The organism is Streptomyces sp. NRRL F-4489 (assembly GCF_001509485.1).
In the GTDB taxonomy this organism is placed as follows: Bacteria; Actinomycetota; Actinomycetes; order Streptomycetales; family Streptomycetaceae; genus Streptomyces.
In genome coordinates, this window is sequence record NZ_LLZI01000227.1 from 1 (window position 1) to 56,856 (window position 56,856).

General features: G+C 75.2%; 46 protein-coding genes. 30 read left to right on the plus strand and 16 right to left on the minus strand.

Annotation, left to right across the window (positions count from 1 at the left end):
* Nucleotides 1-1,383, plus strand: a 1,383-nt coding sequence (locus ADL22_RS18485) for an alpha/beta hydrolase (RefSeq protein ID WP_066980490.1), incomplete at its 5' end; no start/stop codon positions are given.
* 30 nt (nucleotides 1,384-1,413) lie between these two features.
* On the opposite strand, the gene ADL22_RS18490 is transcribed toward ADL22_RS18485, so the two are convergent.
* The 5 genes from ADL22_RS18490 to ADL22_RS18510 all read right to left on the minus strand — a co-directional run bounded on the left by ADL22_RS18490 (nucleotide 1,414) and on the right by ADL22_RS18510 (nucleotide 6,691).
* Nucleotides 1,414-2,463: a Ku protein gene (locus ADL22_RS18490; RefSeq protein WP_066980492.1), complete on the minus strand. Its 1,050-nt coding sequence runs from the start codon at nucleotides 2,461-2,463 to the stop codon at nucleotides 1,414-1,416.
* A gap of 153 nt (nucleotides 2,464-2,616) precedes the next feature.
* Entirely contained in the window at nucleotides 2,617-4,968 is a 2,352-nt protein-coding gene (locus tag ADL22_RS18495; RefSeq protein ID WP_234430766.1) for a phosphoketolase family protein, read from the minus strand.
* Between the two features lie 68 nt (nucleotides 4,969-5,036).
* The gene (locus tag ADL22_RS18500; RefSeq protein ID WP_066980498.1) at nucleotides 5,037-6,008 is read right to left on the minus strand and encodes an LLM class F420-dependent oxidoreductase; all 972 of its coding nucleotides are present in this window, start codon (nucleotides 6,006-6,008) and stop codon (nucleotides 5,037-5,039) included.
* Nucleotides 6,009-6,100: 92 nt separating this feature from the next.
* A complete protein-coding gene (locus tag ADL22_RS18505) occupies nucleotides 6,101-6,337 on the minus strand; it encodes a DUF5133 domain-containing protein (RefSeq protein ID WP_066980502.1) in 237 nt (78 codons plus the stop codon).
* Between the two features lie 156 nt (nucleotides 6,338-6,493).
* The gene (locus tag ADL22_RS18510) at nucleotides 6,494-6,691 is read right to left on the minus strand and encodes a hypothetical protein (RefSeq protein WP_066980504.1); all 198 of its coding nucleotides are present in this window, start codon (nucleotides 6,689-6,691) and stop codon (nucleotides 6,494-6,496) included.
* 129 nt (nucleotides 6,692-6,820) lie between these two features.
* Between ADL22_RS18510 and ADL22_RS18515 the strand changes: the two genes are divergently transcribed.
* From ADL22_RS18515 to ADL22_RS18545, 7 genes are all read left to right on the plus strand, one after another.
* Nucleotides 6,821-7,600: a class I SAM-dependent methyltransferase gene (locus ADL22_RS18515; protein ID WP_066980507.1), complete on the plus strand. Its 780-nt coding sequence runs from the start codon at nucleotides 6,821-6,823 to the stop codon at nucleotides 7,598-7,600.
* Nucleotides 7,601-7,721: 121 nt separating this feature from the next.
* Nucleotides 7,722-8,885, plus strand: a complete 1,164-nt coding sequence (locus tag ADL22_RS18520; protein ID WP_066980510.1) for an FAD-dependent oxidoreductase — start codon at nucleotides 7,722-7,724, stop codon at nucleotides 8,883-8,885.
* Between the two features lie 136 nt (nucleotides 8,886-9,021).
* On the plus strand, nucleotides 9,022-9,786 hold the full coding sequence (locus ADL22_RS18525) for a VOC family protein (protein WP_066980513.1): 765 nt from the start codon (nucleotides 9,022-9,024) through the stop codon (nucleotides 9,784-9,786).
* 187 nt (nucleotides 9,787-9,973) lie between these two features.
* Entirely contained in the window at nucleotides 9,974-10,423 is a 450-nt protein-coding gene (locus tag ADL22_RS18530; RefSeq protein ID WP_066980515.1) for an SH3 domain-containing protein, read from the plus strand.
* Nucleotides 10,424-10,623: 200 nt separating this feature from the next.
* The gene (locus ADL22_RS18535) at nucleotides 10,624-11,823 is read left to right on the plus strand and encodes an acyl-CoA dehydrogenase family protein (RefSeq protein WP_066980517.1); all 1,200 of its coding nucleotides are present in this window, start codon (nucleotides 10,624-10,626) and stop codon (nucleotides 11,821-11,823) included.
* Between the two features lie 18 nt (nucleotides 11,824-11,841).
* Nucleotides 11,842-12,756: an oxygenase MpaB family protein gene (locus ADL22_RS18540; RefSeq protein ID WP_066980520.1), complete on the plus strand. Its 915-nt coding sequence runs from the start codon at nucleotides 11,842-11,844 to the stop codon at nucleotides 12,754-12,756.
* 26 nt (nucleotides 12,757-12,782) lie between these two features.
* Nucleotides 12,783-14,786 carry a serine/threonine-protein kinase gene (locus ADL22_RS18545; protein ID WP_066980523.1) on the plus strand — a complete coding sequence of 668 codons (2,004 nt, stop codon included), beginning with the start codon at nucleotides 12,783-12,785 and terminating at the stop codon, nucleotides 14,784-14,786.
* Between the two features lie 73 nt (nucleotides 14,787-14,859).
* Here the strand turns inward: ADL22_RS18545 and ADL22_RS18550 are convergent, their stop codons facing one another.
* Nucleotides 14,860-16,155 carry a glycoside hydrolase family 27 protein gene (locus tag ADL22_RS18550; RefSeq protein WP_066980525.1) on the minus strand — a complete coding sequence of 432 codons (1,296 nt, stop codon included), beginning with the start codon at nucleotides 16,153-16,155 and terminating at the stop codon, nucleotides 14,860-14,862.
* A 195-nt stretch (nucleotides 16,156-16,350) separates the two neighbouring features.
* Between ADL22_RS18550 and ADL22_RS18555 the strand changes: the two genes are divergently transcribed.
* The 5 genes from ADL22_RS18555 (at nucleotide 16,351) to ADL22_RS18575 (ending at nucleotide 23,459) form a co-directional block, all read left to right on the plus strand.
* Nucleotides 16,351-17,913: a phytoene desaturase family protein gene (locus ADL22_RS18555; RefSeq protein WP_066980528.1), complete on the plus strand. Its 1,563-nt coding sequence runs from the start codon at nucleotides 16,351-16,353 to the stop codon at nucleotides 17,911-17,913.
* A 100-nt stretch (nucleotides 17,914-18,013) separates the two neighbouring features.
* Nucleotides 18,014-19,117: an NAD(P)H-dependent flavin oxidoreductase gene (locus ADL22_RS18560; protein WP_066980531.1), complete on the plus strand. Its 1,104-nt coding sequence runs from the start codon at nucleotides 18,014-18,016 to the stop codon at nucleotides 19,115-19,117.
* A gap of 40 nt (nucleotides 19,118-19,157) precedes the next feature.
* Nucleotides 19,158-20,708 (plus strand): acyl-CoA synthetase, encoded by a 1,551-nt coding sequence (locus ADL22_RS18565; protein ID WP_066980534.1) that lies wholly within the window; start codon nucleotides 19,158-19,160, stop codon nucleotides 20,706-20,708.
* A gap of 145 nt (nucleotides 20,709-20,853) precedes the next feature.
* Nucleotides 20,854-22,566 (plus strand): acyl-CoA synthetase, encoded by a 1,713-nt coding sequence (locus ADL22_RS18570; protein WP_234430763.1) that lies wholly within the window; start codon nucleotides 20,854-20,856, stop codon nucleotides 22,564-22,566.
* A gap of 92 nt (nucleotides 22,567-22,658) precedes the next feature.
* Nucleotides 22,659-23,459, plus strand: a complete 801-nt coding sequence (locus tag ADL22_RS18575) for a VOC family protein (RefSeq protein ID WP_066980538.1) — start codon at nucleotides 22,659-22,661, stop codon at nucleotides 23,457-23,459.
* 66 nt (nucleotides 23,460-23,525) lie between these two features.
* On the opposite strand, the gene paaK is transcribed toward ADL22_RS18575, so the two are convergent.
* Nucleotides 23,526-24,938 carry a phenylacetate--CoA ligase PaaK gene (paaK, locus tag ADL22_RS18580; RefSeq protein ID WP_234430764.1) on the minus strand — a complete coding sequence of 471 codons (1,413 nt, stop codon included), beginning with the start codon at nucleotides 24,936-24,938 and terminating at the stop codon, nucleotides 23,526-23,528.
* Between the two features lie 127 nt (nucleotides 24,939-25,065).
* On the opposite strand from paaK, the gene ADL22_RS18585 reads away from it, so the two are divergent.
* Nucleotides 25,066-25,761, plus strand: a complete 696-nt coding sequence (locus tag ADL22_RS18585) for an alpha/beta fold hydrolase (RefSeq protein ID WP_066980541.1) — start codon at nucleotides 25,066-25,068, stop codon at nucleotides 25,759-25,761.
* A 685-nt stretch (nucleotides 25,762-26,446) separates the two neighbouring features.
* On the plus strand, nucleotides 26,447-27,091 hold the full coding sequence (locus ADL22_RS18590; protein ID WP_066980544.1) for a chorismate mutase: 645 nt from the start codon (nucleotides 26,447-26,449) through the stop codon (nucleotides 27,089-27,091).
* A 22-nt stretch (nucleotides 27,092-27,113) separates the two neighbouring features.
* Here the strand turns inward: ADL22_RS18590 and ADL22_RS18595 are convergent, their stop codons facing one another.
* Nucleotides 27,114-28,763 carry an acyl-CoA synthetase gene (locus tag ADL22_RS18595; protein WP_066980547.1) on the minus strand — a complete coding sequence of 550 codons (1,650 nt, stop codon included), beginning with the start codon at nucleotides 28,761-28,763 and terminating at the stop codon, nucleotides 27,114-27,116.
* Between the two features lie 164 nt (nucleotides 28,764-28,927).
* Between ADL22_RS18595 and ADL22_RS18600 the strand changes: the two genes are divergently transcribed.
* The 5 genes from ADL22_RS18600 to ADL22_RS18620 all read left to right on the plus strand — a co-directional run bounded on the left by ADL22_RS18600 (nucleotide 28,928) and on the right by ADL22_RS18620 (nucleotide 33,311).
* Nucleotides 28,928-29,773, plus strand: coding sequence for a crotonase/enoyl-CoA hydratase family protein (locus ADL22_RS18600; protein WP_066980551.1), 846 nt, complete (start codon nucleotides 28,928-28,930; stop codon nucleotides 29,771-29,773).
* A gap of 24 nt (nucleotides 29,774-29,797) precedes the next feature.
* Nucleotides 29,798-30,748, plus strand: coding sequence for a Zn-ribbon domain-containing OB-fold protein (locus ADL22_RS18605; protein WP_066980554.1), 951 nt, complete (start codon nucleotides 29,798-29,800; stop codon nucleotides 30,746-30,748).
* On the plus strand, nucleotides 30,748-31,806 hold the full coding sequence (locus ADL22_RS18610) for a thiolase domain-containing protein (RefSeq protein WP_066980557.1): 1,059 nt from the start codon (nucleotides 30,748-30,750) through the stop codon (nucleotides 31,804-31,806). Before ADL22_RS18605 ends, ADL22_RS18610 begins: the two co-directional genes overlap by 1 nt.
* Nucleotides 31,803-32,984: a thiolase domain-containing protein gene (locus ADL22_RS18615; protein WP_066980560.1), complete on the plus strand. Its 1,182-nt coding sequence runs from the start codon at nucleotides 31,803-31,805 to the stop codon at nucleotides 32,982-32,984. The genes ADL22_RS18610 and ADL22_RS18615 overlap by 4 nt, the downstream gene beginning before the upstream one ends.
* Nucleotides 32,985-33,068: 84 nt before the next feature.
* Nucleotides 33,069-33,311, plus strand: coding sequence for a DUF397 domain-containing protein (locus ADL22_RS18620; RefSeq protein WP_066980563.1), 243 nt, complete (start codon nucleotides 33,069-33,071; stop codon nucleotides 33,309-33,311).
* Between the two features lie 49 nt (nucleotides 33,312-33,360).
* Here ADL22_RS18620 and ADL22_RS18625 read toward each other — a convergent pair whose 3' ends face one another.
* Together ADL22_RS18625 and ADL22_RS18630 are read right to left on the minus strand one after the other, a co-directional pair.
* On the minus strand, nucleotides 33,361-34,074 hold the full coding sequence (locus tag ADL22_RS18625) for a leucine-rich repeat domain-containing protein (RefSeq protein ID WP_066980613.1): 714 nt from the start codon (nucleotides 34,072-34,074) through the stop codon (nucleotides 33,361-33,363).
* 35 nt (nucleotides 34,075-34,109) lie between these two features.
* On the minus strand, nucleotides 34,110-34,766 hold the full coding sequence (locus ADL22_RS18630) for a pyridoxine/pyridoxamine 5'-phosphate oxidase (RefSeq protein WP_234430765.1): 657 nt from the start codon (nucleotides 34,764-34,766) through the stop codon (nucleotides 34,110-34,112).
* Nucleotides 34,767-34,977: 211 nt separating this feature from the next.
* Between ADL22_RS18630 and ADL22_RS18635 the strand changes: the two genes are divergently transcribed.
* Complete coding sequence (locus tag ADL22_RS18635; protein WP_066980569.1) at nucleotides 34,978-35,478, plus strand: hypothetical protein; 501 nt, start codon at nucleotides 34,978-34,980, stop codon at nucleotides 35,476-35,478.
* A gap of 94 nt (nucleotides 35,479-35,572) precedes the next feature.
* On the opposite strand, the gene ADL22_RS18640 is transcribed toward ADL22_RS18635, so the two are convergent.
* A complete protein-coding gene (locus tag ADL22_RS18640) occupies nucleotides 35,573-37,588 on the minus strand; it encodes an N-acetylmuramoyl-L-alanine amidase (protein WP_066980572.1) in 2,016 nt (671 codons plus the stop codon).
* 338 nt (nucleotides 37,589-37,926) lie between these two features.
* Nucleotides 37,927-39,054: an aminoglycoside phosphotransferase family protein gene (locus ADL22_RS18645; RefSeq protein ID WP_066980575.1), complete on the minus strand. Its 1,128-nt coding sequence runs from the start codon at nucleotides 39,052-39,054 to the stop codon at nucleotides 37,927-37,929.
* Nucleotides 39,055-39,339: 285 nt separating this feature from the next.
* Here ADL22_RS18645 and ADL22_RS18650 point away from each other — a divergent pair, with 285 nt between their 5' ends.
* Nucleotides 39,340-40,857, plus strand: a complete 1,518-nt coding sequence (locus ADL22_RS18650; RefSeq protein ID WP_066980577.1) for a hypothetical protein — start codon at nucleotides 39,340-39,342, stop codon at nucleotides 40,855-40,857.
* A 188-nt stretch (nucleotides 40,858-41,045) separates the two neighbouring features.
* On the opposite strand, the gene ADL22_RS18655 is transcribed toward ADL22_RS18650, so the two are convergent.
* Nucleotides 41,046-42,512: a PP2C family protein-serine/threonine phosphatase gene (locus ADL22_RS18655; protein WP_066980580.1), complete on the minus strand. Its 1,467-nt coding sequence runs from the start codon at nucleotides 42,510-42,512 to the stop codon at nucleotides 41,046-41,048.
* A gap of 313 nt (nucleotides 42,513-42,825) precedes the next feature.
* Between ADL22_RS18655 and ADL22_RS18660 the strand changes: the two genes are divergently transcribed.
* The 3 genes from ADL22_RS18660 to ADL22_RS18670 all read left to right on the plus strand — a co-directional run bounded on the left by ADL22_RS18660 (nucleotide 42,826) and on the right by ADL22_RS18670 (nucleotide 49,167).
* Entirely contained in the window at nucleotides 42,826-44,250 is a 1,425-nt protein-coding gene (locus ADL22_RS18660) for a hypothetical protein (RefSeq protein WP_066980583.1), read from the plus strand.
* Between the two features lie 98 nt (nucleotides 44,251-44,348).
* A complete protein-coding gene (locus tag ADL22_RS18665; RefSeq protein ID WP_066980585.1) occupies nucleotides 44,349-45,482 on the plus strand; it encodes a glycosyltransferase family 4 protein in 1,134 nt (377 codons plus the stop codon).
* A 58-nt stretch (nucleotides 45,483-45,540) separates the two neighbouring features.
* On the plus strand, nucleotides 45,541-49,167 hold the full coding sequence (locus ADL22_RS18670; protein WP_066980588.1) for a hydantoinase B/oxoprolinase family protein: 3,627 nt from the start codon (nucleotides 45,541-45,543) through the stop codon (nucleotides 49,165-49,167).
* A gap of 41 nt (nucleotides 49,168-49,208) precedes the next feature.
* Here ADL22_RS18670 and ADL22_RS18675 read toward each other — a convergent pair whose 3' ends face one another.
* The 3 genes from ADL22_RS18675 to ADL22_RS18685 are packed head-to-tail and all read right to left on the minus strand — an operon-like array spanning nucleotide 49,209 to nucleotide 51,585.
* The gene (locus ADL22_RS18675) at nucleotides 49,209-50,114 is read right to left on the minus strand and encodes a biotin-dependent carboxyltransferase family protein (RefSeq protein WP_066980591.1); all 906 of its coding nucleotides are present in this window, start codon (nucleotides 50,112-50,114) and stop codon (nucleotides 49,209-49,211) included.
* On the minus strand, nucleotides 50,111-50,812 hold the full coding sequence (gene pxpB, locus ADL22_RS18680; RefSeq protein ID WP_199836332.1) for a 5-oxoprolinase subunit PxpB: 702 nt from the start codon (nucleotides 50,810-50,812) through the stop codon (nucleotides 50,111-50,113). Before pxpB ends, ADL22_RS18675 begins: the two co-directional genes overlap by 4 nt.
* Nucleotides 50,809-51,585: a LamB/YcsF family protein gene (locus ADL22_RS18685; RefSeq protein ID WP_107116336.1), complete on the minus strand. Its 777-nt coding sequence runs from the start codon at nucleotides 51,583-51,585 to the stop codon at nucleotides 50,809-50,811. Before ADL22_RS18685 ends, pxpB begins: the two co-directional genes overlap by 4 nt.
* Nucleotides 51,586-51,809: 224 nt before the next feature.
* Between ADL22_RS18685 and ADL22_RS18690 the strand changes: the two genes are divergently transcribed.
* The 5 genes from ADL22_RS18690 (at nucleotide 51,810) to ADL22_RS18710 (ending at nucleotide 56,825) form a co-directional block, all read left to right on the plus strand.
* A complete protein-coding gene (locus tag ADL22_RS18690; protein ID WP_066980594.1) occupies nucleotides 51,810-52,565 on the plus strand; it encodes a GntR family transcriptional regulator in 756 nt (251 codons plus the stop codon).
* 164 nt (nucleotides 52,566-52,729) lie between these two features.
* Complete coding sequence (locus tag ADL22_RS18695) at nucleotides 52,730-53,446, plus strand: DUF969 domain-containing protein (protein WP_066980597.1); 717 nt, start codon at nucleotides 52,730-52,732, stop codon at nucleotides 53,444-53,446.
* The gene (locus tag ADL22_RS18700) at nucleotides 53,443-54,411 is read left to right on the plus strand and encodes a DUF979 domain-containing protein (protein WP_066980600.1); all 969 of its coding nucleotides are present in this window, start codon (nucleotides 53,443-53,445) and stop codon (nucleotides 54,409-54,411) included. Before ADL22_RS18695 ends, ADL22_RS18700 begins: the two co-directional genes overlap by 4 nt.
* A 32-nt stretch (nucleotides 54,412-54,443) precedes the next feature.
* Nucleotides 54,444-55,142: a pyroglutamyl-peptidase I gene (gene pcp / locus ADL22_RS18705; RefSeq protein ID WP_066980603.1), complete on the plus strand. Its 699-nt coding sequence runs from the start codon at nucleotides 54,444-54,446 to the stop codon at nucleotides 55,140-55,142.
* A gap of 144 nt (nucleotides 55,143-55,286) precedes the next feature.
* On the plus strand, nucleotides 55,287-56,825 hold the full coding sequence (locus ADL22_RS18710) for a hypothetical protein (RefSeq protein ID WP_066980605.1): 1,539 nt from the start codon (nucleotides 55,287-55,289) through the stop codon (nucleotides 56,823-56,825).
* The last annotated feature ends 31 nt before the right edge of the window (nucleotides 56,826-56,856 follow it).

Sequence of the window (56,856 nt, forward strand, 5' to 3'; positions counted from 1 at the left end):
CCGCCGCCGCCCGGGGCCGCACCGCCCACCGCCGACGCGAGCCGCTTCCAATGCGCCCGCCTGGAGGTGCCGCGCGACTACCGCCACCCCGACCAGGGCACCCTGCGCGTCCAGCTCGTCCGGCTGCCCGCGACCGGCCCCGGCAAACGGCTCGGCTCCCTGGTCATCAACCCCGGCGGCCCCGGCGACTCCGGCGTCGACTACCTGATCGCCAACAGCGCCACCTACGCCCACCTCGGGCAGCGCTACGACCTGGTCAGCTTCGACCCGCGCGGCACCGGCCACACCGATCCGATCGACTGCGGCAAGAGCTTCACCCCGGCCGGCGGCCAGGGCGCGGCCGCGCTCGCCGCGAACGAGCAGCGCATCAACGCGGCCTGCGGCCGCCACTCCGGCACGCTGCTGCCGTGGGTCGGCACCCCCGACGCCGCCCGCGACATGGACGTCCTGCGGTCCGCGACCGGCGACCGCGCCCTGACCTACCTGGGCTTCTCGTACGGCACCCGGCTCGGCTCGGTCTACGCCCACACCTTCCCCCGCACCACCGGCCGGATGGTGCTGGACAGCGTCGAGGACCCGACCCGGAACACCTGGCAGACCGCCGTGGACCAGGCCCGCGGCTTCCAGCGGGTGCTGGACGACTTCGCCGCCGACTGCGCCGCCCACGGCTGCCCGCTGAGCGGCGACACGAAGGCCGTGGAGCGCCAACTCGCCGACTGGTACGGGAAGTTGAACGACCACCCGATGCGGGCGAACGGCACCGACGTGGACGGCACCACCTATGCCTACGCGCTGCGCGAATCCCTCTACAGCCGCGACAACTGGCCCGCGCTGCGCGACGCGCTGGCGCGGCTGCTCTCCGGGGACGCCGGCGGGATCCTCCAGCTCAGCGGCGGTGGCGGCAGCGCGGCCGGCGGCCGGCCCGGAGGCCCCGGCGGCCGCAGCGCCACCGAGGCCATGCCGTCCCAGGACCAGCTGGCCCTGCGGGCGATCAGCTGCCGGGACACCTCCGAGCGCTACGGCCCCGCCGACTACCCCCGCGCGGTGCGCGAGCTGACCCAGGCGTCCCCGCTGTTCGGCCCGGACATCGCCCCGACCCTGCTGGACTGCTACGACTGGCCGGTGCCCGGCGACGACGCCTCCCGGGACGTGGCCGCCCACGACGCGCCGCCCGCGCTGCTGGTCGCCACCACCGACGACCCGGCCACCCCGTACGAGGGCGCCGCCCACATGGCCCGGGCGCTGGGCAACGCCAGCGTGGTGCTGACCTACCACGGCCAGGGGCACGCCGCGTACCCGTCCGGCGACGCCTGCGTACGGCAGAAGGTGGACGCGTACCTGCTGGACGGGGTGCTGCCGCCGGGCGGTACGGGCTGCCGCTGACCGGCTCGTGCCCGGCTGCCGCTGACCGGCTCAGCCGGCCTTGCGGCCGCGGCCGGCGGTCTGCTTGGCCGCGGCGGTCTTCCGGCCCGTACCCGCGGTCTTCTTCCCGGCCGCGGCCTTCTGGCCCTTGCCACCGGCCCCGGACTCCGCGGTCTTCGCGCCCTTGGCCGTCTGCGCGCTCTTCGCGGTCTTCCGCGGGGCGGTCTTCCGGGCCGCCGCGGTCTTCTTCGGCGCGGCGGCGGCCTTCCGGCCCGGCGCCGCCTCCCCGGCCTCTCCGCCCTCCTCCTCCGCCTCCTCGCCGCGCGCCCGCTTCGCGGCCCGTACGCTGTCCTGGAGCGCCGCCATCAGGTCCATGACCTGGCCGGTGGGCCGCTCCTCGCCGGTCTCGAACTCCGGCTCGCGGTCGGCGAGTTTGGCCGCCACGATCTCCTCCAGGGCCTCCCGGTAGTGATCGTGCACATCCTCCTCGGACAGCTCGCCGAAGGAGTCCATCAGCGTCTCGGCGGCCCGCACCTCGTTGTCCGCGACCTTCACCTCGCGCTCCGGCAGGACCCCGGTCATCGGGCGGATCTGGTGCGGCCACAGCAGCACCTGCATCACCAGCACCCCCTCCACCGGCCGCAGCATGGCCAGCGTCTCCCGCCCGTGCAGCGCGATCTTGCCGAGCCCGACCCGCTGGTGCCGCTCCATCGCGTCCCGCAGCAGCGCGTACGGCTTGGCCGCCGCGGGGCTGTCCGCGCCCAGGTAGTAGCCCTTGCCCATCTGGAGCGGGTCGATGTCGCCGCCGTCGACGAAGGCCAGGATGGTCAGCGTCTTCGCGGTCGGCAGCGGCAGCGCGTCCAGGTCCTCGTCGCTCAGCGGGACCACCGCGTCGTCCTCGGTGCGGTAGCCGCGCCCGATCTCGTCGGCGGGGACCTCGGTGCCCTCCAGCGAGCACACCGGCTGGTTGCGCACCCGCCCGCCGTCCGCCGTGTGGATCCGTACGAAGCTCACCGAGGCGGACGCGTCCGTGGCGTTGTACGCGGCCACCGGGATCGTGACCAGGCCGAAGCTGATGGAGAACTTCGCGGTGGGGCGCATGGGAGCCGCCTTCGGGGATGCGGTTCGCTGCCGCGTCCCATGCTAGGCAGCACCGCCGCGCCCCCGCCTGCCGTGCGGCTGCCGGCCCCCGTCCCGCTACGCCGACCGGGTCAGCCGGGCCAGCGCGCGGCCGGTCGGCCGGTCACCCGCCCGTCACCCGGCCCACGTCCACTCCGCGACCTCCGGCAGGTCCGTGCCGTGCTCGCGGATCCAGTCGTGGTGGCGGGCCCGGACGTCCGCCATCGCCTGGCGCAGCGCCACCGCGCGCACGCCGAGACCGGGCACCCGGTCCACCACGTCCATGACCAGCCGGTAGCGGTCCAGGTCGTTGCGGACCACCATGTCGAACGGCGTGGTGGTGGTGCCCTCCTCGCGGTAGCCGCGGACGTGCAGATGCGCGTGGCCGGTGCGGCGGTAGGAGAGCCGGTGGATCAGCCAGGGGTAGCCGTGGTACGCGAAGATCACCGGCTTGTCGCGGGTGAACAGCGCGTCGTACTCGGCGTCCGGCATCCCGTGCGGATGGACCCCGGCCGGCAGCAGCCGGGCCATGTCCACGACGTTCACCACCCGCACCGCCAGCTCCGGCAGATGGCGGCGCAGCAGCTCGGCGGCGGCCAGCGTCTCCTGCGTCGGCACGTCCCCGGCGCAGGCCAGCACCACGTCCGGCTCCCGGCTGCCGTCCTCGGTGCCGGCCCAGTCCCAGGCCCCGGCGCCGCGGGCGCAGTGCGCGCGGGCCTGGTCCATCGTGAGCCAGTCGAAGCACGGCTGCTTCCCGGCCACGATCACATTGACGTAGTCGCGGCTGCGCAGCGCGTGGTCGGCCACCGACAGCAGGGTATTGGTGTCCGGCGGCAGGTAGACCCGGACGACCTCCGGGCTCTTGTTCAGGACGTGGTCCACGAAGCCGGGGTCCTGGTGCGAGAAGCCGTTGTGGTCCTGGCGCCAGACGTGCGAGGTCAGGAGGTAGTTCAGGGAGGCGATGGGGCGGCGCCAGGGGAGGCGGCGGGCGGTGCGCAGCCACTTGATGTGCTGGTTGACCATCGAGTCGACGATATGCGCGAACGCCTCGTAACTGGAGAACAGCCCGTGCCGGCCGGTGAGCAGATAGCCCTCCAGCCAGCCCTGGCAGAGGTGTTCGGACAGCACCTCCAGCACCCGGCCGTCGTGCGCCAGATGCTCGTCGGTGGGCAGCGTCGCGGCCTGCCACGCCTTGGCGGTGGCGGCGTAGACCGCGTCCAGCCGGTTCGAGGCGGTCTCGTCCGGGCCGACGAGGCGGAAGTCGCGGCGCTCGGCGGTGGCCGACATGACGTCGGCGAGCAGCCCGCCGAGCATCTTGGTCGGCTCGTGCGCGGTGGCGCCGGGCCGGGCCACGTCCACCGCGTGCCGCTCCAGCGGCGGCAGCGGCAGTTCGCGCAGCAGCAGCCCGCCGTTGGCGTGCGGGGTGGCGCCCAGCCGGCGGCGGCCCCGGGGCACGCACGCCAGCACCTCCGCGGTCGGCCGCCCGTCCTGGTCGAACAGCTCCTCGGGACGGTACGAGCGCAGCCACCGCTCCAGCTGGTGCCGGTGGTCGGCGTGGTCCCGCACCCCGGAGAGCGGGACCTGGTGGGCGCGCCAGGTGCCCTCGACGGGCTGCCCGTCCACCTCGTGCGGGCCGGTCCAGCCCTTGGGGGTGCGCAGCACGATCGCCGGCCACAGGGGGCGGGTGCGGTCGCCCTCGACGCGGGCCCGGCGCTGGAGGGCCGCGATCCGGTCCAGCGCCTCGTCCAGGGCGGCGGCGAACGCCTGGTGGACCGCGGCCGGATCGTCGCCGGTGACGTGCAGCGGCTCGTGCCCGCTGCCGCGCAGCAGCGCGTCCAGCTGCTCCTCGGGCATCCGGGCCGCCACCGTCGGATTGGCGATCTTGTAGCCGTTGAGGTGCAGGATCGGCAGCACCGCGCCGTCGTGCACCGGGTCGAGGAAGGTCGTGCCGTGCCAGGACGCGGCCAGCGGCCCGGTCTCCGCCTCCCCGTCGCCGATCACGCACGCGACCAGCAGGTCCGGGTTGTCGAACGCCGCCCCGTAGGCGTGCGCGAGCGAGTAGCCCAGCTCGCCGCCCTCGTGGATCGACCCCGGGGTTTCCGGCGCGACGTGGCTGGGCACCCCGCCGGGGAACGAGAACTGCCGGAACAGCCGCGCCATCCCGTCCCGGTCCCGGGTCACGTCCGGGTACGTCTCGGTGTACGTGCCCTCCAGCCAGGAGTTGGCCAGCACCGCAGGACCGCCGTGGCCCGGCCCCCAGACGCACAGCGCGTCCAGGTCCCGGGCCGAGATGACGCGGTTGAGGTGGGTGTGGACGAGGTTCAGGCCGGGGGAGGTGCCCCAGTGGCCCAGCAGCCGGGGCTTGATGTGCTCCGGGCGCAGCGGCTCGTCCAGGAGGGGGTTGGCCATCAGGTAGATCTGCCCGGCGGCGAGGTAGTTGGCGGCCCGCCAGTGCGCGTCGAGGGCGCGCAGCTCGGCGGCGTCCAGGGGGCCCGCCGCCGCTGCCGTCCCGGTCTCCGTTTCGGTCTCCGTCTCCGCGGTGTGCACCTGGCCCCTCAGCTCCCCAGCTCGCGCAGCGCCGGCAGCAGCTTGGCCTCGGCCCACTCCAGGAACGGCTCCTGGTGGCGGCCGCCGATCTGGACCAGCGCCACCTCGGTGAACCCGGCGTCCACGTACGGCCGCACCGCCTCCACGAACTCCCCGACGTCGTCCCCGCACGGGATCGCCTCGGCGACGTCCTCGGGCCGCACGGCGTCGGTCGCGGTGGCGAACGCGGTGGTACCGGGCAGCTCGGAGTTGACCGGCCAGCCGCCCAGCGCCCACCGGAACTGGTCGTGCGCCCGGGCGACGGCGGCCTTCCGGTCGGGGTCGTAGCAGACCGGCAGCTGGCCCACCCGGGGCTTGCCGGTGCCGCCGTGCCGGTCGAACGCGGTCAGCAGCTCCGCCTTGGGCTCGGTGGAGATCACCAGATCGCCCAGGCGCCCGGCCAGCTCGCAGGAGCGGGGGCCGGAGACCGCGACGCCGATCGGCGGCGGCTCGTCGGGCAGGTCCCACAGCTTGGCCGCGCTGACCTCGTAGTGCGGGCCGCGGTGGGTGACCTCGCCGCCGGCGAACAGCTTGCGGATGATCTCGATGGCCTCCGCCAGCTTCTCCAGCCGCACCGCGGCGCGCGGCCAGCCGCCGCCCACCACGTGCTCGTTGAGGTTCTCGCCCGACCCCAGGCCGAGCCGGAAGCGGCCGCCGGAGAGCAGCTGCATGGTCGCCGCCTTCTGGGCGACCACGGCGGGGTGGTAGCGGGTCGTCGGGCAGGTCACGTACGTCATCAGCGGGATCCGCTCGGTGGCCTGCGCCGCGGCGCCCAGCACGCTCCAGGCGTACGGGGCGTGGCCCTGGGAGGCCAGCCACGGGAAGTAGTGGTCGGAGGTCACCGAGAAGTCGAACCCGGCGCGCTCGGCGCCCACCACGTGGCCGACGAGCTCCCGGGGGCCTGCCTGCTCGGTCATCATCGTGTATCCGATGCGCACCATGGCGCCCCTCACGTGTGCTGGTGATGTGCGTACTTGCGGATGCGGCCGCCCGGCCGGCGGTCGCGCGCGGCGGCCCCCGGCGCCGGCGGGCGTCAGCTCTCGTGCCGCTCGGCGGCCGGCGGGACGGCCGGGGCCGCCGCGAGGTACTGCTCCGCCTCGATGATCGCCTCGTGCACGGTGCGCCGGCCCATCAGGACGCACAGCGTGTACGCGAGGTCCTCCAGCCGGCGCCGGGCGGCCGGGTCGTGCGGATCGGCGAGCACCACCCGCTCCCAGACGCGGTAGCGCCGCAGCAGCGAGGCGAGCTCGGACTTGTCGGGCAGCAGCATGCCGGTTCTCCCGATATCGGCCCGGCGTGCCGGGCGGGCCGGCCGGCGCGTCCCGAACGCGCCCGCACCGGAATCGCTCCCACCTTGCGCCGGTGGTGCCGCCGCTGCAACCGGACGGGCACCGGGGCGGGCGGCCGCGGGGCAGCCCCCTCCGGCTCAGTCCGGTGGTTCGGGCGCCGGATGGTCGTCCGGCTGCGCGCCGGGCGGCTCCTCCGGAGCGGGCCCCGGACCGGGCTCGGCCGCGGGCTCCTCCGCCGGCTCCTCGCCGGGCTCCGGCGTCCCCGGGTCGCGGGGTACCGGCCGCGGGTCCCGGGGCGCGGGCTCCGGTCCCTGGTCGGTCGTACCGCTGGTCATGGTGGTGGCCCTCCCTCCTGGGTGGTTCCATCCTGCGCCGTTCCGCTGATCGCCGCCTGCCCGCCGCCCCTGGGCGCAAACCCGGCAAACCCCCGCCGCCGGCCCGGCACCCGCTGATATGTTCACGCCATGACGTCACGGATGCAGGACGGCAGCGCCGGCGATGTGGACTACGCGGCCGTGGGCGGCGGTTACGGCCGCCACCGCCGCCCGGACCCCCGGATCGGCGCCTTGATCCACGAAGCCCTCGGCGCCGCCCGCACGGTCCTGAACGTCGGCGCGGGCGCCGGCTCGTACGAGGACGGCCCCTGGGAGGTCACCCCCGTCGAACCGTCCGCCGCGATGCGCGCCCAGCGCCCGGCCCACCTCGCCCCCGCGGTGGACGCCGTGGCCGAGCGACTCCCCTTCCCCGACGCCTCGTTCGACGCCGCGATGACCACCTTCAGCGTCCACCAGTGGCCCGACCCGGCGGCCGGACTGCGCGAACTGCGCCGGGTGACCCGCGGCCCGGTGGCGGTGCTGACCTGCGACCCGGACCGGGTGCGCGACTTCTGGCTGCACCGGTACTGCCCGGACGTCCTGGACACCGAGGCCCGCCGCTACCCCGCGCTCGGCGATCTCGCGGCCGCCCTCGGCGGCACGGTCACCACCGCGCCGGTGCCCATCCCGCTCGACTGCACCGACGGCTTCAACGAGGCGTACTACGGGCGGCCCGAGCGGCTGCTCGACCCCGCCGCGCGCCAGGCGTGCTCGGCGTGGAGCTTCGTCGACCCGCCGGCCGTGGACCGCTTCACCGCCGCCCTCCGCCGCGATCTGGCCGACGGCACCTGGGACGCCCGCCACGGCCACCTGCGCCACCAGCCGTATCTGGAGGGCTCGTTGGTGCTGCTCCGGGCGCTCCCCGACTGACCGGCCCGGCGCCGCGCCCGGCCCCGATCGCGCTTTCCCGGCCGCTGTGCTCCTCTGGTAGCGGGACGGTCCGCCGGCACCGCGACGGTCCGCGGACCGAGGAGCACGAGGAGCGCCGCGCATGCCGCCCACCACGTTCCGTATCGCGATCATCGGGGCGGGCCCCGGCGGCCTGCTCTGCGCCCGGATCCTCCAGCGGTACGGCGTACCGGTCACCGTCTGGGAGCGGGAGCCCGGCCCGGAGGGTCCGGCGCCCGGCGGCCCCCTGGAGCTGCGGGCCGCGGGCGGACGCGCCGCCCTGCGCGCGGCCGGGCTGGCGACCGCGTTCCGCGCCGCGGCCCGGCCCGCCGGCCGCGAGACCCGGCTGCTCGCCCCCACCGGCGCGCTCCTCCGCCGCGAGACGCCCGACGCCGGGGCCGCGGAGCGCCTGGAGATCGGCCGGCCGGAACTGCGCCGCCTGCTGCTGGACGCGCTCGCGCCCGGCACCGTCCGCTGGGGCGCCCACCTGCGCACCCTGCACCCGCGCGGCGGCGGCCGCCACCAGGCCGTCTTCGACGACGGCCGGACCGCCGTCTTCGACCTCGTCATCGGCGCGGACGGCACCTGGTCCCGGGTGCGCCCGCTGCTCTCCGACGCCGACCCGCACTACGCCGGTGTCTCCTACGTCGAGACCGCCCTGGACGACGCGGACGCCCGCCACCCCGGCGCCGCCCGGCTGGTCGGCCGCGGCCGGATGCTGGCGCTGTCCGGTGGCCCGGGCCTGCTCGCCCGGCGGGAGGCCGGCGGCCGGATCCTGGTGTACGCGGCGCTGCCCGGCGCGGAGGACTGGGCGCGCGAGGCCGGGGTGTCCCTCGCGGACACCGAGGCGGTCCGGGCCGTGCTGCTGGCCCGGTTCGCCGGCTGGGACGCGCGGCTGCGGGCGCTGCTCGGCGACAGCGACGAGGGGTTCACCGACCGCCCGCTCTTCGCGCTCCCGGTGCCGCACACCTGGCCGCACACCCCGGGCCTGACCCTCCTCGGCGACGCGGCGCACCTGATGGCGCCGTTCTCCGGGCCGGGCGCCGACCTCGCCCTGCTCGACGGCTGCGAACTGGCCCGCCGCCTGGTCGAGGCGCACACCTGGCAGGCCGACCCCGACCAAGCCGTCCGCGCCTACGAGGCGGCGCTCTTCGCCCGCTCGGCCGCGGCCGCCGGCACGGCCGCCCGCGACCTGGCCGCCGCCTTCGGCCGGGGCGCCCCGCGCCCGGCCCGCCGCCTGCGCCGGCCGCACCCGCTGGGCCGCTGACCGGGCCGCGGCCCGGCCCGGCGCCCGGTTGCGGGCCGCCCCCGCGCGTCGGACGATCGGCAGCGGAACAGGCCCGGCGCCGCGCGGCCCCGCGCGGCGTCCGCCCGGCCGTTCGCGCGGAGGGACGGAGCAGCGCGTGAAGATCACAGAGCCCACGCCCGGGGCACCCTGCTGGGTCGAGCTGGGCACCTCGGACGTACCGACCGCGGCGGTGTACTACCGCCAGGTCTTCGGCTGGCAGGCCGAGACCGACCCGCGCCCCGAGCACGGCGGCTACACCCTCTTCTCCGCGGACGGCGCCCGGGTCGCCGCGGCCGGCCCGCTGTACGCGCCGGGCCAGCCGACCGCCTGGACCGTCACCTTCGCCACCCGCGACATCGGGGAGCTGGCCGGGGCCGTGACCCGGGCCGGCGGCAGCGTCCTGGTGAAGCCCCGGGACGTCTTCGACCTGGGCACCTTCGCGGTGCTCGCCGACCCGTCCGGCGCCGCCTTCGCGCTGTGGCAGGCCCGCACCTTCCCCGGCGCCGAGTTGCTGAACGGGCCCGGTTCGCTGGGCTGGGTCGAGCTGGCCACCGACGACCCGGACGCCGCGGTCTCCTTCTACGCCGAGGTCTTCGGCTGGACCGTCCGCTCCCAGGGCAGCTACGCCCAATGGGGCCTGGAGGGCGCCGACTTCGGCGGCATGTGCACCCTGGAGTCGCGCGACCGCGAGGACGTCCGGCCGCACTGGCTGCCGTACTTCGCGGTGGCGTCCGTCGACGGGACCGCGGCCCGCGCCGCCGAGTCCGGCGGGATGCTGCTGATGGCGCCGACCAACGTCCCGGACGGTCCGCGGATCGCGATGGTGCGCGATCCGCAGGGCGCGGTCTTCGGGATCCACGAGGCGGGCAGCGAGGGCTGACCGCGCGCACCGGCGCGCCGCGGGACGGGTGATTTCGTTCCGCCACCGGCCCCATGGGGCGTCACACGATCGGCCGCCCGGTCGTCGTTTCACCCCATTTTCTGGGCGGTTCGGGCGTAATGTCCAGACCGCGCCAATGGGTGGCATTGCGCGTCAAGGCATCGCGCGTCAAGAACAGGAGACCCCTATGTCCACGACCGAGGTCCTCGTGGCCCGAGGCAAGAAGCTCGCCGCCGGTGCGGGTGCGCTGTCCACGGCTGTCGCTCTGGGGGCGACGCTGCTCGCCGCGGCCCCGGCCGGGGCCACGCCCCAGCCGCAGCCCCGCCCCCAGCCGCAGACCGCCGGCCCGGCCAAGCCGTACGGCACCGTCACCGCCGCCCGCGGGATGAACGAGCGCCAGGACCCCAGCACGGACTCCGCGTCGAGGGGCTACCTCCGCAACCGCGAACGGGTCGGCATCATCTGCAAGGTCCGCGCCCAGAACATCCGCGGCAACGACGTGTGGTACCAGCTCCGCGAGCACCGGGGGGGCTGGGTCTCGGCCAAGCACGTCACCAACACCGGCTTCGTCCGGTACTGCAAGGACGTGCAGCGCAACCGCGTACTGCCCGGCGACGCCGCCAAGCACGCCGGCTGACGGCCGCCCGGCGCGGCGGGTCGGGGCCGGGCCCGGCACGGTACCGAACGGGTGCCGCGCCGGGCCTTCGCCGTGCCGCGCCCCGGCCGCCGCCCTTCCGGAATACTGGAACGCGTTCTACTGTGCCCCACGACCGCGTATCCGACGGACCGTCAGGAAAAAGACCGGCGGCCGGACCGGACCGACCTGGTGGAGGGGCCGTGCACCTGGACTACACCCCGGAACAGCGGCGGCTGCGCGCCGAACTGCGGACCTACTTCGGCACCCTGGTGCCGGACCACGCCGCCGCCCGCTACGACGACCCGGCCGCGCAGAAGCGCTTCTACCGCCAGACCATCCGCCGGCTCGGCGCGGACGGCTGGCTCGGCGTCGGCTGGCCCAGGGAGTACGGCGGCCGCGGGCTGACACCCATGGAGCAGTTCATCTTCTTCGACGAGGCCGCCCAGGCCGGCGTCCCGCTGCCGCTGATGGCGCTCAACACCGTGGGCCCCACCCTGATGCGCTACGGCACCGACGAGCAGAAGGCGTACTTCCTGCCCCGCATCCTCGCCGGCGAACTGGACTTCGCCATCGGCTACAGCGAACCCGACGCCGGCACCGACCTCGCCGCCCTGAAGACCCGCGCCGTCCGCGAGGGCGACGAGGACACCGGCCACTACGTCGTCAACGGCCAGAAGATCTGGACCACCAACGGCGACACCGCCGACTGGGTCTGGCTCGCCGTCCGCACCGCGCCCGCCGACGCCACCACCCCGCCCCACAAGGGCATCACCCTGCTCCTCGTCCCCACCAGCGACCCCGGCTACTCCTGCACCCTCATCAACACCCTCGCCTCGCACGACACCACCGCCAGCTACTACGAGAACATCACCGTCCCCGCCGCCCGCCGAGTCGGCCGCGAGAACGGGGGCTGGCGGATCATCACCAACCAGCTCAACCACGAACGGGTCACCCTCGCCGCCCACGGCGCCATGGCCCTGCGCGCGTACCACGACGTCCACCGGTGGGCCGCCGCCACCGAACTCACCGACGGCCGCCGGGTCATCGACCTCGGCTGGGTACGCGGCCGGCTCGCCCGCACCCACACCCGGCTGGAGGCCATGAAGCTGATGAACTGGCGCATGGTCGACGCCCTCCAGCACGGCACCCTCACCCCCCAGGACGCCTCCGCCGTCAAGGTCTACGGCTCCGAGGCCCGCCGGGACGCCTACGCCTGGCTGATGGAGATCACCGCCGCCGCCGGCCCCCTCAAAGAGGGCTCCGCCGGCGCCGTCCTCCACGGCGAACTGGAACGCGGCTACCGCTCCGCCGTCATCTTCACCTTCGGCGGCGGCAACAACGAGATCCAGCGCGAAATCATCTCCTGGATCGGCCTGGGCATGCCCCGGGTGCGGCGGTGAGGCGGGAGGCGGCACGCCATGGCCGGTGATCCGGGGCTGTTCGGCCCCCGTTCGGTGACCTGGCAGCTGCACGCCGACCCGATGATGTGGCTCGCCGGTGTCCGCGCCCTCTACCTCCAGGCGCTGCATCCGGGCGCGGTCCGCGCGGTGCTCCAGAACTCCGCCGCGTTCCGCATGGACGACCGGGGCCGGCGTGACGCCTGGGGCCGGCTGATGCGCACCGCCGGCTTCGTCGGCACCGTTACGTACGGGACCGCCGCGGACGCCGAGCGGGCCGGTGCCGCCGTCCGTGCCCTGCACCGCCGGCTGACCGCCACCGACCCCGCCACCGGCGCCCGCTACCCGGTCGACGACCCGGCGCTGCTGCGCTGGGTGCACTGCGCCGAGGTGGACTCGTACCTCCATGTGCTGCGCCGCTCCGGCTATCCGCTGACGAGCCGCCAGGCCGATCGGTACCTCGCCGAACAGCGCACCGCCGCGCGGCTCGTCGGCCTCGACCCGGACACCGTTCCCGGCGACCGGGCCGCGCTCGCCGCCTACTTCGCCGCCGTCCGGCCCGAGCTGGCGTGCACCCCCGAGGCGCGCCAGGTCGACGCCTTCCTGCGCCGCCCGCCGGTCCCGGCCCCGCTCGTCCCGGCCCGCGCCCTGCTGTGGCGGCCGGTCGCCGGCCTGGCGTACGCGGCGCTGCCCGGCTACGCGCACGCGCTCTACGGCCGGCCCGCGCCCCCGCCCGCCGCCGTCACCCGCCGTCTGCGGACCACCGGCCGACTGCTGCGCGCCGTACCGCCGGAGCTCCGCTGGCGGCTGCCGCCCCGCCACGTCCTGGGCGCCGTCGCCCGGCTCGGCCCCACCGCCCGGCCCGGGACCTACAAGCTCCGGGACCGGGCCGCCATACTGGACGGGCAGAGCACACCGGGGGATCCACGCGGCTGAACGCGGGGGCGGGGGCGGCGATACGGATGGCGGAGCACAGGCTGATTCACGGGCGGTACCGCCTGCTCGACACCATCGGACGCGGCGGCATGGGGGAGGTGTGGCGGGCCCGCGACGAGGCGCTGGGCCGCCAGGTCGCGGTCAAATGCCTCAAACCGATCGGGCAGCGGCAGGAGCCGGGCTTCCTGCGGGTGCTGCGCGAGCGCTTCCGCCGCGAGGCCCGGGTCGCGGCCGGGCTCCAGCACCGCGGCGTCACCGTCGTGCACGACTTCGGCGAGGACGGCGGCATCCTCTTCCTCGTCATGGAGCTGCTCACCGGCCGCAACCTCAGCCAGCTGCTGGACGACAACCGCCGCCAGCCGCTGCCCGTCCCGGACGTCGCCGAGATCGCCGAGCAGATCGCCGCGGCCCTCGCCTACACCCACGAACAGGCCGTCGTGCACCGCGACCTGAAGCCCGCCAACCTCGTCCGCACCACCGACGGCACGGTCAAGATCTGCGACTTCGGCATCGCCCGCCTCGGCCACGACATCGGCTTCACCGCCCGGCTGACCGGCAGCGGCGTCGCCATGGGCAGCCCGCACTACATGTCGCCCGAGCAGATCGCCGGCGGCACCGTCGACCACCGCAGCGACCTGTACTCCCTCGGCTGCGTGCTCTACGAGATCACCACCGGCGCCCCGCCGTTCGCCCAGGGCGACGCCTGGGCGGTCCTCGTAGGCCACCGTGACACCGCGCCCGACCCGCCGCGCGCGGTCCGCCCCGACCTGCCCGAGCCGTACGAGCGGATCATCCTGGACCTGCTCGCCAAGGAACCGGACGACCGGCCCCGTAACGCCGGCGAACTGGCCAAACGGCTCGCCGACGCCCGCCACCGCCGCCCCGCGCGCGGCCCCGGCCCCGGCCCCGGCCCGGCGGACCCGGACGACCTGACGGTGCCCGCCCCGCGGCTGCCGGCCTGGAGCCGCGGCATCACCCCCGGCGCCCCGGCCGCCGGCACCCGCCCGCCGCGCCGGACGCCCCTGGACGGGCCCGCCGCGGACCTCACCGAGGTGTGGACCTCCGCCCGCGACCCGCTGCGCGGCGAGGCGTCCCCGGCCGTCGGCCCGGACCGCCCGGCCCCGGACGGCGGCCACCGGGCGCCGCTCGCCGCGCTCACCGGCCGCCTCGCGGACGCCCGCGCGCTGACCCGGGCCGGCCGGCACGTCGAGGCCCAGGAGGTCTACGCCGAGGTGCTGGCCGGCCGGGAGCGGCTGCTCGGCCCCGACCACCCCGACACCCTCGCCTGCCGCCACCACCTCGCGGCCGGCCTGGGCCGCCTCGGCCGCCTGGAGGAGTGCCGCGCCGCCGCCCGCGAGGTCACCGAGGCCCGCGCCCGGGTCCTCGGCGAACGGCACCCCGACACCCTCACCAGCCGCTGGCAACTGGCCTACACCTGCGGCCTGTTGGGCCGCTGGCCGGAGGCGCTGACGGCGTATCAGGGTCTGGCCGCCGGGCGGGCCGCCGCGTTCGGCCCGGACCACCCCGACACCCTCGCCGCCCGCTACGAGACCGCGGTCGCCCTGGGCCGGCTGGGCCGCAGCGCGGAGGCGCTGGCCCACTACCGCGAGCTGGTGGCGGCCCGCACCCGCGCCCAGGGCCCCGACGACCCCGAGACGCTGCGCGCCCGGCACGGCCTGGGCGTCAACCACGGCCGCCTGGACCGCTGGCCGGAGGCGCTGGCCGAGGCCCGCGAGGTCGCCGCGGCCCGCGCCCGGGTGCTCGGCGCCGACCACCCCGACACCCTCGCCAGCCGCCGCGAGACCGCCGTGGCGCTGGGCCGGCTCGGGCAGTGGGCGCAGGCCCTGGACGTCTACCGCGAGGTCGCCGACGCCCGCGAACGGACCCTGGGCGCGGCCCATCTCGACGCCCTGGCCGCCCGCGGCGAACAGGCCCAGTGCCTGGAGCGGCTGGGCCGGACGGAGGAGGCGGCCGCCCTGCACCGCCGGGTCGCGGCACTCCGCCGGGAGCGGGCCGGGGGCCGCCGGTAGCGGGCGGCCCGCCCCGCCGGCCGCGAACGGACCGTGGCGGCGGCCCGTGCCGCGCCTGCCGGCCCGCCCCGGCTCAGCGCTCCGCCCGCACCCGGTACAGCACCGTGGCGTGCGGTGGCACGTCCCGGGCCACGATGGTCCGCGCGACCCGCCCGCTCCGCCCGGTCACCAGGTCCCGCAGCCGGTAGGAGTCCGCCTCCGGCAGCCCCGCCGCGCCCGCCGTGACGGACAGCGTGCGCGCCGCGTCGCCCCCGTTGAACAGGGCGATCGCCCGGTCCCCGTTCCGCAGCGGCTTGGACAGCACCGCCGCGTCCCCGTCCTGCTGGACGATATGGCCCTGGACGCCCAGCGGGTCCTGGTTGACCGCGATCACCTCGCGGTTCCCCAGGATCGCCAGCGCGCCCGGGGAGAGCCGGGTCAGATCCGTACTGGAGATCAGCGGCGCGGCCATCACCGCCCACAGCGACATCTGGCTCTGCATCTCGTCCCGGGACAGCCCGGAGTCGCCGACCAGCAGGAAGTCCGGGTCGTTCCAGCGGCCCGGGCGCTGGAGGTCGGCCAGATTGGCGTTGTAGCGGAAGTTGTAGGCGATCGAGGCCCACTTCGCGGCCGGGCTGCTCTGCTGCACCGCGATGTCCTTGCCGCCCCGCCACAGATTGCCCAGCCGCGCCGACCACTGGATGACCCGGTGCCACACCGCGTCCCCGGCGAACTGGAAGTAGGCCGGCGCGGAGATCGAGAAGGTGATCCGCCGCCCGGTGGCCCGCAGCGCCCGGCTCTGCTGCGCGTACAGATCGTGGAAGACCCGCTCCTTGCTCTGCCCCTTGGGCACCGGGACGTTGCAGCCGTCCGCCTTGAGGTAGTCCACCCCCCAGCTCGCGAACTGCTTGGCGTCCTGCTCGAAATGGCCCAGGCTGCCCGGGTACTTCCCGCAGGTCAGCGTGCCCACGTCCTCGTAGATCCCGAACTTCAGCCCCATCCGGTGCAGTTCCTGCCCCAGATACGCCATACCGTGCGGGAACTTCGCGGTGTCCACCACCAGCTCGCCCTTGGGCCCGCGCTGCTTGGTCATCCAGCAGTCGTCGACGGTGACGGTGCGGTAGCCGCGGTGCGCCAGTCCGCTGCTGACCAGCGCCCGGGCGTTGTCCAGGACGACCTTCTCGCTGAGGTCGCCGCACTGGTAGTACGACCAGTTGTTCCAGCCCATCGGGGGCGTCGGGGCGAGATCGGGGTAGGCGGCGTCGGGCCGGGCGCCGGCCGGGCCGGCGGCGGAGGCGGGGGCGGTGGCCGAGATCAGGGCCGCCGAGCAGGCGGCGGCGGTCAGTCCGGCGAGGGTGCGGCCGAGGCGGGATACCGAGGGACGGGACACGGGTCACCTCACGGGGTGGGCGGGTCGGCCGGAGCGAACGGCCGGCGGGCGGTTCCAGGGCGGCGCACGGCCGGACGCTAGGAGCACCCTGACGGCCGGTCAAGAAGCCGCACCGCCACGAACACACGATTCATTCCGCTGCCGCCGCGCCGCCGGCTCCCTGGCCCCCACCCGCCCCCCGTGCTACCAAGAGGCATGCCGGAACGGACTTCGTACGACGTGGTCATCGTCGGCGGCGGGCACAACGGCCTGGTCGCCGCCGGATATCTCGCCCGCGCCGGGCGGCGCGTGCTGGTGCTGGAGCGGCTGGACCGCACCGGCGGCGCCGCGGTCTCCACCCGCGCCTTCGCCGGCCTCGACGCCCGGCTCTCCCGCTACTCCTACCTCGTCAGCCTGCTGCCGCCGAAGATCGTGCGGGACCTCGGGCTGCGCTTCGCGGTCCGCAAGCGCACCGTCGCGTCGTACACCCCGGCCGTGCGCGCCGGCCGCCCCACCGGCCTGCTCGTCGGCGGCGGCCGGGCCCGCACCCGCGAGTCGTTCGCCCGGCTCACCGGCTCGGACCGCGAGTACGACGCCTGGCGGGACTTCTACGCCACCACCCGCACGCTCGCCGAACGGGTCTTCCCCACCCTCACCGAACCGCTCCCCACCCGCGCCGCGCTGCGCGCCCGGATCGGCGACGACGCCACCTGGCACGCCCTCTTCGAACGCCCCCTCGGCGAGCTGATCGAGCACACCTTCCGCGACGACCTGGTACGCGGAGTGGTTCTGACGGACGGGCTGATCGGCACCTTCGCCACCGCCCACGACCCCTCGCTCCGGCAGAACCGCTGCTTCCTCTACCACGTCATCGGCGGCGGCACCGGCGACTGGGACGTACCGCTCGGCGGCATGGGCGCGCTCACCGACGCGCTGGCCGACGCGGCCCGGCGGGCCGGCGCCGAGCTGGTCACCGGCTGCCCGGTCACCGCGCTGGCCACCGACGGCCGCACCGCCGAGGTCACCACCGGCGACGGGCACACCATCGGCGCCCGCCGCGTCCTGGTCAACGCCGCGCCCCGCGAACTGGCCCGGCTGCTCGGCGAGCCCGCCCCGCCGCCCGCCGAGGGCGCCCAGCTCAAGGTCAATATGCTGCTCACCCGGCTGCCCCGGCTCCGCGACCGGCACACCGACCCCCGCGAGGCGTTCTCGGGCACCTTCCATATCGCCGAGGGCTACGGCCAGTTGGAGACCGCGTACCAGGAGGCGGCGGCCGGCCGGCCGCCCACCGCCCCGCCCTCGGAGATCTACTGCCACTCCCTCACCGACCCGGCCATCCTGGGCGCCGACCTCGTCCGCCGCGGCTACCACACCCTCACCCTCTTCGGCCTGCACACCCCCGCCCGGCTCTTCGCCGCCGACCACGACGCCACCCGCGACCGCCTGCTGGCCGCCACCCTGGCCCAGCTCGACGCCCACCTCGCCGAACCGCTCGCCGACTGCCTGGCCCGCGACGCCGACGGCCGCCCCTGTATCGAGGTCCGCACCCCGCTCGACCTCGACCGCGAACTCGGCCTGCCCGGCGGCCACATCTTCCACCGCGACCTCGCCTTCCCCTGCGCCCCCGACGAGGCCCCCCTCCCCACCCCCGCCGCCCGCTGGGGCGTCGCCACCGCCCACCCCGCCATCCACCTCTGCGGCGCCGGCGCCCTCCGCGGCGGCGGCGTCAGCGGCATCCCGGGCCACAACGCGGCGATGGCGGTGCTGGAGGAGGGGTGAGGTGGCTCTCTACGTGATCAACTACCGCTCTGCGCCAAGTTTCTGACGTGGCATCAGAAAATCTCTTCCCTCGGGCGGCGGGCTGGGGCATCCTGCGCGCATGCAGACGGAGCTGAGCAACGCGCTGGGAGTCGAGTACGCCGTCTTCGGGTTCACGCCGTTCCCCGCGGTGGCCGCGGCGATCACCCGCGCCGGCGGGTTCGGGGTGCTCGGCGCGGTCCGCTACACCGCGCCCGGGGACCTCGTCCGCGATCTGGACTGGATGCAGGAGCACACCGAGGGGCTGCCCTACGGGCTGGACGTGGTGATGCCCGCCAAGAAGGTCGAGGGCGTCACCGAGGCCGACGTCGAGGCGATGATCCCGGAGGAGCACCGCCGCTACGTCCAGGCGATCCTGGACAAGTACGACGTACCGCCGCTGCCGCCCGGCGAGGCGTCCGGCTGGCGGATCACCGGATGGATGGAGGAGGTCGCCCGCACCCAGCTCGACGTGGCCTTCGACTACCCGATCAAGCTGCTCGCCAACGCGCTCGGCTCACCGCCCGCGGACGTCATCGAGCGCGCCCACGCGCACGGCGTCAAGGTCGCCGCGCTGGCCGGCAGTCCGCGCCACGCCCGCCACCACAAGGCCGCCGGTATCGACATCGTCGTCGCCCAGGGCTACGAGGCCGGCGGCCACACCGGCGAGATCGCCACCATGGTGCTCACCCCCGAGGTGGTGGCCGCCGTCGACCCGCTGCCGGTGCTCGCGGCCGGCGGGATCGGCACCGGCGAGCAGATCGCCGCCGGACTCGCGCTCGGCGCGCAGGGCGTCTGGCTCGGCTCGATCTGGCTCACCACCGAGGAGGCCGATCTGCACTCCCGGCGGCTGACCGCGAAACTGCTCGCCGCCGGCCCCGGCGACACCGTCCGCTCCCGCGCCCTGACCGGTAAACCCGCCCGCCAGCTGCGCACCGCGTGGACCGACGCCTGGGACGACCCCAGCGGCCCCGGCACCCTGCCGATGCCGCTCCAGGGCCTGCTGGTCGCCGAGGCCAACTCCCGTATCCAGCGGTACGAGACCGAACCGCTGCTCGGCACCCCGGTCGGCCAGATCGTCGGCCGGATGACCAGCGAACGCAGCGTCCAGGCCGTCTTCGACGACCTCACCCGCGGCTTCGAGCGGGCCATCGACCGCATCAACCGGATCGCCGGACGCGCCTGAACCCCGCCCCGGCCGAGGAGGACACCAGGAGGGCACCGCCATGACCGACACCCCCAACGGCTTCTGGGCGCAGGCCACCGCCGACCCCGGCCGGACGGTCCTGATCGCCCCGGACGGCGCGGAGTGGACCGCCGGCCGGCTGCACGCCGCCGCCAACCGGCTCGTCCACGGGCTGCGCGCGGCCGGCCTGGAACGGGGCGACGCGTTCGCCGCCGTCCTCCCCAACGGCGTGGAGTTCTTCACCGCCTACCTCGCCGCCGCCCAGGCCGGCTTCTACCTCGTCCCCGTCAACCACCACCTCGTCGGCCCGGAGATCGCCTGGATCGTCGCCGACTCCGGGGCCAAGGTGCTGATCGCCCACGAGCGGTTCGGCGACGCGGCCCGGGACGCCGCCGACGAGGCGGGCCTCGCTGCCGCCCGGCGCTACGCCGTCGGCGACGTCCCCGGCTTCCGCCCGTACGCCGAACTCCTCGACGGACAGCCGGAGTCCGCGCCCGACGAGCGCACCCTCGGCTGGGTGATGAACTACACCTCCGGTACGACGGGCCGCCCGCGCGGCATCCGCCGCCCGCTGCCCGGCAAACCCCCCGAGGAGACCCCGCTCGGCGGTTTCCTCGGCATCTTCGGCATCCGCCCGTTCGACGGCAACGTCCACCTGGTGTGCTCGCCGCTCTACCACACCGCCGTCCTCCAGTTCGCCGGCGCCTCCCTGCACATCGGGCACCGCGTCGTCCTGATGGACAAGTGGACGCCGGAGGAGATGCTGCGTCTGATAGCGCGGTACGGGTGCACGCACACCCATATGGTCCCGACCCAGTTCCACCGCCTCCTCGCCCTCCCGGAGGAGGTCCGCGGCCGGTACGACGTGTCGTCCATGCGGCACGCCATCCACGGCGCCGCGCCCTGCCCCGACCACGTCAAACGCGCCATGATCGACTGGTGGGGCGGATGCGTGGAGGAGTACTACGCGGCCAGCGAGGGCGGCGGGGCCTTCGCCACCGCCGAGGACTGGCTGAAGAAGCCGGGGACGGTTGGCCGGGCCTGGCCGATCAGCGAACTGGCGGTCTTCGACGACGACGGCAACCGGCTGCCCGCCGGCCAACTGGGCACCGTCTACATGAAGATGGCCACCGGCGGCTTCTCCTACCACAAGGACGAGTCCAAGACCCGGAAGAACCGCATCGGCGACTTCTTCACCGTGGGCGACCTCGGCTACCTGGACGAGGACGGCTACCTCTTCCTCCGGGACCGCAAGATCGACATGATCATCTCCGGCGGGGTCAACATCTACCCGGCCGAGATCGAGTCCGTCCTCCTCTCCCACCCCGCCGTCGCCGACGCCGCCGCGTTCGGCATCCCGCACGACGACTGGGGCGAGGAGGTCAAGGCGGTGGTCGAACCGGCCGAGGGCCACCGGCCCGGCCCGGAACTGGCCGCCGCGCTCCTGGAACACTGCGCCCACCGGCTGGCCGGCTACAAACGCCCCCGCTCCGTCGACTTCACCACCGCCATGCCGCGCGACCCCAACGGCAAGCTCTACAAGCGGCGGCTGCGGGACCCGTATTGGGAGGGGCGGGAGCGGGCGGTGTAGGGGCGTCCTGGGGGGAGGGCCCGGCTGCGGGGCGCTGCCGGGTCGGTCCCTGGGGAGGCGGGCCGGTCGGCGCGGGCCCGGTTGCTGGGCGCGTCGCCGTGCCTGGTGCCTTGACCGGTCCTCGGGTGGCGCTCAGGATCACCGCATGACGGATGCCATGGATGCCACGGACGCGGCAGGGGCGCCGCCCGCCCCGGGTGCCGGAGGCGCCTCGTACGCCTCCTGCACCTCGTACGCCTCGTTCGACTCACCCGTAACGGGCGCGCGGAGCAACACGGTCGACGGGATCCTGCGGCGGAGCGCGCGGCGGGTGCCGGAGCGGACAGCGCTGCGGTACGGAGAGCGCCGCTGGACCTACCGGGAACTGGACCGCGCGGTGACCGCCGCCGCCCGGCTGCTGCTGGCCCGGGGCCTGCGCCCCGGGGACCGGGTGGCGTCCTACGGGCACAACTCCGACGCGTACCTGATCGGCTTCCTGGCCTGCGCCCGCGCCGGGCTGGTGCACGTCCCGGTGAACCACGCCCTCGCCGGCGACGAACTGGGCTATCTCCTCGGCCAGTCCGGCAGTGCGCTCGTCCTCACGGACCCGGAGCTGGCCGCCCGGCTGCCGGACGGCCTGCCCGCGCTGCCGCTGCACGGGGCGCCGGACGGGCTGCTCGAGCGGCTGGCGGAGGAGGCGGATGCGGCGGAGGAGGCGGAGGGGGTAGTTCCGCTGCCGGACGTGGCCGAGGACGCCCTCGTCCAGCTCCTGTACACCTCGGGCACCACCGCGCTCCCCAAGGGGGCGATGATGACCCACCGCGCCCTGGTGCACGAGTACACCAGCGCCCTCACCGCCCTCGACCTCAAGGAGAGCGACCGCCCCGTCCACTCCCTGCCGCTCTACCACTCCGCCCAGATGCACGTCTTCCTGCTGCCCTACCTGGCGGTGGGCGCGGAGAACACCATCCTGGACGGGCCGGACCCCGAGCGGATCTTCACGCTGGTGGAGGAGGGCCGGGCGGACAGCCTGTTCGCCCCGCCGACGGTCTGGATCGCGCTGGCCGGCCACCCCGGCTTCGCCACCCGGGACCTCGGCGGGCTGCGGAAGGCGTACTACGGCGCGTCGATCATGCCCGTCCCGGTCCTGGAACGGCTCCGCGCCCGCCTGCCGCACCTGGCCTTCTACAACTGCTTCGGCCAGAGCGAGATCGGCCCCCTGGCCACCGTCCTCCGCCCGGAGGAGCACGAGGGCCGGCTCGCGTCCTGCGGGCGGCCGGTGCTGTTCGTGGAGGCCCGGGTGGTGGACGAGGACGGCCGGGAGGTGCCGGACGGCACCCGGGGCGAGATCGTCTACCGCTCCCCGCAGCTGTGCACCGGCTACTGGGACAAGCCGGCGGAGACCGCCGAGGCGTTCCGGGGCGGCTGGTTCCACTCCGGGGACCTCGCCGTCCGGGACGCGGAGGGCTATGTCACGATCGTGGACCGGGTCAAGGACGTCATTAACTCCGGCGGGGTGCTGGTCGCCTCGCGCCAGGTGGAGGACGCGCTGTACACGCATCCGCAGGTCGCCGAGGTCGCGGTCATCGGGCTGCCGGACGAGCGGTGGATCGAGGCGGTGACCGCGGTGGTGGTCCGGCGCCCGGCCCCGGGGCACGAGGACGGGGCGGACGTGGCCGCCGAGGGCAGTGGTGCCGGCGGGGCCGGCGAGGCGCGGGGCGGGGGCGAGGTGACCGAGGTCGAGCTGATCGCCGTGGCCCGGGCCCGGCTGGCGCCGTTCAAGGTGCCCAAGCGGGTGGTGTTCGTGGACGCGCTGCCGCGCAACGCCAGCGGCAAGGTCCTCAAGCGTGCGCTGCGCGAGCGGTTCGGCACGGGCTGAGCGGCGCGCGGCGGGCCGTTGTCAGTGGTCGCTGCCATGCTGGGAAACGGCACTGACGACCGCACTGACGACCGCGTGATCGGAGCACCCACATGCTGACGACCCATTACGTCCCCGGCGCGCCGAACTGGCTCGATCTCGGCGCCCCCGACGTCGACGCCGCCGCCCGGTTCTACGCCGCGGTGTTCGGCTGGACGTTCCACTCGGCCGGCCCGGAGGGCGGCGGCTACGGCTTCTTCCGGCTCGGCGGGAAGACGGTCGCCGCCGTCGGCCCGCTGACGGAGGAGGGCGCGGAGCCGGCCTGGACGGTCTACTTCCACACCACCGACGCGGACGCGGTCTGCAAGGCCGCCGAGCAGGCCGGCGGCCGGGTCCGGACGGGGCCGATGGACGTCTTCACGGCCGGCCGGCTGGCCATGCTCACCGACCCCACGGGCGCCGACTTCGCCATCTGGCAGCCCGGCGACGTCCCCGGCCTGGACGTCGTCATGGAGCCGAACACCCTGTGCTGGACGGAGCTGTACACCACCGACGTCGCCATGGCCAAAGGCTTCTACCGCACGGTCTTCCACTGGAGCTACCACGACGTTCCCACGGGCGGCGAGGTCGGCTACAGCCTCGTCTCCGCGCCCGGCGGCGGAGTGGGCGAGGACACCGCGCAGGGCGGCATCCTCCAGCTCCAGCAGATGCATCTGGACGCCGGCTCCACGTCCGAGTGGCACCCGTACTTCGGCGTCACCGACTGCGACGCCGCGTACGAGAAGGCCATCGGCCACGGCGCCACGGTCCTCATCCCGCCGATGAACGCCCCCGGCGTCGGCCGTCTGGCGATGGTGAAGGACCCGGCGGGCGCCCCCTTCGCCGTGATCAAGGGGGACCCGTCGATGACCTGACGCGCGGGGTGCGGTGGGGCTTGGGGCCGGCTACCGGGCCGGGCCGTTGGGACCACCGGCGCCCCGTCACGCCTCCCCTCTGGCGTCCACGATCCGCTTGAACTTCCCCACCGAGCGCTCCAGGGTCTCCGGATCGACGATCTCGACCGCGACGGTGACGCCGATCCCGTCCTTGACGCCGCGCGCGATCCGGCCGGCCGCCGCCGCGCGGTCGTCCGCCGTGGCGTCCGGCCGGGCCTCGGCCCGTACGGTCAGCTGGTCCAGCCGGCCCTCGCGGGTCAGCCGCAGCTGGAAGTGCGGCGCGACCCCGGGCGTCCGCAGCACGATCTCCTCGATCTGGGCCGGGAAGAGATTGACCCCGCGCAGGATGATCATGTCGTCGCTGCGCCCGGTGACCTTCTCCATCCGGCGGAAGGCCGGCCGGGCGGTGCCGGGCAGCAGCCGGGTCAGATCCCGGGTGCGGTAGCGGATGACCGGCATGGCCTCGTTGGTGAGGGAGGTGAGGACCAGTTCGCCGGGCGTGCCGTCCGGCAGTACCTCGCCGGTGATCGGGTCGACGACCTCGGGCAGGAAGTGGTCCTCCCACACATGCAGCCCGTCCTTGGTCTCCACACACTCCTGCGCCACGCCGGGGCCCATCACCTCCGACAGCCCGTAGATGTCCACCGCGTCGATGGCGAAGCGCTCCTCGATCTCCCGGCGCATCTCCTGCGTCCAGGGCTCGGCGCCGAAGACGCCCACCTTCAGCGAGGTGGTCCGCGGATCGATGCCCTGCCGCTCGAACTCGTCCAGGAGGGTGAGCATGTACGACGGCGTCACCATGATGATCTCGGGCCGGAAGTCCTGGATGATCCGCACCTGGCGGCTGGTCATCCCGCCGGAGGCCGGGACGACGGTGCAGCCGAGCCGCTCCGCGCCGTAGTGCGCCCCGAGCCCACCGGTGAACAGCCCGTAGCCATAGGCGATATGGACGGTATGCCCGGGCCGCGCACCCGCCGCGCGCAGCGAACGGGCCACCAGGCCCGCCCACTTCGAGAGGTCCCCCTCGGTGTAGCCGACGACGGTGGGCAGCCCGGTGGTGCCGCTGGACGCGTGCAGCCGCCGGATCCGGTCCTTGGGCACCGCGAACATCCCGAACGGGTAGTGCGCCCGCAGATCGTCCTTCACGGTGAACGGGAAGCGGGCCAGATCCGCCACCGTACGGCAGTCCTCCGGGTGGACCCCGGCCCGGTCGAACGCCGCGCGGTAGAAGGGGACGTGCGCGTAGGCGTGGTGCAACGAGGCGCGCAGGCGGGTGAGCTGGAGCGCGCGCAGGGCGTCCACCGACAGCCGCTCGGCGTCCTCGCACCACTCGCCCCCGCAGACCGATTCGCCCGCCGGACCGCTGGCCAGTCCGTCCGCCGATCCGCTAGCCGGTCCATCCGCCAGCCCGTCCGCCGGTCCGCCGGCCGTCCCTCTGTCCGTAGCCGCTTCCGGCATGGATGATCCCACCGCCTTGCCTCCCTACCGATCATTCGGTAGCCACGTGCCGCCGCTCCAAGTAATCAGCGCGCGGCGAACACGTCAAGAGGCGTGCCCGGCACGGTCCGCGGGTAGCGTCGGGCGCATGGGTGACGTACAGAAGGTGCAGGTCGGTGACGTCCAGCTGGCATACCGCGTCTGGGGCGAGGCGGACGCGCCCCCGGCGGTCCTGCTGCACAGCCTCGGCGAGGACGGTGAGGACTGGCGCGGGGTGGTCGGCCGGCTCGCCACCACCCACCGCGTCCACGCCCTCGACCAGCGCGGGCACGGCCGCAGCGACTGGCCGGGGGAGTACGGGTTCGAGCGCTGGCGGGACGACGCGATCGGCTTCGTGGAGGCCCTCGGCCTCGGCCCGGTCACGCTCATCGGCCACTCGCTGGGCGCCACCGCCGCGCTGCTGCTGGCCGCCCACCGCCCGGATCTGGTCTCCCATCTGATCGCGGAGGAGCCGGCCCCGCCGGTGCCCGCCGACCCGCCGCAGGAGGTCCCGGCGCCGCCGCCCGGTCCGGCGTCCTTCGACTGGCAGGCCAAGGCCGCCGTGGTCGCCGAACGCAACGCCCCCGCGCCGCACTGGCGCACCGCCCTGGCCGCCATCACCGCGCCCACCCTCGTCATGTCCGGCGGCGCGACCAGCCCCATCCCCCCGGACCATCTCGCCGAACTGGCCGACACCATCCCCACCGCCCGCCTGGTAACCATCGAGGACGCCGGCCATCTCATCCACGAGGACCGCCCCGGCGATTACCTGGCCGCGGTGACGTCCTTCCTGGCGGGGGCGTAACGGCGCGCGTCGGCGGCGGCGTAACGACGGCGCGTTAGCGGGGCGTGACGGTGGCGCGTCGGCGGGAGCACAGCCGCGGCGCGTCGGCAGGGCCGAACGGGAGCGCATCGGTGGGGGCGTTAGGGGGCCGCGTCGGCGGGGGTGCAACGGCAGTGTGTGAGCGGCGGCGCAACCGTGACGCGTCGGCGGGGATGCAAAGGCAGCGCGTGGGCGGCGGCGCAACGGTGACGCGTCGACGGGAGCGTTACGGCGGCGCGCCCCGCGCTGCCCACCGGTGCCTGGTGCTGCCCACCGGCGCCCCGCGCTGTCCGCCGGCGCCCCGCGCCCCGAGCCCGGGCCCCCGCCGCAGCCCGGTGCCCAAGCCCCCCCGGGCCCGGGGCCCCGGCCGCAGCCCGGTGCCCAAGCCCCTCGAGCCCAGGGCCCCCGCCGCAGCCCGCTGCCCAAGCCCCCCGGGCCCGGAGCCCCGCCCGCAGCCCGGTGCCCGGGGCCCGTAAGCTCCCCTCTAAGCTCCACCCGACGGTCCCCTCCACGGGAATACCCGGCCCCCTGCGCCGCGTTGAGGCCCCGCAGGGGGGCCACGGGCCCCCTACGGGATCCGTTCGGGCACCCCCTAGGTGCCCCGAAGCGCCCCCGGAGGGGGAGCGAAGTGGCTACGGAAAGGGCCGATGTGCGGGTGACTTCCTTGATGCGCCGAGCGCTGATCGCCGGGACGGCCGCGGCCGTGCTGGCCACCGGGGCCGGGAGCGCCGTCGCGGCGCCGACTCCTGGGACGGCCACCGCCGCCGCCGCTCGAACGAGTACCGCAACTCCAGGTCGGGGAACGGTCGTTGGTGCGCCCGGCGCGTCGGCCGGGCAGCTGCGGGCGCTGGTCGCGCTCGCCGCCGAGCGGCTGGCCACCGCCGACCCGGTGGCCGCCGCCAAGTGGGGCACCGGCAGCCCGATCGACGACCCGGCCCGCGAACAGCAGGTGCTGGCGGACGTGGCGGCGCAGGCCAGGGCGCTGGGCGCCGACCCGGACGCGACGGTACGGGTCTTCCGGGACCAGATCGAGGCCAGCAAGCTCGTCCAGCGCGGGCTGCACCGCCGCTGGACCGCCGATCCGGCGCAGGCGCCCACCACCCGCCCGGACCTCGCCCAGGTCCGCGAGGAGATCAACCGCATCAACGGCGAACTGGTCCGGGCCCTCGCCGCCTCCCCGCGCGCCCGTACCGCCCCCGGCTGCACACCGCGCCTGGCGGCCGACGCGCTCCAGCTGAGCCACCGGCACCATCTCGACGCGCTCCACACGGCGGGGCTGGCCCGCGCCTTGCGGTCGGTCTGCGGCGCGTAAGCCTCCGGGGCCCGCCACCCGCTCACCCCGCGCCGCCGGTTCCCTCCGAACCCCCCACCCCCGCCACCACAGCCTTGGCCCACCGATAATCCGCCTTCCCGCTGGGCGAGCGCTGGATGTGGTCGGTGAAGACGACGGTGCGCGGGACCTTGTAGCCGGCCAGCCGGGTGCGGCAATGGGACTGGATTGCGGCGAGGTCCAATGAACCCGTCCCCGGCCGGAGTTGGACCACGGCGGCGACCCGGTTGCCCCAGCGGTCGTCCGGGACGCCGGCCACCAGCGCGTCGTAGACGGCCGGATGCGCCTTCAGGGCCTGTTCGACCTCCTCCGGATAGACTTTCTCGCCGCCGGAGTTGATGCACTGCGAGCCCCGGCCCAGCACCGTCACCACGCCCCGCGCGTCGACGGTCGCCATATCGCCGAGCAGCACCCATCGCTCGCCGTCCGCCTCGAAGAACGTCTCGGCGGTCTTGGCCGGGTCGTTGTAGTAGCCCAGCGGTACGTGGCCGCGCAGGGCCAGCCGGCCCACCTCGCCGACCGCGACCGGGCGGTGATCGGCCGGATCCACCACCGCCGTACGGGAGTTGACGCTGATCCGGAACCCCTTCTCCGGGCCTGAGTCGTCGGTGGCGGTCCCGTTGAAACCGGACTCCGACGACCCGAAGTTGTTCAGCAGCAGCGCGCCCGGCACCAGCGCGGCGAACTGCGCCCGGACCGTCTCCGACAGGATCGCCCCCGAGCTGCTGACGCTCAGCAGCGAGGAGCAGTCGGTGCCCTTGAGCGGCCCGGACAGCGCGTCCACCAGCGGCCGCAGCATCGCGTCGCCCACCAGGGAGACGCTGGTGACCCGCTCCCGCTCGATCGTGCGCAGCACCTCCTCCGGCGCGAACTTGCGGTGCAGGACGACCTTCTGGCCGAAGTGGAAGGCGATGAACGCGGTCAGAGTTGAGGTGCCGTGCATCAGCGGGGGCGTGGGGAAGAAGACCAGGCCCTCGCCGCCGGCCGCGACCCGTTCGGCCAGTTCGCCCGGGTGTTTCACCGGCTCACCGGTCGGCGCGCCGCCGCCCATCCCGGAGAAGAACAGGTCCTCGTGGCGCCAGACCACGCCCTTGGGCATACCGGTCGTCCCGCCGGTGTAGATGACCATCCGGTCGTCGGCGGAGCGCGGTGCGAATCCGCGCTCGGGCGAGCCGGCCGCCTCGGCCTCCGCCAGCGGTACGGGCGCGATGCGCGGCTCGGGCGCCCCGGCGGGCGGGGTGCCGACCCGGATCAGATGCCGCAGCTTCGGCGTGCGCGGCAGCGCCCCGGCGACCCGTTCGGTGAACTCCGCGTCGAAGACCAGTGCCACCAGGTCCGCGTCCCGGTAGAGGTAGACCAACTCCTCTTCGACGTAGCGGTAGTTGACGTTGACCGGGACGGCGCGGATCTTCAGGCAGGCGTAGACGGCCTGGAGGTACGGGACGCCGTTGTAGAGGTGCAGGCCGACGTGGTCGCCGGGGCGGACGCCCTGCTCCTGGAGGTGGTGGGCCAGGCGGTTGGCGGCGCGGTCCAGCTCCGCGTAGGTCAGCCGCCGCTCGGCGCCGCTGCCCGGGTGGTCGAGGTGGACCAGCGCCTCCCGGTCCGGGACGGTGTCGGCGATCGACTCGAAGAGGTCGGCGAGGTTGTACTCCATGGCTCCTCCAGACCGGGCGGCGTCGGCTCGGCGGTCATTAGAGCGCCCCCGGGGGGGCACAGGGAAGGGCCCGCACAGCAGAAACTGACACTGCGTCAGAAAAAGCCTTGAACTCGCCGTGCCGCTACTGCAACCTGTTCTCGTTGCCAGACGGGAGGACCCCAATGGGCGGGACCGAACACGCCGCGAGCGCCCCGGTACGGCCGGAGGACGCGGGCACCGAGCACCTCACCGTGGAACGCGCCGGCGCGACGCTGGTGCTCACCCTCAACCGGCCGGAGGCGAAGAACGCGCTCTCCCTGCCGATGCTGGTCGGCCTGTACGACGGCTGGCTGGCCGCCGACGCCGATGACACCATCCGCTCCATCGTGCTGACCGGCGCCGGCGGCGCCTTCTGCGCCGGGATGGACCTCAAGGCGCTGGCCGGCGACGGGATGGCCGGCGGAGCGTACCGGGAGCGGCTGCGCGCCGACCCCGACCTGCACTGGAAGGCGATGCTGCGCCACCACCGCCCGCGCAAACCGGTGATCGCCGCCGTCGAGGGCCCCTGCGTGGCCGGCGGCACCGAGATCCTCCAGGGCACCGACATCCGGGTCGCCGGCGAGAGCGCCACCTTCGGCCTCTACGAGGTGCGGCGCGGCCTGTTCCCGATCGGCGGCTCCACCGTCCGGCTGCCCCGCCAGATCCCGCGCACCCACGCGCTGGAGATGCTGCTCACCGGCCGCCCCTACCCGGCACCGGAGGCCGCCCGGATCGGCCTGATCGGCCGCGTCGTCCCGGACGGCACCGCGCGGGACGCGGCCCTGGAGATCGCCGAGCGGATCAACGCCTGCGGCCCGCTCGCCGTCGAGGCCGTCAAGGCGTCCGTCTACGAGACCGCCGAGCTGACCGAGACGGACGGACTCGCCGCCGAACTCGCGCGTGGCTGGCCGGTGTTCGACACCGCCGACGCCAAGGAGGGCGCCCGCGCCTTCGCCGAGAAGCGCCCCCCGGTCTTCCGGCGCGCCTGACCCCACCAGCCCCAGGAGCCCCGCATGTCAGAGGTCCTCACCGCGCCGCTCGTCGTGGAATTCCCCTTCACCCGCTCCCTCGGCCCGGTCCAGAGCGCCTTCCTCACCGGACTGCGCGAGCGCACCGTGCTCGGCGTCCGGGCCCGCGACGGCCGGATCGTCGTCCCGCCCACCGAGTACGACCCGGTGACCGCCGACGAACTCAGCGACCTGGTCGAGGTCGCCCCGGCCGGCACCGTCACCACCTGGGCCTGGAACCCGTCCCCGCGCCGCGGCCAGCCGCTGGCCACCCCGTTCGCCTGGGTCCTGGTCCGGCTCGACGGCGCCGACACCGCCCTGCTGCACGCCCTGGACGCCCCCGGCCCCGACGCCGTACGCACCGGTATGCGGGTCCGGATCCGCTGGGCCGCCGAACGCACCGGCGCGATCACCGACATCGCCTGCTTCGAACCGGCGGACCGGGACGCGCCGCCGGCCGCCGCGCCCACCCCGCACACCGGCCGGTTCGCGGACCCCGTCACCGGCATCACCGCCCCCGCCCGGCTCGACTACACCTACGCCCCCGGCCGCACCCAGTCCCGCTTCCTCCAGGGCCTCGCGCAGCGGAAGACCCTCGGCGAACGCTGCCCGGCCTGCCGCAAGGTCTACGTCCCGCCCCGCGGCGCCTGCCCCACCTGCGGCGTCGCCACCGGCGAACAGGTCGAGGTCGGCCCCCGCGGCACCGTCACCACCTTCTGCATCGTCAACATCAAGGCCCGCAACCTCGACATCGAGGTGCCCTACGTCTACGCCCACATCGCCCTGGACGGCGCCGACCTCGCCCTGCACGCCCGGATCGGCGGCATCCCCTACGACCAGGTGCGGATGGGCCTGCGCGTCGAGCCGGTCTGGACCGACGGCGCCCGCTACCCCGACCACTACCGCCCCACCGGCGAGCCCGACGCCGACTACGACAGCTACAAGGAGCTGATCTGATGTCCGAGCCAGTGCCCGGCCCGGTACGCGGCCCGGCGCGCGAGGTCGCCGTCGTCGCCTTCGCGCGCAGCGAACCGGTCGCCGACAGCGCCGACACCTCCGAGGTCGAGATGGTGATGCCGGTCCTCCACGACGTCCTCGCGCAGACCGGCCTCAAAGCCCGCGACATCGGCTTCACCTGCTCCGGTTCCTCCGACTACCTCGCCGGCCGCGCCTTCTCCTTCACCATGGCGCTGGACGGTGTCGGCGCCTGGCCGCCGATCTCCGAATCCCATGTGGAGATGGATGGCGCCTGGGCGCTGTACGAGGCATGGGTGAAGATCCTCACCGGCGAGGCCGACACCGCGCTGGTCTACGCGTACGGCAAGTCCTCACCCGGCGACCTCCGCGAGGTCCTCACCCGCCAGCTCGACCCCTACTACCTCGCCCCGCTGTGGCCCGACTCGGTGGCGCTCGCCGCCCTCCAGGCCCAGGCGCTGTACGACGCCGGACTCACCGGCGACCGCGAACTGGCCGCCATCGGGGCCCGCAGCCGGGGCGGCGCGGACACCGGGCCCGGCCGGCAGGTCGTCGGGCCGTTGCGCACCGGCGACTGCCCGCCGGTCGTCGACGGCGCCGTCGCGGTGGTGCTGGCCGCCGGCGACACCGCCCGCCGGCTCACCGGCCGCCCGGCCTGGATCCGCGGCCTGGACCACCGCATCGAGGCCCACGGCCTGGGCGTCCGCGACCTGACCGACTCGCCCTCGACCCGGCTCGCCGCCGAACGCGCCGGGGCCTTCGACGCCCCCGTGGACCTCGCCGAACTCCACGCGCCGTTCAGCTCCCAGGAGGTCGTCCTGCGCCGCGCCCTGCGGCTCGACGACCCCGGGTCCACCGTCCGGATCAACCCGTCCGGCGGCGCCCTGGCCGCCAACCCCGTGATGGCCGCCGGTCTGATCCGCGTCGGCGAGGCCGCCGCCGCCATCCGGCGCGGCGAGTCCGACCGCGCCCTGGCCCACGCCACCTCGGGTCCCTGCCTTCAGCAGAACCTGGTCGCCGTCCTGGAGGGGGAGCGATGAGCGGTACCGCGTCCGCGAAGGAGCCGGTGGCCGTCGTCGGCATCGGCCAGACCAAGCACGTCGCCGCCCGGCGCGATGTCTCGATCGCCGGACTCGTCCGCGAGGCCGCCCAACGGGCGCTGGAAGACGCCGAGTTGAGCTGGGCGGACATCGACGCCGTGGTGATCGGCAAGGCGCCGGACTTCTTCGAGGGGGTGATGATGCCGGAGCTGTACCTCGCCGACGCGCTCGGCGCGGTCGGCAAACCGATGCTCCGGGTGCACACCGCCGGTTCGGTCGGCGGCTCCACCGCCCTGGTCGCGGCCAACCTCGTCGCCGCCCGGGTGCACCGCACCGTCCTCACCCTCGCCTTCGAGAAGCAGTCCGAGTCCAACGCGATGTGGGGCCTGTCCCTGCCGATCCCGTTCCAGCAGCCGCTGCTGGCCGGCGCCGGCGGCTTCTTCGCCCCGCACGTCCGCGCGTACATGCGCCGCACCGGCGCCCCGGACACCATCGGCTCCCTGGTCGCCTACAAGGACCGCCGCAACGCCCTGAAGAACCCCTACGCCCACCTCCACGAGCACGACCTCACCCTGGAGAAGGTCCAGTCCTCGCCGATGCTCTGGGACCCGATCCGCTACTCCGAGACCTGCCCCTCCTCCGACGGCGCCTGCGCCATGGTCCTGACCGACCGCACCGGCGCGGCCCGCGCCCCGCACCCGCCGGCCTGGGTGCACGGCGGGGCGATGCGCAGCGAGCCCACCCTCTTCGCCGGCAAGGACTTCGTCTCCCCGCGGGCCGGCCAGGACTGCGCCGCGGACGTCTACCGGCAGGCCGGGATCACCGACCCGCGCCGCCAGATCGACGCCGTCGAGATGTACGTCCCGTTCTCCTGGTACGAACCGATGTGGCTGGAGAACCTCGGCTTCGCCGAGGAGGGCGAGGGCTGGAAGCTCACCGAGTCCGGCGCCACCGCCCTCGACGGCGATCTGCCGGTCAACCCCTCCGGCGGGGTGCTGTCCACCAACCCCATCGGCGCCTCCGGCATGATCCGCTTCGCCGAGGCCGCGCTCCAGGTACGCGGCCGGGCGGGCGAGCACCAAGTGGACGGCGTACGGCGGGCGTTGGGGCACGCCTACGGCGGCGGATCGCAGTTCTTCGCCATGTGGCTGGTCGGCGCCGACGCCCCCACCGGCTGACCCCGGCCCCGTCCGCACGTCCTCTGTCCGTCCCCGGGCCCAGTCGTTACCCTGGCCCGGACGACGACCGGGAGGAGCGGTTACGTGGCCGACAGCATCACCGACCAGCGGCTCGCGGGCGGGCCCAGGCCCCAGCTCGACCTGACCGAAGCGGAGTGGCGGACGAGCACGCGGGGCGTGGGCGGGGATGTCCAGATCGCCTTCGTCGAGGGCTATATCGCGATGCGCAACGGCCGCAGCCCGGAGATCCCGGCGCTGATCTTCACCCCGGCGGAGTGGCGCGGCTTCGTCCTCGGCGCCCGGGAGGGCGAGTTCGACCTGACGTGACCTGAGCTGACCTGACGCCGCCGGCCCGGACGCCCGCCCCGATCCGGCGTCAGGTGAGCACCACGCAGCCCCGGTCCCGCAGCGCCCGGACCGGGGCCGCCGCGTCGTCCACCGCGTTCCACCGCAGGTCCAGCTTCTCCAGCGACGGCAACGCGGCCACCCACCCGGGCAGTCCGGCGATCCGGTTGCCGCGCAGATCCAGCCACCGCAGCCGCGGCAGCCCCCGCAGCGCTCCCGGCACCGCGGGCAGCGCGTTGTCCCGCAGCTCCAGCACCCGCAGCTCCGCCAGCTCCCCGACCCCGGCCGGCAGCGCGGTCAGCGCGTTGCCCCCCAGCCACAGCTCCCGCAGCCGCCGCAACCGCCCCACCGACCCCGGCAGGGCGCTCAGCCGCGCCCGCTGCACCCGCAGCTCCACCAGCCCGGCCATCGCCCCCAGCCCCTCCGGCAGCCGCCCGAGCGGATTGTCCCCGGCGTTGAGGTACGCCAGCCGGTCCAGCCGGCACACCGCGTCCGGCAGGGCGGTGAGCCGGTTGTCGTGCACGTAGAGGTAGCGGGTCAGCGCACCGGCCAGCGCGCCGATCTCCTCCGGGAGCGCGGTGAGCGCGTTGTGGCCCAGGTCCAGGGTGTGCAGCCGGCGCAGCCCGGCGAGCCCCGCGCCGGGCACCTCGGTCAGGTGGTTGTCCGCCAGGATCAGCACCTCGCAGTCCGCCCGCCGCCAGACCTCCTCCGGGACCGCCGCCAGCCCGGCCCGCCAGTGGTCGATCCGCCGGTCCGCCGCGGTAGCGCCCGCCGACCCGCTCACGGCCACAGCAGCTCCTTCGTCCACCCCGCGCCGTCCCGGCGGTACCGCAGCCGGGTGTGATCGCGGTCCCGGGAGCCCTGCCAGAACTCCACCTCCTCGGCCCGCACCGCGTACAGCGTCCACTCCGGCGGGACGAGGCCGGGGTCGCGGGCCAGGCGCTCCGCGGCGCCGGCCACCGCGGCGTCCCGTTCGGCGAGGGAGGCCAGCGGGCGGCTCTGCCGGCCGAGCAGCGCCTCGGCGCGCGCCCCGGCGCTGCGGGCCAGGAAGTCGGCGGCCGACCGCTCCGCGCTCTCCGGGACCACCGGCCCGCGCACCCGCACCTGGCGGGCGAGCGGCTGCCAGTAGAAGGTCAGCGCGGCGTACGGCCGGGCGGCCAGTTCGCGGCCCTTGCCGCTGGCCCGGTGCGCGGCGAACCGCCAGCCCGCCGCGTCCACGTCCTTCAGGATCAGCGTCCGGGCGGACGGATCGCCGTCCGGGCCGGCGGTGGCGAGCGTCATCGCGTGCGGTTCGGGCACCTGCGCCCGGATGGCGCCCAGCAGCCAGTCGGTGAACAGCGCGACCGGGTCCCCGGGCGTCTCCGCCGGATCGAACACCGGCAGCGGATCGGCCGCGAACACCGGCAGATCGCGGAGCAGTTGACGGAGATCGGCCACGGTTCCCCCTTGATGGCGCTCGGCTGCCCGCGACCGTAGCATCCGGGATGCGTGGCATGCCCGCGACAGGGCGCGTGCCGTGGCCCGCGGTCACCCTCCGCACGGACCGGCCGCCGCACCCGCCGCACCCGGCTGACCAGGCCACCCGTACGCCGCCGCCCGGTGCGGACGTCCGCGCCGTCCGCCGGGCCGGGCCACGTACGATGGCGGCATGTCCTTCCTCCGCCGCCGCAGCGCAGCCACGCCCGCCGGTCCAGATTTCGACGTACTCGCCATGGACCCGGGGGACTGGCCCGGGAATCTCGGGGCCGGGCTGCTGCCCGCGCCGGACGGGAGCTGCCAGGGCGTCTTCCTCCGCTACGACCTGTTCGGCGGCCGCGGCCCGGCGATGATCATCGGCAATCTGCCGGAGGGCTCCCCGGCCCGCGAGGTCGAGGAGGGCCAGGTGCCCTTCGAGGTCGCCCAGCTGCTCGCCGCGCTGGAGAACGACGAGCCGGTGACGGTCGTGGAGACCGAGGACACCCCGGTGATGCACCAGGACAACCTCCTGATCGTCAAGCGCGTCAAGTGCTCCGAGAGCCGGATCTCCTGCGTCCAGTTCGACCGCAGCGACGGCGTCCTGGTCACCATCGCAAGCTGGGACCGCCCGATCACCGACGACCTCTACGCGCTGCTCAAGCCGCTGCCCGCGGAGCTGTTCCAGCAGGGCTGACGGGGCAGGGCCGGCCTGCGGAGGGCGGCCGCGCACGCCCGCGCGCCCGGTGGCGGTCCCGAACCGCCACCGGGCGCGCGGCGTCCCACTCCGCCTACGACTCCGAGGGCCGCACGTCCACGTCGGCCGCCCGCACATAGCCGACCCGGTGCCCCACCTGGATCTCGTAGTACACGTCCTCGCCCCGGACCACCGCGTGCCGGGCGATGTCGAACGTCGGCGCGTAGAGGTAGTCCGCGCGCACCTTCCCGCCGACCGCGTACCGCTGGCCGGACAGCAGCCTGTACGGCAGCGGCGTGACCGACTGCACCGGCACCTGCGACGGGTACGCCTCCTTCTCCGGATAGGCCCGCCCGTACACCGGGATCTCCGCCCGGCCCGCCTTCGGCGTCGCCACCAGGCCCTTGGCGTCCACCGCCGTGGGGTGCGACCGCGGGTTGCGGAACCACGCCTGCTGCCCCAGATACCAGATCGCCGTCCAGTCACCGGACCGGCCCGCCACCGCGAACCGCTGCCCGGTCGTCGCCCGCGCCGCGGTGTCGTTCACCCCGGTCGTGGTCGCCGCGCCGTCCGGGTGCAGCCCGATGTCCTGGATCAGCGGCGCGCTGTCGCTGGGCGCGGTGTGCAGCCGGACGGCCGTGGACCCGTGCTCCGGGCACGGCGTGCCCGCCTTCTCGCAGCCGGTGTAGACCGGGCGGTTGCGGTCGTACGACGGCCGGATGGTGACCAGCCCGCCGTCCGGGCCCGCGGTGCGCCGGAACGGGTGGCCCAGCAGCGTGAAGTAGTGCGCCCAGTCCCAGTACGGCCCGGGGTCGGTGTGCATCCCCGGGATCGTGCCCGGCGTCGTGCCGGGGACGTTGTCGTGGCCCAGGATGTGCTGCCGGTCCAGCGGGATCCGGTACTTCGCCGCCAGGTACGTCACCAGCCGGGCCGACGTCCGGTACATCGCCTCGGTGTACCAGGCGTCCGGCGCGGCCAGGAACCCCTCGTGCTCGATGCCGATCGAGTGCGCGTTGACGAACCAGTTCCCCGCGTGCCAGGCCACGTCCTTGGTCGGTACGTGCTGTGCGATCAGCCCGTCGGCGGACCGGATCGTGTAGTGCCAGGACACGTACTTCGGGTCCTTGATCAGCCGGAGGGTGGTCTCCCAGGAGCCCTCGGTGTCGTGGATGACGATGGTGTCGATCCGCTGGTCCTTCGGCCGGTCGGCCAGATCGTGGTTGCCGTAGTTGGTGCCGTTGTCGTACTCCTCGTAGGGCGCCGGCCAGGACTCGCAGGCGACCGACCAGGGGCACTCCAGCGCCCCGGGGCCGCCGGGCGCGGCGGCGCGCTGCGCGGTGGCCGCGCCGAGACGTTTCTCCTGGGCGGGGTCGGCGGTCAGCCGGGGCGCGGCGGCCAGCGTGACCCGCTGCCCGGCGTCCGTGACGCGGCTCTCTCCCTGCCGCATCACCGAGAAGACGTCCCGGGCGAACGCCGCCCCGCTGCGCGCATCGTCCTGGCCGCCGTAGCGCGCCACCGCCGCGTACCACCGCGCCGGATCGGCGCTGGCCGGCAGGCCCAGCGCGCGCTGGTGGGCGGCGAGCAGCGCGGCGCCGCCGAGCACGTTCGCCGCCGGATCGGTCCGCAGCCGCTCCGCCGGCAGCCCGGTCAGCTTCGCCGCCTCCGGCAGCGTCCGCAGCCGTTCGGGCAGCCGGTCGGGCAGCACCGCCCGCCGGGCCGCCGGGCGCGGGGTGGCGCGGACCGGCCGGGCGGAGTCGCCGCGCGCGTCCTCGCCGTCCGCGCCGAACTCCGGCGCCCGCGCCACGGCCGTCCGGGCGTCGGTCAGATGCATCGGCCCGTAGCCGCCGGAGACACTGGGCGCGCCCCCGTGGCCGTCCCACCGGGACTCCAGGTACGCGACGCCGAGCAGCACACCGCGCGGGACGTGGTAGCGGGCGGCGGCGTCGCCGAAGGCCCGCTGGAGCGCGTCGGACCGGGGCTGCCCGGCGCCCGCGGACGGGGCCGCCGCGACCAGCGGCACCAGCAGCGCCGCCGCGGCGAGCGCGGTGGCGGACCGGCGCGGCGCGCGGCGGCGGGTTCTTGACGCGTCGTCAGGGGCGGATCCTCGCAAAACAGCCTCCTCAAGCCGGCCCGAGCCGGGGCGGTGTGACGGTGGTGTGCCAGGGCCCGGCCGATGCGCCTGCGCACCGGACGGGCCGCTGCCGTGCGGGAGAACCCGAGACTAAGCCCCCGATCGGGCCGAGAACCATAGGTGTGCCGACGCGTCGTCAGTCTCCGCGCGCGGTCGGGTTTCCGCATGTCAGGGCAGCACCGCCAGGAGCCTTCCCGGACCGGGCCCGGGACCTGCGGGGCGTCAGTGGAATGGACCAATACGGCGGTGAGCGGCGCGCCCGCACCGGGCCGCGCCGCTCACCGTCATCCCCGGGGTGCCGCCGCACCCCTCGCGGATCAGCGGGTACCCACCGCCGCCCGCACCGCCCGCCGCGCCATCTGCGCGTCGTCGTGCAGCCTGCGCAGCAGCAGCCGCTGCTCCTCGCCCGCCGCGGGCCCCCCGGGCTGCCCCGGGACGGCGGCCGGCGCGGGCTCCCGCATCGTCCGCTGCACCGCGGTCTCGTACCGCCGGATCTCCCGGGTGAGCACCAGCATGAGGTTCACCAGGAAGGCGTCCCGGGCCGTGGTGCCGGCCTGCTGGGCGAGCTGGCTGATGTGCCGGCGGGCCGCCGGCGCCTCGCCGAGCACCGTCCACAGCGTCGCCAGGTCGTAGCCCGGCAGATACCAGCCCGCGCTGTCCCAGTCCAGCAGCACCGGCCCGGTCGGCGAGAGCAGGACGTTGTTCAGCAGCGCGTCGCCGTGGCAGAACTGGCCCTGGGTGTGCGCCAGCCCGTGCAGCAGCTTCTGGAGGTCACCCAGATCGCGGTCGGTGAGCAGCCCCAGGTCGTGGTAGCGCCCGATCCGGCCCGCGTAGTCCAGCGGGGCGTCGAACAGCCCGGCCGGCGGGCGCCAGGCGTTCACCCGGCAGATCGCCCCCAGCGCGGCCCGCACATCGGCCCGCGGCGGCGCCTCGGCGGGATGCCGCGCCAGGGCCGCCACCCGGCCCGGCATCCGCTCGACCACCAGCGCGCAGCTGTCGGGGTCGGCCGCCACCAGGCGCGGCACCCGGACCGGCGGACGGTGCCGGACGAACGCCCGGTACGCGCTTATTTCCTGCCGGAAGCTGTCCGCCCACGCGGGGGAGTGGTCCAGTAAACACTTCGCCACCGCGCTCATCCGGCCGGTCGTCCCCAGGAGCAGTACGGTCTTCCCGCCGCGGCGCAGCACCTGGACCGGGTTGAAGTCCGGACAGATCCGGTGCACCGAGGCGACGGCGGCGCGCAGCTGGGCGCCCTGGGGGCCGGACAAGTCGAGTCTCCCGCTGAGCGGTTGGCTGCCCGGCCCCGGCGCCCGCCGGTTCCGGCCGCCCGGGAGCCCGGGCACCGCCCCCGGGGAAGGGGAGGGAGCCGGATACGGCCCGCTCCCCGCGGGATGCGGGCGGTACGTCCGGGCGGGGGCGGTCACGGCGGACGATGCTGCATACATGGGTGAGACAGATCCCTTCGTGCGCCGACGAGTTGCGTGCGTCCCCGGTCCGGCGGCGGGAACCCGTGAACGGGTCCCGTACGGACGGCCGGTCCACAGGTCCCCGTGCAGGGCGCGCACCCTGGGGAATGCGGTCCCGCCACCGGGCCGGGGGCTGCACACCTACCGAACACGCGGGTGCGGGTGGCAGACCATCTGGCGGACCCTGGCGAACCCTGGCGAATGCTCGCCGCCCATGTCAGCGGCCGTTACTGTCAACTCAGTCGAGGAACCTGGGGGCTTGACGTGAGCAGGGAGCCGAACACCCGTCTCGCGGACCTTTTCGGCCTGGCCGGCTGGTCCAAGGGCGAACTGGCGAGACTGGTCAACCGGCAGGCGGCGGCCATGGGCCATCCGCAGCTGGCGACCGACACCTCGCGGGTCCGGCGCTGGATCGACATGGGCGAGACGCCCCGCGATCCGGTGCCCAAGGTACTGGCTTCGCTGTTCACCGAGCGCCTCGGCCGTGTCGTAACCATCGAGGACCTCGGGTTCGCCCGGACCGGTCGCGCGGGGAAGCGCCAGGCCATGGACGGTCTGCCGTGGGCGCCCGAGCGGACCGCTGCGGTCCTCACGGAATTCACGGGAATGGACCTCATGCTCAATCGACGCGGCTTGGTGGGGGTGGGCGCGGCGCTCGCCGCGGGCTCCGCACTCACCGGCGCCATGCACGACTGGCTGCACACCGACCCCGCCCCGACCGCCCTCCGCCACGACGAGCTCGCCGGCGAATCCCTGTACGACCTCGACCAGATCGGCCTCGACCGCTACGAGGCGGCCCCCGTGGGCTCCCAGGAGATCGACGCCCTGGAGCACTCCGTCGAGGTCTTCCGCCGCTGGGACGCGGCCCGCGGCGGCGGCCTCCAGCGCAAGGCCGTGGTCGGCCAGCTCAACGAGGTCGGCGGCATGCTCGCCTACCGCCACCCCGAGCACCTCCAGCGCCGGCTGTGGGGGGTGGCGGCCAACCTCGCGGTGCTGGCCGGCTGGATGTCGCACGACGTGGGCCTGGAGCCCACCGCGCAGAAGTACTTCATCATCGCCGCGCACGCGGCCCGCGAGGGCGGCGACCGCCCGCGCGCCGGCGAGGCGCTGTCCCGCGCCGCCCGCCAGATGGTCCACCTCGGCCGCCCGGACGACGCGCTGGACCTCATGAAGCTGGCCCAGTCCGGCTCCGGCCAGGAGACCCTGCCGCGCACCCGCGCCATGCTGCACACCATCGAGGCGTGGGCGCACGCCTCCAAGGGCCACGGCCAGGCGATGCGCCGCACCCTCGGCGAGGCGGAGGAGCTGTTCGTCTCGGACCGCGGCGACGTCCCGCCGCCGGCCTGGATGCAGATGTTCGACGAGGCGGATCTGCACGGGATGCAGGCCCTGGCGTTCCGCACCCTCGCCGAACACGACCCCTCGGCCGCCAAGATCGCGCAGAATCACGCCAAGAAGGCGCTCCAACTGCGCAAGAGCGGTCACCAGCGGTCGCAGATCTTCGACTACCTCTCGATGGCCTCGGCCTGCTTCATCGGCGACGACCCCGAACAGGCCGACCGCTACGCCCGGTTGGCGCTGGTCTCCATCGGGGAGAACTCCTCGCACCGCACCTGGGACCGGCTGCGCGAGATGTTCCGGCTCACCGGCCAGTACGCCGGCTGCGGCCAGATCCGGGAGCTGCGCGAGGAGTTGCAGCAGGTCCTGCCGAAGCAGAAGCCGAAAGGTAAGGCCGCGACGCTGGGCCCGGGGACGGGCGTCGGTGCCAATTTCCTGGTCTGACGCCGCCTGGTCCGACGCCACGTGGTCCGGCACTGCCCGGTCCGACACGTCCGGACGGGGCGGGCGGCCGGCTTCCGTACGGCGGACGCGCCGTCGGAGAAGCCCCGGCGCGCCCGGCGAACGAGCCTCCACCCACCCCTACTCCGCAACCGCCGACGCAACCCCCGACCGTCGCGCCGGGCCGGGCGTCAGTCGCCGACCCGGGCGATCAGGACGCAGGCGTCGTCCTCCCGCTCGGTGGCGCCGAACTCCTCCACCACGATCCGGACGCTCTCCTGCGCACTGCGGGCCGCGCCGAAGCGCGGCGCCAGCGCCAGCAGCCGCTCGGCACCCTCCTGGACGCCGTCCGGGCCGTGGGTGCGCCGCGGCACCAGGCCATCGGTGTGCAGCACCAGCAGATCGCCCGGCTGCAGCCGCTCGGTGCGCTGGCCGTAGCTCGCGCCCGTGGTGGCGCCGAGCAGGACGCCGTCCGGCGGATCCAGCGCGCGCCCCGTGCCGCCGCGGAAGAGCAGCGGTGCGGGGTGCCCGGCCTGGGCCCACTCCAGTACACCGGTCGCCGGGTCGAACTGGCAGCACACCGCGCTGCCCAGCGCCGGCTGGGTGGCGGTGTCCAGGAGTTGGTTGAGGAAGCCCATCAGCGGGCCCGGCCGGTGCCCGGCCACCGCCATCCCGCGCAGCGCCCCGAGCACCATCGCCATCCCGGACGTCGCGGCGACGCCGTGCCCGGTGAGGTCGCCGACCGTCAACAGCGTGCGCCCGTCGGGGAGTTGGAGGGCGTCGTACCAGTCGCCGCCGATCAGCGCGGAGGTGGCGGCGGGCAGATAGCGGCCGGCCAGATCCAGGGTGACCGGACCGCCCTCGGGGAAGCGCAGCGGACCGCGCCACGGCGGCAGTACGGCCTCCTGGAGCTCGACCGCGAGGCGGTGCTCGGTCTGCGCGATGTGGTGCTCGCGCCGCAGCGAGTCACCGGTCTCCCGGACCGCCATCTGGCTGCGGCGCAGCTCGCTGACGTCCCGCAGCACCGCCCACATGCAGGCCGTGCCGCCCTCGGCGTCGAGCACCGGTTCGCCGACCATGTGGACCGTGCGGATGCCGGTGTCGGCGCGCAGGATGCGGAACTCGCCGTCGATCGGCCGGCCGTCCACCAGGCAGTCGGTGACCATGACGGCCAGCTGCTCCTGGTCGTCGGGGTGGACCAGGGACGGCAGCTCGTCCAGCGTCAGCGGGCCGTCCGCCGGATCCCGGCCGACCATCGCGAACAGCTCGTCGGACCACGTCACCTCGTCGGTGAGGAGATTCCACTCGGCGCTGCCCACCCGGCGCAGCAGCGCGCCGCGCTCGGGCGCCGCGGGCTCGGGCGGGGCGGCGGGCCGGCCGGCGAACGGCGCCGGCTCGTCGGCGCCCGCGGCGGGCAGGCCCTCTCTGAGCTGGTCGAGATGGCCGCCGAGGTCGTCGAGGTGATGGACGGCGAGCTCGCACAGGGCGCGCTGCCAGCGCAGCTGCGGGTCGGCGGCGAGGTCTCCGGCCACCGAGGACTCTCTGCGCACCGCGTCGAGCCCACCGCGCAGGGTGCGGGCCTGCGAGATGAGTGCCTCGACCGCGTCACGCTCGGGCGTCCGATCGGCTGGGTGGTCCGCGAAGAGAGGGGGCGGCATGACGTACTCCGTGATCAGGCGGCGCCGGTTGGATAGGGGCCGGTTACGACTCTTGCACAGGCCGCGACGGTGCGTAAGGGATTTGGCATTACCCGATACGGTGGTTCGTCCGGCATATGCCAGCGGCCTTCCTGTGGCTCCCGGGCCCGAATCGGCGGAATGAGGGGTTCCACGCTAGGCTGCGGCCGCCGTACAGCTGTCCACCCCGCCGATCCATGGTGGGAACGACGCATAGGGCCCGCGGTCACCGGCAAGAATGCCGGTCGGCGGAAATCCCGTTGCCAGCCCGTCCCCCGCATCGGATGCTGACCTCATGTTCGATCCAGACATAGCGCCCAGTGGCACCCTGCTCGGCCTCCTCCAGCGAGGCCGCGGCGACGGGACCCTGCACGCCCTCGCGGCGCCGCGGGCCGAGGCGCTCGCGGCACTCAACACCAGCGTGCTGCGCGACCCCCGCCGGGACTGGCAGGTGGAGAACCGCTCGCTCTATTACGCGCGCCTCTACATGCAGCTCGACGGCGGCCTGGAGGAGATCGAACGCCACCTCTTCCACCCCGACGACCTCACCGACACCGGTGAGGAGCGCACCGGCCTCGCCCTCTCCGTCCTCGGCCACCTCGCCGCGTACGGCAGGGACGCCGCCCGCCTGCTGCTGCGCAGCTACGCCGCGGCCGGCGGCAACTGGCGCTGGGCCCTGGACGAGCTCGCGCTGCGGGACGACGACGCCGGCCTGATGAGCCTGGCGCCCGCCGTCCTGGCCCGCTTCCCCCGGACCCCGCGCGGCGAGGCCGAGCTGGCCGCCGCCGTCCGCGACGCCTTCGAGCCCCGGCCCTGGCGGCTGTGGGCCGAGGACCCCCGCTACGCCGCCCGGCTGGCCGCGGCCGGCGAGCAGGGCTCGTTCGACCGCTGGCAGCGCCAGCTCCGGCCGCGCGGGCCGCGCCCCGGCTGGAGCGTGGCGGAGGTGCTGGAGTGGGCCGAGCGGGAGAGCGAGGCGCGCCCCGGGGAGCACCGCTACCTCGCCGCCGCGCGCTGCCTGAGCGCCGTCGCCGGGCCCGAGGACCGCGCCGAGCTGCTGCGGGCCGGCCGCGGCGGACCGGACGCGGCGCGCGCCGCCGTCCTGCACCACCTCGCCGAACGCGGCGACCCCGCCGCGCTCGACCTCATCGAGGCCGCCGCCACCGACCCGCTCTCCTCCGAGGCCCTGACCGCCGCCGCGCTCGCCTCGTACGAGCGGATGCGCAGCGTGGCCGCCGTGGAGCGGGCCCGGATGTGGGCCGCGCGCGGTGACCGGCTGGGCGCCTCCGCCGCCGCGATGCTCGCCCGCCGCGGCGCCGCCCGCGACGCCGACCTGGTGCTGGCCGCGCTGCGCCGCACCGTCCGGGAGGAGGGGCCGGACGCCGCCGGGCTGTGGGCGCTGGCCGACGGCGCCGGGCGCCTGGGCATCGCCTGCGCCGCCCCCGTCCTCCGCCACATCTACCGCGAGACCGCCTCCTCGCAGCTGCGCGGCCGGGCCGCCGCCGCGCTGGCCGCCACCGACCCCGGCTTCGCGGCCGGCTTCGCCGTCGAGTGCCTGTGGGACTGCGAGGAGACCACCCGGGAACTGGCCGCCCGGCACGCCGCCACCGGTGACGACCGGGTCGTCGAGCAGCTCCGCCGGCTCGCCGCCGACCCGGCCGAGGAGGCCGAGGTGCAGACCGCGGTCCGCGCCCGCTTCCGGCCGGACGCCTCGGCGGCCTAGCTGCGGGACCGGCCGGGTGGGCGAACGCTCATGGGACGTTCGCCGGGCGGAAAGATCCCCGTGGTCCGGGCCTCGCACGGTGCGCCGACAACTGCGGTATGCGTGTCGCGCTTGTCACCGAATCCTTCCCGCCCGACGTGAACGGCGTCGCCCACTGCGCGCTTCAGACCGCCCGGCACCTCGTCCGGCGCGGCCACGAGCCGCTGGTCATCGCCCCGCTGGCGCACACCGGGCCGGCCGCCCCCGGCGCCGCGTACGACGGGCCCTGCCCGGTGGTGCGGGTGCCCTCGATGCCGCTGCCCGGCTACCCGCAGGTGCGGATCGCGCTCCCGGGGCGGCGGCTGTCCGCGGCGCTGGACGGGCACCGGCCCGATCTGGTGCACCTGGCGGGACCGTTCGTCCTCGGGGCGCGGGGGATGGCGGCCGCGGCCCGGCGCGGGGTTCCGGCGGTCGCGGTGTACCAGACCGATATGGCGCGGTACGCGCGGACGTATCTGGGGCGCGGCGGGGCGGCGGCCTGGCGGCGGATCCGGGCGGTGCACGCCGCCGCCGACCTCACCCTGGCCCCGTCCGGCGCGGCGCTGCTGGACCTGGCCGAGCACGGGGTGCCCCGGGTGCGGCTGTGGCCGCGCGGCGTCGACTCCGCGCGCTTCCACCCGGGGCGGCGGGACGCGGTGCTGCGCAGTTCGCTGCTGGCGGGGCGGGAGCTGCTGGTGGGGTACGTGGGGCGGCTGGCGCCGGAGAAGGACGTCCGGCTGCTCGCCGCGACCACCCGGCTGCCGGGCGTGCGCACGGTGGTCATCGGGGACGGGCCCAGCGCCGCCGCCCTGCGGGCGCAGCTGCCGGAGGCGCGGTTCCTGGGTCGCCGCACCGGCGACGAACTGGCCCGGCTGTACGCCTCGTTGGACGTCTTCGTGCACACCGGGCCGTACGAGACCTTCTGCCAGACCGTGCAGGAGGCGATGGCGTCCGGGGTCCCGGTGGTGGCGCCGGCCGCCGGCGGGCCGCTGGACCTCGTCGACCACGGGCGGACCGGGCTGCTGGTGCCGCCCGGCGACGGGGACGCCCTCCGGGACGCGGTGCGGGTCCTGGCCGGCGGCGCGGAGCTGCGGGCGCGGTACGGCGCGGCCGGCCGGCGGGCGGTCGCGGCCCGCACCTGGGAGGCGGTCGGCGACGAGCTGCTGGGCCACTACGCGGACGTGCTGGCCGACCGCGCCGCACTGGCCGCCTGACCGCCCGCCCGGCCCGCGCCCCCCGGTGTGAAGCGGGCCGCGCTGCGACAATGGCGGGGTGACCGGACGCTGGGAGTTCTGGATCGACCGCGGGGGCACGTTCACCGATGTCGTCGGCAGGCGGCCGGACGGGCGGCTGGTCACCGGCAAGCTGCTCTCGCACCGCCCCGAGCGCTATCGGGACGCCGCGGTCGCCGGGATCCGGATGATGCTGGGGCTCGGCCCGGACGACCCGGTGCCGGCCGAGCGGATCGCGGTCGTCCGGATGGGTACCACCGTCGCCACCAACGCCCTCCTGGAGCGCACCGGCGAACGCACCGTGCTGCTGATCACCGAGGGCTTCCGGGACGCGCTGCGGATCGCGTACCAGAACCGCCCGCGGATCTTCGACCGGCGGATCGTGCTGCCCGAGCCGCTGTACGAGCGGGTGATCGAGGTGCCCGAACGGGTCGGCGCGCACGGCGACCCGGTCCGGCCGCTGGACGAGGACCGGGTCCGCCGGGAGCTCGTACGGGCCCGCGCGGACGGGCTGCGCGCCGCCGCCGTGGTGCTGCTGCACGGCTACCGCCACCCCGCGCACGAGCAGCGGGTCGCCGCCCTCGCCCGGGAGGCCGGCTTCCCGCAGGTCAGCTGCTCGCACGAGGTCAGCCCGCTGATGAAGCTGGTCTCCCGCGGCGACACCACCGTCGTCGACGCCTACCTCTCGCCGATCCTCGGCCGGTACGTCGCGGAGGTGGCCGCCCAACTCCCGGGCGTCCGGCTGCTGTTCATGCAGTCCAGCGGCGGGCTGCGGGAGGCCGCGCACTTCCGCGGCAAGGACGCGGTGCTCTCCGGACCGGCCGGCGGAGTGGTCGGGATGGCGCGGACGGCCGCGGAGGCCGCGGACGGCGGCGCGGGCCCGGACGGCGGCTTCGACCGGGTCATCGGCTTCGACATGGGCGGCACCTCCACCGATGTCTCGCACTACGCCGGGGAGTTCGAGCGGATCTCGGCCAGCGAGGTCGCCGGGGTGCGGATGCGGGCGCCGATGATGGACATCCACACCGTCGCGGCCGGCGGCGGGTCGGTCCTGCACTTCGACGGCCGCCGGTACCGCGTCGGCCCGGACTCGGCCGGCGCCGACCCCGGCCCGGCCTGCTACCGCCGCGGCGGCCCGCTCACCGTCACCGACGCCAACGTCATGCTCGGCCGCGTCCAGCCAGGCCACTTCCCGCGCGTCTTCGGGCCGGCCGGCGACCAGCCGCTGGACGCGGCGGCGGTCCGCGAGGGGTTCGCGGAACTGGCCGCCCGGGCCGCCGCCGAGGCCGGCGACGACCGCGGCCCCGAGGAGGTCGCGGCCGGCTTCCTGGACATCGCGGTGCTCAACATGGCCAACGCGGTCAAGAAGATCTCCGTCCAGCGCGGCCGGGACATCACCCGCTACGCCCTGGTCAGCTTCGGCGGCGCGGGCGGCCAGCACGCCTGCGCGGTCGCCGACGCCCTGGGCGTGGGCACGGTCCTGGTGCCGCCGCTGGCCGGGGTGCTCTCCGCGTACGGCATCGGCGTCGCCGACGCCACCGCGATACGCGAACAGGCCGTCGAGGAGCCGCTGGGGGAGGACGGCGCGGCCGGCCGGGTCCGGCGGGTGTGCGACACGCTGGCCCGGCGGACCCGGCGGGAACTCCTCGCCGACGGCGTGCCGGAGGAGTCCCTGACCACCCGCGCCCGGGTCCTGGTCCGCTACGCCGGCACCGACTCCGCCCTCGGCGTCCCGCTCGGCGCGGCCGCCGCCATGGCCGGGGACTTCGCCCGCGCGCACCGCGAGCGCTACGGCTTCACCATGGACAAGCCGCTGGTCGCCGAGGCGGTGTCGGTGGAGTCCCGCGGCCCGGCCGGCGGCGCCGCCGGATACCGGCACCAATTCCCGCCCAGGGAGGGGGAGTTGGCGGTGGTGGAGACCGTCCGGATGTACACCGGCGGACGCTGGACGGACACCGGGCTGTACCGCCGCGCCGACCTGCGGCCCGGCGACACCCTCACCGGCCCGGCGATCATCGCCGAGGACGACGCCACCACCGTCCTCGACCCCGGCTGGCGGGCCGCCGTCGGCGAGCGCGGCCATCTGCTGCTCACCCGTGCCCGGCCGCGCCCGGCCCGTACCGCCGTCGGCACGGCGGCGGACCCGGTGCTGCTGGAGGTCTTCAACAGCCTCTTCATGGCGATCGCCGAGCAGATGGGCGTGCGGCTGGAGAACACCGCGCACTCGGTCAACATCAAGGAGCGGCTGGACTTCTCCTGCGCCCTCTTCGACGCCGCCGGCAACCTCGTCGCCAACGCCCCGCACATCCCCGTGCACCTGGGGTCGATGGGGGAGTCCATCAAGGAGGTGCTGCGGCGGCGCGGCGCCGACCTGCGGCCCGGCGATGTGTACGCGGTCAACGACCCGTACCACGGCGGGACGCATCTGCCGGACGTCACCGTCGTCACCCCGGTCTTCGACCAGGGCGGCAGCGAGCTGCTGTTCCTGGTGGCCTCGCGCGGCCACCACGCCGAGATCGGCGGCATCAGCCCCGGCTCGATGCCCGCGTTCAGCCGCACCATCGAGGAGGAGGGCGTCCGCTTCGACAACTGGCTGCTGGTCCGCGACGGCCGGCTGCGAGAAGCCGAGACCCGCGCCCTGCTCACCTCCGGCCCGTACCCCTCCCGCGCCCCGGACGCCAACCTCGCCGATCTGCGCGCCCAGATCGCCGCCAACGAGAAGGGCATCCGCGAACTGCGGCGGATGACCGGGGAGTTCGGGCTCGACGTCGTCCGCGCCTATATGCGGCACGTCCAGGACAACGCCGAGGAGTCGGTGCGCCGCATCCTGCCCGGGCTGCCGGACGGGCGGTACGACTACGAGACCGACAGCGGCGCGCGGATCCGGGTCGCGCTGACCGTGGACCGCGCCGCCCGCCGCGCCGTCCTGGACTTCGCCGGCACCTCCCCGCAGCAACCCGGCAACACCAACGCGCCCAGCTCGGTGGTGATGGCGGCGGTGCTGTACGTCCTGCGTACGCTGGTCGCCGACGACATCCCGCTCAACAGCGGCTGCCTCAAGCCCGTCGAGGTGCGCATCCCGCCGGGCTCGATGCTGGCGCCCGTCCCCCCGGCCGCGACCGTCGCGGGCAACGTCGAGACCTCCCAGGCCGTCACCGGCGCGCTCTACGCCGCGATGGGCGTCCAGGCCGAGGGCTCCGGCACGATGAACAACCTCACCTTCGGCAACGACCGGGTGCAGTACTACGAGACCGTCGCCAGCGGGTCGGGCGCCGGCGAGGGCTTCGACGGCGCGGACGCCGTCCAGACCCATATGACCAACTCCCGGCTCACCGACCCGGAGGTGCTGGAGTGGCGCTATCCGGTGCGGGTGGACGGCTTCGCGCTGCGCGAGGGCAGCGGCGGCACCGGCCGCTGGCGCGGCGGCCGGGGCGCGGAGCGGCGGCTGCGCTTCCTGGAGCCGATGACCCTCGCCCTGCTCTCCGGCCACCGCCGGGTCCCGCCCTACGGGATGGCGGGCGGCGGTCCGGGCGCGCTGGGCGCCAACTTCCTTCTCCGGGCGGACGGTTCGCGGGAGGAGCTGCGCGGCTGCGACACCGCGGAGGCCGGGCCGGACGACGTCCTGGTGATCCGGACGCCCGGGGGCGGGGGCTACGGGACGCCGTGACAGGCGCCCGGCCGGGGGTGCCGCGGGGCCCGGCCGGACCGTTACCGCATCCGGACGAACCGCACCGGTGTCCCCGGGACCGCCTGGGCCGCCGCGGCCAGATAGCGCTCGGGGACGACCCCGGCCACCGGGTAGCCGCCGGTGGTCGGGTGGTCGTGGAGGAAGAGCACCGGCAGGCCGTTCGGGGGTACCTGGAGGGCACCCAACGGCATGCCCTCGCTGGGGAGTTCGCCGTCCCGGGCGCGCTCCAGGGGCGGTCCCTCGGTGCGCAGCCCGATCCGGTTGGCGGCCGGGGAGACCCGGAACACGGCGGTGGCCAGGGTGCGCAGCCCGGCGGCGGTGAACCAGTCGTCGCGCGGGCCGGGCCGGAACGGCAGCACCAGCTCGGCCGCGAACCCGGCGTGCGGCACCGCGTCGGCCGCCGCCGGCGGCCCGTACGGGCGCCCCAGCGGGAGCACCGCGCCGTCCGCGAGCGGGTCCGGGCCGAGGCCGGAGAGCAGGTCGGTGGCGCGGCTGCCGAGCACCGGCTCGGCGTCGATCCCGCCGGCGACGGCCACGTAGGAGCGCAGTCCGTGGGTGGCCGGGCCGACGTCCAGGACGGCGCCGGCCGGGACGCGGACCGGCGCGCCCCAGGGGGCCGGGCGGCCGTCGACGGCCACCGGGCAGGCGGCGCCGGTGACCGCGGCCGTGGCGGCGGTGCGCAGCCGGACGGCGCAGCCGGTGAGGGTGGTCTCCAGGGTGGCGGCCGGGGCGGGGTTGCCCACCAGGCGGTTGGCGAGCCGGTGCGCGGGCTCGTCCAGCGCGCCGGAGCGCGGTACGCCCAGGTGCGCGTGGCCGGGCCGGCCGAGGTCCTGGACGGTGGTCAGCACACCGGCGCGGACCACCACGAGGGCGCGGTCGGCCGGCGCGTGGTCTCCTCCGTCGCGCGGCCGGGCACGGTCGGTCATCGGGTGGTCTCCTCGGCGGCGCGGCCGGTGCGCGGGGCCGGTACGGGGGCGGTGACGGGCACGAAGCGGACGGGGGTGCCGGGGGCGAGGAGCGCGGCCGGTTCGCGCCGCGGGTCCCACAGGACCGCGTCGGTGCGGCCGATCAGCTGCCAGCCGCCGGGGGAGGAGCGCGGATAGACCCCGGTGTACGGGCCGGCCAGGCCGACCGAGCCCACCGGGACGCGGGTGCGCGGGGTCGCCCGGCGCGGTACGTGCAGCCGCACCGGAAGCCCGGTCAGATAGCCGAAGCCGGGCGCGAACCCGCAGAACGCGACCCGGAACGCCGTACCGGAGTGCAGCCGGACCACGTCCTCCGGGGTGACGCCCCACAGCGCGGCGACGTCGGCGAGGTCGGGGCCGTCGTAGCGCACCGGGATCTCGACGGGCGGCCGGTCGCCGGCGGCCGGCGGCGGTACGCGCCAGCCGGGCAGCTGTGCGGCGAGCGCGCCCGGATCGGCCAGCCCGTCGAGGAAGACCGTCCGGGCGGCCGGCACGATCTCCCGGACCCCGGGCAGGGTGCCGTCGGCGGCGCGGCGCAGCAGCTCGGCGTGGAGCGCCTCGGCGTCCCCGGCGCGGTCCAGCTCGATCAGCAGGCCGTGCTCGCCGACCGGCAGCGCCCGCAGGGGCAGCGGCCGGGCCGGCTCCGACCCGGACGTCATACGAAGCTCCGTACGCGGACGCCCGCCGCGGCCAGTTCGGACCGCACCCGGCGGGCCAGTTCGGCGGCGCCGGGGGTGTCGCCGTGCAGGCACAGGGAGCGCGCGGCGACCGCGATCCGGGTGCCGTCGCGGGAGGTGACCGCGCCGTCCCGGGCCAGCCCCACGGCCCGCTTGACCACCGCGTCCGGGTCGTGCACGACCGCGCCGGCCTCGCGGCGCGGGACGAGGGTGCCCTCGGCGGTGTAGGCGCGGTCGGCGAACGCCTCGCCGACGACCGGGAGTCCGGCCTCGGTGGCGGCGGCGTGCAACTGGGAGCCGGGCAGCCCGAGGACCGTGAGGCTCCCGCCCGCCGCGCGGATCCCGGCGGCCACCGCGGCGGCCTGCTCCGCGTCGTGCACACAGCGGTTGTAGAGCGCGCCGTGCGGTTTGACGTAGCCGACCCGGGCGCCGGCGGCCCGCGCGAAGACCTCCAGGGCGCCGATCTGGTAGGTGATCTCGTCGGCCAGCTCCCCGGGCGGGACGTCCATCGCGCGGCGGCCGAAGCCGGCCAGGTCGCGGTAGGAGACCTGGGCGCCGATCACCACCCCGCGCGCGGCGGCCAGTTCGCAGACCCGGCGCATGGTGGACGGGTCGCCGGCGTGGAAGCCGCAGGCGACGTTGGCGCTGGTGACGACGGAGAGCAGGGCCTCGTCGTCGGTGAGGTGCCAGCGGCCGAAGCCTTCCCCGAGGTCGGCGTTGAGGTCGATGACGGGCGGGGCGGCCGGTGCGGTCATGGACATCCCTTCCGGGTGCGCGGGGGAGGGGGGCCGGTGCCCGGCGGTGCGGGCGGGCGGCGTGCGGCCGGCCGGTGCCGGCCACCGGAGCGCAACGTACAGATTGTTGAACGATCCCACAAGAGGTGTGTTGTCCTGTCCCGCCATCTGGGATTGACTTCGCTGGCACAAGCAGCCGGACGGGCCCGCCCTGGCCCGTCCCTACGGAACGGAGCGCACCGCGCATGGCCGGCGGAGTGACCAAGAACGACGTGCGGCGCCTCGCCGAGGTCGCCGGACTGGAACGGGACCGCGCCCTGCTCGACCGCGCCGGCACCGCCGAGCGGGTCGCCGACATCCTGCGCGACCGGATCACCGAGGGCTACTTCCCGCCCGGCGCGCGGCTGTCGGAGCAGAGCATCGGCGGCGCGCTGGGCGTCTCCCGCAACACCCTGCGCGAGTCGTTCCGGCTGCTCACCCACGAGCGGCTGCTGGAGCACCGGCTCAACCGCGGGGTGTTCGTCCGGGTGGTGACGGTCGAGGACCTCGATGACATCTTCCGGGTGCGGACGCTGGTGGAGTGCGCGGCGGTGCGCGGGCTGGGCCAGGGGCCGTACGGCCCGGCGGCGGCCGCGGCGGTGCGGGCGATCGAGGCGGCGGTGCGGGCCGGTGAGGCGGCCGCCGCGGACCGCGCCTGGGACGAGCTGTCGACCGCCAACCTCCGCTTCCACCAGGCCGTCGTCGCGCTGGCCGGCAGCCCGCGCACCGACGAGCTGATGCGCGGGGTGCTGGCCGAACTCCGCCTGGTCTTCCACGTGATGGACGATCCGCAGCGCTTCCACTCGCCCTACCTCGTCCGCAACCGGCAGATCGCGGAGACGCTGCTGGCCGGCGACGCGGCCACCGCCGAGCGGCTGCTCCGGGCCTATCTGGAGGACTCGCGCGGCCAGCTGTCCGCCGCCTACGCCCAGCGCATCGCCGAGGGCGTCGCGGAGCGCTAGGGCCGATCGGCCCCTATTTCCCCGACCTCAACCCCTTGTCGGATCGTTCAACAATCACATAGCCTCCGCAGCAATCTCTTGTCGCTCCCCCGGTACCGCGGCCCAGGTGACCCGTGGCCCGCCCGTATCCGCGGGGGAACCCGTACGCGGAAGGCGGTCGATCCATGATCGTGCTCCTTGGCGTGCTCGTGGTCGTCCTCGGTTTCGCCACGAAACGCAACCCCCTGCTGGTCGTCGCGGTGGCCGGCATCACCACCGGCCTCCTCGGCGGACTCTCCCCGGTCAAGGTGCTGGCCGCATTCGGCGAGGGCTTCGCCGGCAGCCGGGGCGTGACCATCTTCGCCATCACCCTCCCGGTCATCGGCCTGCTGGAGCGCTACGGCCTCCAGGAGCGGGCCCGCGCCCTGATCGCGCGGTTCGGCAAGCTCACCGCCGGCCGCTTCCTCGCGCTCTACCTGGGCCTGCGGCAGATCGGCGCGGCGGTCGGGCTGACCAATGTCTTCGGGCACGCGCAGACCGTCCGCCCGCTCGCCGTCCCGATGGCGGAGGGCGCCGCCGAGCGCCGCCACGGGCCCCTCCCGGACCGGGTCCGCGAGCGGATCCGCTCGTTCGCGGCCGGCGCGGACAACGTCGGCGTCTTCTTCGGCGAGGACGTCTTCCTCGCCGTCGGCTCGATCCTGCTGATCACCGGCTTCGTCAACACCACCTACGGCACCCACCTCGAACCGCTGCACCTGGCGCTGTGGTCGATCCCCACCGCGGTGTGCGCCTTCGTCGTCCACGGCTGGCGGCTGCTGCGCCTGGACCGCTACCTGGAGCGCGAACTGCGCGCCGCCGGCGCCGCGTCCCCGTCCACGACCACCGCGGAGGCGGCCCGATGATCAAAGCCGAGTGGTTCTACTGGCTCGTCGGCTTCAGCTTCCTGGTGATGGCCGCGCAGATGGTCACCGACCGCGGCAACCCCAAGCGCTTCGGCACGGGCGCCTTCTGGGGCCTGATCGGCGCCGGCTTCATCTACAGCAGCTGGGTCGTCACCAAGCGCGCGCCGGCCGAACCGCTGGGCGCCGCCGTGCTGATCCTGGCCGTACTGGCCGGTTTCGGCTTCACCGGGCGCGGCACCCCGCGCACCACCACCCCCGAGGAGCGCGCCGAAAGCGCCGCCCGCCTGGGCAACCGGCTGTTCGTCCCGGCGCTGACCATCCCGGCCGTCGCCATGGTCTGCGCGCTGGGCGTCAAGCACCTCTCCTTCGGGGGCCGTCCGGTCCTCCAGGAAGGCAGCGAGACCATCCTCGGCCTCGGTATCGGGGCGGTGGTGGCGCTGGCCGTCGCCATGGTGCTGCTGCGCGAGAAGCGGATCTCGGTGCCGGTGCAGTCCGGCCGCACCATGCTGGAGGCGATGGGCTGGGCGATGCTGCTGCCGCAGATGCTGGCCACCCTCGGCACCATCTTCCAGGTCTCCGGCGTCGGCGGACAGGTCGGCAAGCTCACCACCGCCCTGCTGCCCAAGGACTCCCTCTACGTCGCGGTGGCCGTCTACTGCCTGGGCATGTTCGCCTTCACCCTCGTCATGGGCAACGCCTTCGCCGCCTTCCCGGTGATGACCGCGGCGGTCGGCTGGCCCGTCCTGATCGGCCACTTCCACGGCAACCCCGCCGCCGTGCTCGCCCTCGGCATGCTGGCCGGCTTCTGCGGCACCCTCGTGACCCCGATGGCCGCCAACTTCAACATCGTCCCGGCGGCGCTGCTGGAACTGAAGGACCAGTACGGGCCCATCAAGGCGCAGCTGCCCACGGCCGGGATACTGCTCGGCTGCAACATCGTGCTCATGGCCCTGTTCGCCTTCTGAGTCCCCTAGCCCTTCTCACCGAGGGAGACCGGATGACCTCCACCACGACACCCGCCCCGCCGGCCGCGCCCGCGCCGGCCCGCCCCGCCACCCGGGTCCTGCTCACCGGCTTCGAGCCCTTCGAGGGCGAGCGCGTCAACCCGTCCTGGGACGCGGTGCGCGCCGCGGCGGCCGAGCCGCTCGACGGGCTGGAGCTGCACGCCGCCGAACTGCCCTGCGTGTTCGGCGGCGCGCTGACCGCCCTGCGGACCGCCATCGACCGGACGAACCCCGACATCGTGGTGTGTGTCGGGCAGGCCGGCGGCCGCCCGGACATCACCGTCGAGCGGATCGCCGTCAACGTCGACGACGCCCGCGTCCCCGACAACGCCGGCGCCGAACCGATCGACGAGCCGGTCGTCCCGGGCGGCCCCGCCGCCTACTTCTCCACCCTCCCCATCAAGGCGTGCGTGGCCGCCGTCCGCGCCGCCGGGCTGCCCGCCTCGGTCTCCAACACCGCCGGCACCTTCGTCTGCAACCACGTCTTCTACGGGCTCGCGCACCTGATCGCCACCGAACTCCCGCACCTGCGCGGCGGGTTCGTGCACATCCCGTACGCCCCCGAGCAGGTCACCGCGCGCGCCCTGCCCTCCCTCCCGGTCGGCGCCGCCGCCACCGCGCTGCGGACCATCGCCGCCACCGCCGCCCGCACCCGCACCGACCTGCGGATCGCCGAGGGGGCCACGCACTGACCCGCCGGACCGGCCGGTAAAATGATCAGCCGGCCGGGCCGCGGGTCCGGCCACCGGCCCGTCAAGGGATCCGGTCGCGGTCCACCCATGGCGGGATCCGCGCCGTTTCGTCCGTTGTCAGTGCCAGCGCCTACTCTGTGCGACGTGACTTTTTCCGCCCACGGGGCCGCCGCGCCCCAGCTCAACGGCCAGGCCCGGCCCGCGCCGGGCCCCGCCGCCGACGAAGGACTGGCCCGCCGGCTGCGCGCGCTGGCGTGCACAGCGCCGCTGCACGACCTCGACGCGCGCAAGGCCAACCTCGCGGGCGAGTACGGCGTCTACGCCATGGCGGAGGTGGCCCTCGCGGTCATCGACCTGGTCACCCTCAACATGGACTTCGACACCGGCGCCGACCACGAGGAGATAGTCGCCAAGGTCCTCCCCCGGGTCGCCGCCCAGGCCCCGGACCGCCCCACCGCCGAGCACGAGCGGGTCGCCCGCTGGGTGCTGGAGAATCTGATCAACGTCGGCAGCGTCGACCGCGGCTTCCGCGCCGTCTACGGCACCTTCGACACCGAAGGGCGCTACGTCCGCCGCGACTACGACTTCAAGCTCATCGAAGAGGTCCCCGGCGCCGGCGGCGAGGTCTACCTCCGCGCCACCGACGAAGCGGTCAACGTCCTCGTCGGCGCCCTCGACACCGACGTCACCAGCGCCCAGATCGCCGCCGAGGTCAAGCTGGAGGTGCTGATCAGCCGCGGCCGCCTGGCCGACGCCCAGCTCGCCGCCGAGCAGGCCCGCTACCGCACCGTCCAGTACGCCGAGACCCTCCGCAAGACCCTGGAGGCCACCCGGCGCAACGTCCGCTCCGTCGACTGGCTGCGCACCGTCCCCGACATGATCAACGAGGCGCTGGACCACGTCGCCGACCGCTACCGCCACGAGAACGCCATCCTCACCAACATCCGCAAGGCCCGCGACGAGGCCGAAGCGGTGGACGAGCGCACCGGCGAGCACAAGCGCCGCGCCGCCGAGCTGGTGGACATCGTCAAGGACTGCATCCGCCGCCACACCCAGCTCCAGTCCAGGCTCCTGGAGGCCGGCCCGCTCTTCCGCGCCGAACAGGACCGCCAGGCGTTCGCCACCCCCGCCGCCCGCACCGGCCTGGACCTCTACGGCCAGCTCGTCGCCCCCCTCCTGCCGCTCCCCGTCGAGCAGGCCACCCGCGTCACCGACGCCTTCTTCGCCCGTGGCACCGGACTGCGCACCCCCGCCGCCGTCCGCGTCGGCGACCTCGTCGAGATGCTGCTCACCCCGCCCGCCGAGCGCGAGCACCTGGGCGCCGAGATGCCCGAACCGGACCTCGTCGCCACCCCCGACGACAGCCGCTTCAGCGAGGCCCAGCTCGACGCCGCGATGGCGCTGCTCGACCTCCCGCCGGACGCGCCCCGCCGGCTCTCCGGCCTGCTCGCCGAGGCCCGCCGCACCGACCCCGAACTCCCGTACTTGGTCGCCCTGCTGGCCGTGCACGCCGCCAGCCCCCCGGTCGGCACGGCCTACCGCCAGGGCGAGCAGCGGCTGCTCTTCGCCGTCGACGACGGCACGGAGCTGGCCGACCCGGAGTTCGGCGGCGCCGACCTCATCGTCGGCACCGCCCTGCTGGACGCGGCCGGGATGGCCGCCGACCGCTCGGAGGCGGCCTGATGCCCGGCCCGCACCACCGCCCCCCGATAGC

Bases quoted from the DNA above. Each gene is read 5' to 3' on its own strand.
- ADL22_RS18675 (WP_066980591.1), bottom strand. From the start codon at position 50,114: ATGACCGACCGTGCCCGGCCGCGCGACGGAGGAGACCACGCGCCGGCC.
- ADL22_RS18560 (WP_066980531.1), top strand. From the start codon at position 18,014: ATGCAGACGGAGCTGAGCAACGCGCTGGGAGTCGAGTACGCCGTCTTC.
- ADL22_RS18690 (WP_066980594.1), top strand. From the start codon at position 51,810: ATGGCCGGCGGAGTGACCAAGAACGACGTGCGGCGCCTCGCCGAGGTC.
- ADL22_RS18700 (WP_066980600.1), top strand. From the start codon at position 53,443: ATGATCAAAGCCGAGTGGTTCTACTGGCTCGTCGGCTTCAGCTTCCTG.
- ADL22_RS18540 (WP_066980520.1), top strand. From the start codon at position 11,842: ATGGCCGGTGATCCGGGGCTGTTCGGCCCCCGTTCGGTGACCTGGCAG.
- pxpB (WP_199836332.1), bottom strand. From the start codon at position 50,812: ATGACGTCCGGGTCGGAGCCGGCCCGGCCGCTGCCCCTGCGGGCGCTG.
- ADL22_RS18685 (WP_107116336.1), bottom strand. From the start codon at position 51,585: ATGACCGCACCGGCCGCCCCGCCCGTCATCGACCTCAACGCCGACCTC.
- ADL22_RS18520 (WP_066980510.1), top strand. From the start codon at position 7,722: ATGCCGCCCACCACGTTCCGTATCGCGATCATCGGGGCGGGCCCCGGC.
- ADL22_RS18490 (WP_066980492.1), bottom strand. From the start codon at position 2,463: ATGCGCCCCACCGCGAAGTTCTCCATCAGCTTCGGCCTGGTCACGATC.
- ADL22_RS18635 (WP_066980569.1), top strand. From the start codon at position 34,978: ATGTCCTTCCTCCGCCGCCGCAGCGCAGCCACGCCCGCCGGTCCAGAT.
- ADL22_RS18695 (WP_066980597.1), top strand. From the start codon at position 52,730: ATGATCGTGCTCCTTGGCGTGCTCGTGGTCGTCCTCGGTTTCGCCACG.
- ADL22_RS18515 (WP_066980507.1), top strand. From the start codon at position 6,821: ATGACGTCACGGATGCAGGACGGCAGCGCCGGCGATGTGGACTACGCG.
- ADL22_RS18575 (WP_066980538.1), top strand. From the start codon at position 22,659: ATGCTGACGACCCATTACGTCCCCGGCGCGCCGAACTGGCTCGATCTC.
- ADL22_RS18500 (WP_066980498.1), bottom strand. From the start codon at position 6,008: ATGGTGCGCATCGGATACACGATGATGACCGAGCAGGCAGGCCCCCGG.
- ADL22_RS18530 (WP_066980515.1), top strand. From the start codon at position 9,974: ATGTCCACGACCGAGGTCCTCGTGGCCCGAGGCAAGAAGCTCGCCGCC.
- ADL22_RS18585 (WP_066980541.1), top strand. From the start codon at position 25,066: ATGGGTGACGTACAGAAGGTGCAGGTCGGTGACGTCCAGCTGGCATAC.
- ADL22_RS18545 (WP_066980523.1), top strand. From the start codon at position 12,783: ATGGCGGAGCACAGGCTGATTCACGGGCGGTACCGCCTGCTCGACACC.
- ADL22_RS18505 (WP_066980502.1), bottom strand. From the start codon at position 6,337: ATGCTGCTGCCCGACAAGTCCGAGCTCGCCTCGCTGCTGCGGCGCTAC.
- ADL22_RS18510 (WP_066980504.1), bottom strand. From the start codon at position 6,691: ATGACCAGCGGTACGACCGACCAGGGACCGGAGCCCGCGCCCCGGGAC.
- pcp (WP_066980603.1), top strand. From the start codon at position 54,444: ATGACCTCCACCACGACACCCGCCCCGCCGGCCGCGCCCGCGCCGGCC.
- ADL22_RS18595 (WP_066980547.1), bottom strand. From the start codon at position 28,763: ATGGAGTACAACCTCGCCGACCTCTTCGAGTCGATCGCCGACACCGTC.
- ADL22_RS18600 (WP_066980551.1), top strand. From the start codon at position 28,928: ATGGGCGGGACCGAACACGCCGCGAGCGCCCCGGTACGGCCGGAGGAC.
- ADL22_RS18655 (WP_066980580.1), bottom strand. From the start codon at position 42,512: ATGCCGCCCCCTCTCTTCGCGGACCACCCAGCCGATCGGACGCCCGAG.
- ADL22_RS18590 (WP_066980544.1), top strand. From the start codon at position 26,447: ATGCGCCGAGCGCTGATCGCCGGGACGGCCGCGGCCGTGCTGGCCACC.
- ADL22_RS18555 (WP_066980528.1), top strand. From the start codon at position 16,351: ATGCCGGAACGGACTTCGTACGACGTGGTCATCGTCGGCGGCGGGCAC.
- ADL22_RS18610 (WP_066980557.1), top strand. From the start codon at position 30,748: ATGTCCGAGCCAGTGCCCGGCCCGGTACGCGGCCCGGCGCGCGAGGTC.
- ADL22_RS18615 (WP_066980560.1), top strand. From the start codon at position 31,803: ATGAGCGGTACCGCGTCCGCGAAGGAGCCGGTGGCCGTCGTCGGCATC.
- ADL22_RS18645 (WP_066980575.1), bottom strand. From the start codon at position 39,054: ATGTATGCAGCATCGTCCGCCGTGACCGCCCCCGCCCGGACGTACCGC.
- ADL22_RS18605 (WP_066980554.1), top strand. From the start codon at position 29,798: ATGTCAGAGGTCCTCACCGCGCCGCTCGTCGTGGAATTCCCCTTCACC.
- paaK (WP_234430764.1), bottom strand. From the start codon at position 24,938: ATGCCGGAAGCGGCTACGGACAGAGGGACGGCCGGCGGACCGGCGGAC.
- ADL22_RS18660 (WP_066980583.1), top strand. From the start codon at position 42,826: ATGTTCGATCCAGACATAGCGCCCAGTGGCACCCTGCTCGGCCTCCTC.
- ADL22_RS18665 (WP_066980585.1), top strand. From the start codon at position 44,349: ATGCGTGTCGCGCTTGTCACCGAATCCTTCCCGCCCGACGTGAACGGC.
- ADL22_RS18570 (WP_234430763.1), top strand. From the start codon at position 20,854: ATGACGGATGCCATGGATGCCACGGACGCGGCAGGGGCGCCGCCCGCC.
- ADL22_RS18565 (WP_066980534.1), top strand. From the start codon at position 19,158: ATGACCGACACCCCCAACGGCTTCTGGGCGCAGGCCACCGCCGACCCC.